At 70.4% G+C, this 54110-nt stretch carries 55 protein-coding genes and 3 riboswitches (2 of these 58 cut by a window edge); of the genes, 15 read left to right on the top strand and 40 right to left on the bottom strand.

Annotated elements, in window-relative coordinates; translation table 11 throughout:
- Nucleotides 1-252, bottom strand: partial view of an LssY C-terminal domain-containing protein gene (locus CGQ25_RS01290; RefSeq protein ID WP_208711453.1) — the 5' end (the start) only. The gene continues 1470 nt to the left of window position 1, outside the view; only the first 252 of its 1722 coding nucleotides appear in the window; the start codon lies at nucleotides 250-252; the stop codon falls past the left edge of the window.
- A 111-nt stretch (nucleotides 253-363) separates the two neighbouring features.
- Here CGQ25_RS01290 and CGQ25_RS01285 point away from each other — a divergent pair, with 111 nt between their 5' ends.
- The gene (locus tag CGQ25_RS01285; protein WP_208711452.1) at nucleotides 364-852 is read left to right on the top strand and encodes a hypothetical protein; all 489 of its coding nucleotides are present in this window, start codon (nucleotides 364-366) and stop codon (nucleotides 850-852) included.
- Between the two features lie 32 nt (nucleotides 853-884).
- Here the strand turns inward: CGQ25_RS01285 and CGQ25_RS01280 are convergent, their stop codons facing one another.
- The 4 genes from CGQ25_RS01280 to CGQ25_RS01265 all read right to left on the bottom strand — a co-directional run bounded on the left by CGQ25_RS01280 (nucleotide 885) and on the right by CGQ25_RS01265 (nucleotide 3862).
- The gene (locus tag CGQ25_RS01280) at nucleotides 885-1178 is read right to left on the bottom strand and encodes a DUF503 domain-containing protein (protein ID WP_208711451.1); all 294 of its coding nucleotides are present in this window, start codon (nucleotides 1176-1178) and stop codon (nucleotides 885-887) included.
- Nucleotides 1179-1261: 83 nt separating this feature from the next.
- Nucleotides 1262-2245, bottom strand: a complete 984-nt coding sequence (locus tag CGQ25_RS01275; protein ID WP_255405489.1) for a hypothetical protein — start codon at nucleotides 2243-2245, stop codon at nucleotides 1262-1264.
- A 98-nt stretch (nucleotides 2246-2343) separates the two neighbouring features.
- Nucleotides 2344-3288 (bottom strand): oxygenase MpaB family protein, encoded by a 945-nt coding sequence (locus tag CGQ25_RS01270; protein WP_208711450.1) that lies wholly within the window; start codon nucleotides 3286-3288, stop codon nucleotides 2344-2346.
- Between the two features lie 91 nt (nucleotides 3289-3379).
- Nucleotides 3380-3862 (bottom strand): flavin reductase family protein, encoded by a 483-nt coding sequence (locus CGQ25_RS01265; protein ID WP_208711449.1) that lies wholly within the window; start codon nucleotides 3860-3862, stop codon nucleotides 3380-3382.
- A 41-nt stretch (nucleotides 3863-3903) separates the two neighbouring features.
- Nucleotides 3904-4015, bottom strand: a riboswitch (SAM riboswitch).
- Between the two features lie 142 nt (nucleotides 4016-4157).
- Nucleotides 4158-4254: riboswitch (SAM riboswitch) on the top strand.
- A gap of 5 nt (nucleotides 4255-4259) precedes the next feature.
- Here CGQ25_RS01265 and CGQ25_RS01260 point away from each other — a divergent pair.
- The 4 genes from CGQ25_RS01260 to CGQ25_RS01245 all read left to right on the top strand — a co-directional run bounded on the left by CGQ25_RS01260 (nucleotide 4260) and on the right by CGQ25_RS01245 (nucleotide 9179).
- The gene (locus CGQ25_RS01260) at nucleotides 4260-5126 is read left to right on the top strand and encodes an ABC transporter ATP-binding protein (RefSeq protein WP_369802267.1); all 867 of its coding nucleotides are present in this window, start codon (nucleotides 4260-4262) and stop codon (nucleotides 5124-5126) included.
- Between the two features lie 50 nt (nucleotides 5127-5176).
- Nucleotides 5177-6232, top strand: a complete 1056-nt coding sequence (locus CGQ25_RS01255; protein ID WP_208711447.1) for an aliphatic sulfonate ABC transporter substrate-binding protein — start codon at nucleotides 5177-5179, stop codon at nucleotides 6230-6232.
- A gap of 80 nt (nucleotides 6233-6312) precedes the next feature.
- A complete protein-coding gene (locus tag CGQ25_RS01250; protein WP_255405706.1) occupies nucleotides 6313-7092 on the top strand; it encodes an ABC transporter permease in 780 nt (259 codons plus the stop codon).
- The gene (locus tag CGQ25_RS01245; protein WP_208711445.1) at nucleotides 7068-9179 is read left to right on the top strand and encodes an acetate--CoA ligase; all 2112 of its coding nucleotides are present in this window, start codon (nucleotides 7068-7070) and stop codon (nucleotides 9177-9179) included. The genes CGQ25_RS01250 and CGQ25_RS01245 overlap by 25 nt, the downstream gene beginning before the upstream one ends.
- 109 nt (nucleotides 9180-9288) lie before the next feature.
- Here the strand turns inward: CGQ25_RS01245 and CGQ25_RS01240 are convergent, their stop codons facing one another.
- The 4 genes from CGQ25_RS01240 to CGQ25_RS01225 form a co-directional block, all read right to left on the bottom strand.
- Entirely contained in the window at nucleotides 9289-10023 is a 735-nt protein-coding gene (locus tag CGQ25_RS01240; RefSeq protein WP_208711444.1) for an NADPH-dependent FMN reductase, read from the bottom strand.
- Between the two features lie 95 nt (nucleotides 10024-10118).
- Complete coding sequence (locus CGQ25_RS01235; RefSeq protein WP_208711443.1) at nucleotides 10119-11294, bottom strand: serine hydrolase; 1176 nt, start codon at nucleotides 11292-11294, stop codon at nucleotides 10119-10121.
- Between the two features lie 97 nt (nucleotides 11295-11391).
- The gene (locus CGQ25_RS01230) at nucleotides 11392-12231 is read right to left on the bottom strand and encodes an alpha/beta fold hydrolase (RefSeq protein ID WP_255405488.1); all 840 of its coding nucleotides are present in this window, start codon (nucleotides 12229-12231) and stop codon (nucleotides 11392-11394) included.
- A 40-nt stretch (nucleotides 12232-12271) separates the two neighbouring features.
- A complete protein-coding gene (locus CGQ25_RS01225) occupies nucleotides 12272-12706 on the bottom strand; it encodes a hypothetical protein (protein WP_208711442.1) in 435 nt (144 codons plus the stop codon).
- A 93-nt stretch (nucleotides 12707-12799) separates the two neighbouring features.
- On the opposite strand from CGQ25_RS01225, the gene CGQ25_RS01220 reads away from it, so the two are divergent.
- Complete coding sequence (locus CGQ25_RS01220) at nucleotides 12800-13789, top strand: helix-turn-helix domain-containing protein (protein WP_208711441.1); 990 nt, start codon at nucleotides 12800-12802, stop codon at nucleotides 13787-13789.
- A gap of 138 nt (nucleotides 13790-13927) precedes the next feature.
- Here CGQ25_RS01220 and CGQ25_RS01215 read toward each other — a convergent pair whose 3' ends face one another.
- Complete coding sequence (locus CGQ25_RS01215; protein ID WP_255405487.1) at nucleotides 13928-15157, bottom strand: acyl-CoA dehydrogenase family protein; 1230 nt, start codon at nucleotides 15155-15157, stop codon at nucleotides 13928-13930.
- A gap of 128 nt (nucleotides 15158-15285) precedes the next feature.
- Nucleotides 15286-15384, top strand: a riboswitch (SAM riboswitch).
- A 55-nt stretch (nucleotides 15385-15439) separates the two neighbouring features.
- Between CGQ25_RS01215 and sfnG the strand changes: the two genes are divergently transcribed.
- The 4 genes from sfnG (at nucleotide 15440) to CGQ25_RS01195 (ending at nucleotide 20013) form a co-directional block, all read left to right on the top strand.
- Complete coding sequence (gene sfnG, locus CGQ25_RS01210; protein ID WP_208711440.1) at nucleotides 15440-16624, top strand: dimethylsulfone monooxygenase SfnG; 1185 nt, start codon at nucleotides 15440-15442, stop codon at nucleotides 16622-16624.
- Nucleotides 16624-17991: an O-acetylhomoserine aminocarboxypropyltransferase/cysteine synthase family protein gene (locus CGQ25_RS01205; RefSeq protein WP_208711439.1), complete on the top strand. Its 1368-nt coding sequence runs from the start codon at nucleotides 16624-16626 to the stop codon at nucleotides 17989-17991. The genes sfnG and CGQ25_RS01205 overlap by 1 nt, the downstream gene beginning before the upstream one ends.
- On the top strand, nucleotides 17988-18494 hold the full coding sequence (locus CGQ25_RS01200; RefSeq protein ID WP_208711438.1) for a CoA-binding protein: 507 nt from the start codon (nucleotides 17988-17990) through the stop codon (nucleotides 18492-18494). The genes CGQ25_RS01205 and CGQ25_RS01200 overlap by 4 nt, the downstream gene beginning before the upstream one ends.
- Before the next feature lie 115 nt (nucleotides 18495-18609).
- Nucleotides 18610-20013 (top strand): NAD-dependent succinate-semialdehyde dehydrogenase, encoded by a 1404-nt coding sequence (locus tag CGQ25_RS01195; RefSeq protein WP_208711437.1) that lies wholly within the window; start codon nucleotides 18610-18612, stop codon nucleotides 20011-20013.
- Between the two features lie 98 nt (nucleotides 20014-20111).
- Here CGQ25_RS01195 and CGQ25_RS01190 read toward each other — a convergent pair whose 3' ends face one another.
- The 7 genes from CGQ25_RS01190 to CGQ25_RS01160 form a co-directional block, all read right to left on the bottom strand.
- Nucleotides 20112-20432: a putative quinol monooxygenase gene (locus tag CGQ25_RS01190; RefSeq protein WP_208711436.1), complete on the bottom strand. Its 321-nt coding sequence runs from the start codon at nucleotides 20430-20432 to the stop codon at nucleotides 20112-20114.
- Between the two features lie 27 nt (nucleotides 20433-20459).
- Nucleotides 20460-21086: a hypothetical protein gene (locus tag CGQ25_RS01185; protein ID WP_208711435.1), complete on the bottom strand. Its 627-nt coding sequence runs from the start codon at nucleotides 21084-21086 to the stop codon at nucleotides 20460-20462.
- Between the two features lie 53 nt (nucleotides 21087-21139).
- Entirely contained in the window at nucleotides 21140-21535 is a 396-nt protein-coding gene (locus CGQ25_RS01180; protein ID WP_208711434.1) for an MmcQ/YjbR family DNA-binding protein, read from the bottom strand.
- A complete protein-coding gene (locus CGQ25_RS01175; protein WP_208711433.1) occupies nucleotides 21535-21966 on the bottom strand; it encodes a CoA-binding protein in 432 nt (143 codons plus the stop codon). Before CGQ25_RS01175 ends, CGQ25_RS01180 begins: the two co-directional genes overlap by 1 nt.
- A 50-nt stretch (nucleotides 21967-22016) precedes the next feature.
- Nucleotides 22017-22751, bottom strand: a complete 735-nt coding sequence (locus CGQ25_RS01170; RefSeq protein WP_208711432.1) for a hypothetical protein — start codon at nucleotides 22749-22751, stop codon at nucleotides 22017-22019.
- An 8-nt stretch (nucleotides 22752-22759) separates the two neighbouring features.
- Nucleotides 22760-23311, bottom strand: coding sequence for an RNA polymerase sigma factor (locus tag CGQ25_RS01165; protein WP_255405485.1), 552 nt, complete (start codon nucleotides 23309-23311; stop codon nucleotides 22760-22762).
- 196 nt (nucleotides 23312-23507) lie between these two features.
- Nucleotides 23508-24794 (bottom strand): adenylosuccinate synthase, encoded by a 1287-nt coding sequence (locus CGQ25_RS01160; protein ID WP_208711431.1) that lies wholly within the window; start codon nucleotides 24792-24794, stop codon nucleotides 23508-23510.
- Between the two features lie 212 nt (nucleotides 24795-25006).
- On the opposite strand from CGQ25_RS01160, the gene CGQ25_RS01155 reads away from it, so the two are divergent.
- Entirely contained in the window at nucleotides 25007-25831 is an 825-nt protein-coding gene (locus CGQ25_RS01155; protein ID WP_208711430.1) for a DUF1206 domain-containing protein, read from the top strand.
- Here the strand turns inward: CGQ25_RS01155 and CGQ25_RS01150 are convergent, their stop codons facing one another.
- The 7 genes from CGQ25_RS01150 to CGQ25_RS01120 form a co-directional block, all read right to left on the bottom strand.
- On the bottom strand, nucleotides 25832-27043 hold the full coding sequence (locus CGQ25_RS01150) for an NAD(P)/FAD-dependent oxidoreductase (protein ID WP_208711429.1): 1212 nt from the start codon (nucleotides 27041-27043) through the stop codon (nucleotides 25832-25834).
- Between the two features lie 73 nt (nucleotides 27044-27116).
- Nucleotides 27117-28670, bottom strand: a complete 1554-nt coding sequence (gene menE / locus CGQ25_RS01145) for an o-succinylbenzoate--CoA ligase (protein WP_208711428.1) — start codon at nucleotides 28668-28670, stop codon at nucleotides 27117-27119.
- Nucleotides 28671-28680: 10 nt separating this feature from the next.
- Complete coding sequence (locus CGQ25_RS01140) at nucleotides 28681-30015, bottom strand: MFS transporter (RefSeq protein WP_208711427.1); 1335 nt, start codon at nucleotides 30013-30015, stop codon at nucleotides 28681-28683.
- A gap of 49 nt (nucleotides 30016-30064) precedes the next feature.
- Nucleotides 30065-30556: a MaoC family dehydratase gene (locus CGQ25_RS01135; protein ID WP_304442227.1), complete on the bottom strand. Its 492-nt coding sequence runs from the start codon at nucleotides 30554-30556 to the stop codon at nucleotides 30065-30067.
- A gap of 20 nt (nucleotides 30557-30576) precedes the next feature.
- Nucleotides 30577-31755 carry an acyl-CoA dehydrogenase family protein gene (locus CGQ25_RS01130; RefSeq protein ID WP_208711426.1) on the bottom strand — a complete coding sequence of 393 codons (1179 nt, stop codon included), beginning with the start codon at nucleotides 31753-31755 and terminating at the stop codon, nucleotides 30577-30579.
- 1 nt (nucleotide 31756) lies between these two features.
- Nucleotides 31757-32605, bottom strand: a complete 849-nt coding sequence (locus CGQ25_RS01125; protein ID WP_208712798.1) for an amidohydrolase family protein — start codon at nucleotides 32603-32605, stop codon at nucleotides 31757-31759.
- Nucleotides 32606-32657: 52 nt separating this feature from the next.
- Nucleotides 32658-33608, bottom strand: a complete 951-nt coding sequence (locus CGQ25_RS01120; RefSeq protein ID WP_208711425.1) for an SDR family NAD(P)-dependent oxidoreductase — start codon at nucleotides 33606-33608, stop codon at nucleotides 32658-32660.
- Between the two features lie 139 nt (nucleotides 33609-33747).
- On the opposite strand from CGQ25_RS01120, the gene CGQ25_RS01115 reads away from it, so the two are divergent.
- Entirely contained in the window at nucleotides 33748-34218 is a 471-nt protein-coding gene (locus CGQ25_RS01115; RefSeq protein ID WP_369802266.1) for a MarR family winged helix-turn-helix transcriptional regulator, read from the top strand.
- 22 nt (nucleotides 34219-34240) lie between these two features.
- Here CGQ25_RS01115 and CGQ25_RS01110 read toward each other — a convergent pair whose 3' ends face one another.
- The 3 genes from CGQ25_RS01110 to xylA are packed head-to-tail and all read right to left on the bottom strand — an operon-like array spanning nucleotide 34241 to nucleotide 38134.
- A complete protein-coding gene (locus tag CGQ25_RS01110; protein ID WP_208711423.1) occupies nucleotides 34241-35500 on the bottom strand; it encodes a D-arabinono-1,4-lactone oxidase in 1260 nt (419 codons plus the stop codon).
- The gene (locus CGQ25_RS01105) at nucleotides 35497-36942 is read right to left on the bottom strand and encodes a xylulokinase (protein WP_208711422.1); all 1446 of its coding nucleotides are present in this window, start codon (nucleotides 36940-36942) and stop codon (nucleotides 35497-35499) included. Before CGQ25_RS01105 ends, CGQ25_RS01110 begins: the two co-directional genes overlap by 4 nt.
- Before the next feature lie 4 nt (nucleotides 36943-36946).
- Nucleotides 36947-38134, bottom strand: a complete 1188-nt coding sequence (gene xylA, locus CGQ25_RS01100; protein WP_208711421.1) for a xylose isomerase — start codon at nucleotides 38132-38134, stop codon at nucleotides 36947-36949.
- A 98-nt stretch (nucleotides 38135-38232) separates the two neighbouring features.
- On the opposite strand from xylA, the gene CGQ25_RS01095 reads away from it, so the two are divergent.
- On the top strand, nucleotides 38233-39435 hold the full coding sequence (locus CGQ25_RS01095) for an ROK family protein (RefSeq protein ID WP_208711420.1): 1203 nt from the start codon (nucleotides 38233-38235) through the stop codon (nucleotides 39433-39435).
- A 19-nt stretch (nucleotides 39436-39454) separates the two neighbouring features.
- Here the strand turns inward: CGQ25_RS01095 and CGQ25_RS01090 are convergent, their stop codons facing one another.
- Genes CGQ25_RS01090 through CGQ25_RS01055 form a run of 8 tightly spaced genes read right to left on the bottom strand, consistent with a single transcriptional unit; the run spans nucleotide 39455 to nucleotide 47567 of the window.
- A complete protein-coding gene (locus CGQ25_RS01090; protein ID WP_208711419.1) occupies nucleotides 39455-40360 on the bottom strand; it encodes an aldose 1-epimerase family protein in 906 nt (301 codons plus the stop codon).
- Nucleotides 40357-41523 carry a Gfo/Idh/MocA family protein gene (locus CGQ25_RS01085; RefSeq protein ID WP_208711418.1) on the bottom strand — a complete coding sequence of 389 codons (1167 nt, stop codon included), beginning with the start codon at nucleotides 41521-41523 and terminating at the stop codon, nucleotides 40357-40359. Before CGQ25_RS01085 ends, CGQ25_RS01090 begins: the two co-directional genes overlap by 4 nt.
- Nucleotides 41508-42203 carry a ThuA domain-containing protein gene (locus CGQ25_RS01080; protein ID WP_208711417.1) on the bottom strand — a complete coding sequence of 232 codons (696 nt, stop codon included), beginning with the start codon at nucleotides 42201-42203 and terminating at the stop codon, nucleotides 41508-41510. The genes CGQ25_RS01085 and CGQ25_RS01080 overlap by 16 nt, the downstream gene beginning before the upstream one ends.
- The gene (locus CGQ25_RS01075) at nucleotides 42204-43217 is read right to left on the bottom strand and encodes a sugar phosphate isomerase/epimerase (RefSeq protein ID WP_208711416.1); all 1014 of its coding nucleotides are present in this window, start codon (nucleotides 43215-43217) and stop codon (nucleotides 42204-42206) included. It lies immediately after the preceding gene.
- A 2-nt stretch (nucleotides 43218-43219) separates the two neighbouring features.
- Nucleotides 43220-44404, bottom strand: coding sequence for a Gfo/Idh/MocA family protein (locus CGQ25_RS01070; RefSeq protein WP_208712797.1), 1185 nt, complete (start codon nucleotides 44402-44404; stop codon nucleotides 43220-43222).
- Between the two features lie 29 nt (nucleotides 44405-44433).
- Nucleotides 44434-45336: a carbohydrate ABC transporter permease gene (locus CGQ25_RS01065; RefSeq protein WP_208711415.1), complete on the bottom strand. Its 903-nt coding sequence runs from the start codon at nucleotides 45334-45336 to the stop codon at nucleotides 44434-44436.
- Nucleotides 45336-46238 carry a carbohydrate ABC transporter permease gene (locus CGQ25_RS01060; protein WP_208711414.1) on the bottom strand — a complete coding sequence of 301 codons (903 nt, stop codon included), beginning with the start codon at nucleotides 46236-46238 and terminating at the stop codon, nucleotides 45336-45338. Before CGQ25_RS01060 ends, CGQ25_RS01065 begins: the two co-directional genes overlap by 1 nt.
- Before the next feature lie 9 nt (nucleotides 46239-46247).
- The gene (locus tag CGQ25_RS01055) at nucleotides 46248-47567 is read right to left on the bottom strand and encodes an extracellular solute-binding protein (protein WP_208711413.1); all 1320 of its coding nucleotides are present in this window, start codon (nucleotides 47565-47567) and stop codon (nucleotides 46248-46250) included.
- Between the two features lie 219 nt (nucleotides 47568-47786).
- On the opposite strand from CGQ25_RS01055, the gene CGQ25_RS01050 reads away from it, so the two are divergent.
- Nucleotides 47787-48911 carry a LacI family DNA-binding transcriptional regulator gene (locus CGQ25_RS01050; protein WP_208711412.1) on the top strand — a complete coding sequence of 375 codons (1125 nt, stop codon included), beginning with the start codon at nucleotides 47787-47789 and terminating at the stop codon, nucleotides 48909-48911.
- Here the strand turns inward: CGQ25_RS01050 and CGQ25_RS01045 are convergent.
- The 4 genes from CGQ25_RS01045 to CGQ25_RS01030 form a co-directional block, all read right to left on the bottom strand.
- Nucleotides 48872-49861, bottom strand: coding sequence for an Lrp/AsnC family transcriptional regulator (locus CGQ25_RS01045; RefSeq protein ID WP_208711411.1), 990 nt, complete (start codon nucleotides 49859-49861; stop codon nucleotides 48872-48874). The genes CGQ25_RS01050 and CGQ25_RS01045 overlap by 40 nt on opposite strands.
- An 83-nt stretch (nucleotides 49862-49944) precedes the next feature.
- Nucleotides 49945-51189 (bottom strand): amidohydrolase, encoded by a 1245-nt coding sequence (locus tag CGQ25_RS01040; protein ID WP_208711410.1) that lies wholly within the window; start codon nucleotides 51187-51189, stop codon nucleotides 49945-49947.
- A 55-nt stretch (nucleotides 51190-51244) separates the two neighbouring features.
- The gene (locus tag CGQ25_RS01035) at nucleotides 51245-51979 is read right to left on the bottom strand and encodes a hypothetical protein (RefSeq protein WP_208711409.1); all 735 of its coding nucleotides are present in this window, start codon (nucleotides 51977-51979) and stop codon (nucleotides 51245-51247) included.
- Nucleotides 51980-51995: 16 nt separating this feature from the next.
- Nucleotides 51996-52730: a DUF5058 family protein gene (locus tag CGQ25_RS01030; protein ID WP_208711408.1), complete on the bottom strand. Its 735-nt coding sequence runs from the start codon at nucleotides 52728-52730 to the stop codon at nucleotides 51996-51998.
- 195 nt (nucleotides 52731-52925) lie between these two features.
- On the opposite strand from CGQ25_RS01030, the gene CGQ25_RS01025 reads away from it, so the two are divergent.
- Nucleotides 52926-53282, top strand: a complete 357-nt coding sequence (locus CGQ25_RS01025) for a non-heme iron oxygenase ferredoxin subunit (protein WP_208711407.1) — start codon at nucleotides 52926-52928, stop codon at nucleotides 53280-53282.
- 36 nt (nucleotides 53283-53318) lie between these two features.
- Here the strand turns inward: CGQ25_RS01025 and CGQ25_RS01020 are convergent, their stop codons facing one another.
- Nucleotides 53319-54110: the 3' portion of an IclR family transcriptional regulator gene (locus CGQ25_RS01020; protein WP_208711406.1), read on the bottom strand. 21 nt of this gene lie beyond the right edge of the window; only the last 792 of its 813 coding nucleotides appear in the window; its start codon lies beyond the right edge, outside the window; its stop codon occupies nucleotides 53319-53321.

Below are 54110 nucleotides of genomic sequence, written 5' to 3'. Positions count from 1 at the left end.
GGAGCGCAGCATCTCCGACGGCCGCGCGAGGGCACGCGCCACAGCCCAGAGGAAGACCGCGATGAAGACCGCCTCGAGGAACACGGCAGCGAGGAACAGCATGGGCGAGACGAACAGCGTCAGTGTGCGGACGGCGTAGAAGAAGACGACCATGAGCACGAGGGCCATCAGGGCCAGCGCCAGGTGCGGGGCCGCGCCGATCCTGTGCCTCGGCGCGCGCCGCACTGGTCCGCTTGCCACGTCAGACGCCATAGGCCGATTCTCCCCACTTTCCTGAAGGGTTCCTGCAGGCGGCCCGCGCGTCAGGGTGCGCTCAGGGTGAACCCCGAGGCGCACGGGCGGATCGGCGGGGATAATCGAACGGTGAGCACCCCCGGCAACGCCCCTCGGCGGAATCCGTACCGGGACCCGAGCGCCTACTGGCCCGACGGCGTCCCGCCCGGGAGCACGTCCGCCCGGGGATCGCGCGGGCTCGACGGCCTGGTCCCCGACGGCCAGGTCCCCGATGGCCAGCGCCACGGCGAGCTTGCGCGCAGGGGTGAGGCGTCGCCGTCGTCCGCGGAAGCCCGCCGCCGTGAGCCGCGGCAGCCCCGCCCGCCGAAGCCTGCCTCGCGGCTGGCGACGTTCCTCGGGGCCCTGTCCTTGGGCTTCGGCATCATGGCCTTCTCGCTCGGGTTCATCCCCTCGTGGTTCGGCGCGGTCCTTGCCGCCGGGCCGCTCACGGCATCGGTCTTCGCAGCCTGGGGCTCGTTCGCGCGGTCGAAGGCGCGGGCCGCGCGGATCTCCGCGATGGCGATTGCCGGCGTGGCGCTCAGCGCGCTGCACGTGGCACTGCTGATGTTCGTGCGCTGACTGCTGACTGCGGCGCTCAGTCCTTGCGGCGCTCAGTCCTCGCTGTGCAGGTCGCGGCGGCGCGCGCTGAGGAGATCGACCTCCGGCCGGCCCGCGACGAGGCGTTCGACGCCGTCGAGCACCTCGAGCGCGTGGGCCCGGTCCCCCGAAACGATCCCCGCGCCGATGCGGGCGCGCCGGTACAGGTCGTGTTCGCCCACCTCCGCGACGGACACGTCGAAGCGGCGCCGCACCTCGGCGACGATGGGCCGGACCACCGAGCGCTTCTCCTTGAGGGTGTGCACGTCGCCGAGGAGCAGGTCGAGCTCGATCCACGCGATCCACATGCGCCCATTCTCTCCCCTCCCCATTTCCCGTTCCCCTCCATCGACTGCTCCGTAAGTGTCGGTTTGAGCGCTCATCGCGACACTTACGGAGCAGTCGATGAAGGGGTGGAGGCACCGGCGGAGGCGTTGCCGGGGCGCCAGCCCCTGAGGAAGAGGGCCGTCCGGACCTTCGCGACGGCCGCCTTGGCGTCGTTGGCCATGTGGCGCTTGGAGATCCTCACCTCGGCCCAGCCGACATCGTCATAGCTCTCGGAACGGGCGATGTCCCGCACGATCTGCGGCTCCGTCCCGTGGTGCTCGCCCTCGTACTCGACTCCGACGCCGTACTCGGGGTAGCCGATGTCCGGCTTCGGGCCGCGCTGCCCACGGCTTCCCACAATCCGGGCGTTGAGCACCGGTTCCGGAAGGCCCGCGCGCAGCAGGGCGAGCCGCAGCGCCGTCTCCTGCGGCGAATCCGAGCCGACCCGGATCAGCCCGAGGGCCAGCCGCGCCTTGCGGACCCCGCGTTTGCCGCGGTGCCGCGCGACGATGTCCCGCAGGGCTTCCAGCGTGCAGTGCGGCTCCTCGCGGCCCTCCAGCTCGGGATACGGGATCCTGACGCACGCGTCGCCCACGGCGACCAGCTCGTCCAGCGTGATCCGTTCAGCCAGGTCGAGCCATGTCCGGGCGGGGGTCGTGACCGGAACACCTCCGACGCGCGTGATCTCGCCGGGCAGGAGCTTCGCCCGGTGCACGACGACGTGCGGCCGCTTCAGGTGCGCTGCCCCCTCGGGCCGGATCACGTGGAAGACCTCGTCCTCGCCCCGCACCCGCTTCCGGGTGGGAAGGCCGTGGAGCTCTGCGGCCGTCGAGTGGGACGCCGCACACTGCTCGTTGACCTCGACGAACGGGCGGACCCGCGCGCCCAAGGCGAGCGCCGCCGTCGTGCCCTGCCCCCTGATCCCGCGGCCCATGAGCCTGAGGCTCCGGTGTCGCAGCCTGCCCTTGCTGACTCCGGCATGGGCGGCCTCGGCCACTGTGAAGGGCCGGCCGGAGAGCTGCTGGGGGAGACGACGCGGGGTCTTCATGCCCTCATGAGAGCAGAATCCGGACGAGGCGGCAGAAATTATCCACACCCCCTCATCGACTGCTCCGCAAGTGTCGTTCTGAGGCCCCAGAACGACACTTACGGAGCAGTCGATGGACCGGGGAGGACGCCGAGGCGCGCCAGACGACGGCGCGCGGCCGCCTCACTCGGCGACATCGGGTCGAGGGCCCGACCCACGACGGCGAGGGTCGCCTTCGCGGCGCCCGTCACCGGGAGCGGCACCGGCCCGAGGCGGGGGCGCTCGAGCCCGAGCAGGTCCAGGTGCCGCTGGGGCATCTCCGACACCACCGCGTTGAACAGCACGGCGTAGCCCGGGCGCAGCAGCGGGTCGAGCGGCGGCCGGCGCAGGAACGAGACCACATCGGCGAGGCGCGGCCCGCCGGCAAGCTGCCCGGCGGCGTCGTACGCCTCCATCCGTTCGACGAGGGCGGACGCGGTGCGCGGCGGGTCGGCCACGCCCATGAGCTCCCCGGCCACGGCCCACTCCCCCACGTAGCGGTCCGCGCCTCCGGGAACCGGCCCGGCGAGCGATTCGTACGCGCGCAGGAACGCATCCGTGAAGGCGAGGTGGACCCATTCGGCCAGGGTGGGGTCATTGGCGGAGTAGTGCTCGTGCGTGCCGTGGCCCGTGACGAACTCCCCCTCCACGGGCACGTGCCGCTTCCGCACCCACGCGCACGCACGGCGGGCGGCCGCGGTGTCCCCGTAGGTGACGGTGAAGATCCAGCGGATCGTGCCGGCGAGCCGTGCAAGGGGGTCGGCGCGGTAGTTCGAGTGCTCCACGACGCCGGCGAGCACACCCGGGTGCAGGGCCTGCGTGAGCAGGGCGCGGATGCCGGCGGCGATGGGCGTCATGCCGCCGTGGACGGCCCAGACCGCGGAGTCAGGCGCGAAGTACCCCGCGTCGTCGCCCTCCTCGAGGGCTTCCTCCCAGGCCAGGTTCCCCTCGGACTGGCCGGAGAAGGTCGTCAGGAGGCGGCGCCGCAACGGGCCGATGAGCGTGTCGTTGAGACCGGTGGTCACCCACCCAGCGTACCGGCGGGTTGGCTGGCCGGGGCCCCCTCCGGTCAAGGGAGCCGGGGCCCCGGCTGCCTAGCGCTGATGCGCCGTCGGTCTACTTTGCCCAGTACACGTGGTTGGTCAGGGGGACGAACTCCTCCGGATCCGAGACGCTGACCACCTCGCCGATCAGGATGACGTGGTCCCCCGCGTCCACCCGCTGCCAGAGGCGACACTCGAGGTGCGGGACGTCGTCGGCCACAATCGGCGAGCCCAGCGTCCCGGGCTCCCAGGCCAGTCCCGCGAACTTGTCCGTCCCCTTCGCCGCGAACCGCGCCACGAGGTCCCGGTGGGACTCGGACAGGATGTGCACGGCGTAGTTGTCGGTGCGGTTCCAGATCTCGAATGAGCTCGACTTCTTGTCCACCGCCCACGAGACGAGCGGCGGGTCGAGGCTGATCGACGTGAACGAGTTGCTCACGAGGCCTGCGATCGCGCCGCCGTCCGAGGTGGTGATGACGGCGATGCCCGTGGCCCAGTGCCCCATGGCGCGGCGCAGGTCCGCGCCCGTCACGAGGTCGAGGGGTGTCGCTGTCATGGGCTCCTCCAGCTAGTCGGCCGGACGCCCACGGTTCGCAGGCGCCGTACTTGCCGCGGATGGCCACCGCGGCCGGATCTTCATCTGGGGCACCCCACTACGGGAGAGGGTTGCCGCCCGGCCAGCCAGAGCTTCGCGCCGGGACTCTTGATCCTGTCCTTCACAGTACGGAAGGAATCCACCGGTCGTCCAACGTATCCGCGAGCGGTGGAAACACGCGGACACATTGTCATTTGTTACGCGCACCCAGACGTCTGGTTTTGCACGGCGGGCGTTCTTTACGTGAAATGTGAAGTGACCATCCCGAGCGGCCGAGAGATCTGGCTCCGTGACGCCGCAGCAACCATGGCCCCCGCAGGGGCCACAGGTGCTACCGCCAGAACCGATGGAGATGCACATGCCTTCTGCCCTGGCCCAGCCGACTTCCGAGGCCACCCACCGCGGTTCCGCCCTCGCCGCGCCCCGCGCCGCCTCGCTGGAGTTCCGCGGCGTCGCCCAGTCCTTCGCCGCCCGCCGCGGCCGGGACACCGGGACGGGCGCGCACGACGGCGTGACTTACGTCCTGCGCGACGTCGACCTCGCGCTCGCCCCGGGTGAGATCGTGGCCCTGCTGGGCCCGAGCGGCTCGGGAAAGTCCACGCTGCTGCGCATCGCCGCCGGGCTCGACGCGCCCGCGGCCGGGGAACTGCTCGTGGGCGGCCAGCCGAGCAGCGGCATCTCGCCCCTGTGCGCGGTCGGCTTCCAGGAGCCCCGGCTCCTGCCCTGGCTGAGCGTGCACGACAATGTGGCCCTGGGCCTGCCCAAGGGGACCGAGAAGCGCGAGGGGCGCGCCGCCGTCGACCGCCTCCTGTCCCTCGTGGGCCTGACCCACTGCGCGGCGTACCGCCCGGGCGAGATCTCCGGCGGCATGGCCCAGCGGGCCTCGCTGGCCCGTGCCCTGGCCCGGCGCCCCGGCGTGCTGCTCCTGGACGAGCCGTTCGGCGCCCTCGATGCGCTCACCCGGCTGAAGATGCAGGACCTCCTCCTGCACGTCCACGAGGCCGAGCCCACCACGGTCCTGCTCGTGACCCACGACGTCGACGAGGCGCTCCAGCTCGCCGACCGCGTGGTGGTGCTCGGCTCCGAGGACGGCGTGCCCGGCGCGACGATCCAGCACGTCCTCGACGTCCCGGGCGAGCGCCCGCGCGACCGCGCCGACGCCGAACTCGCCCGCCTCCGCGGCACCCTCCTGTCCACGCTCGGCGTGGACACGCACCACCACTGACCCTCCCCCGCACGTCCACCCGCACCCGCACCCGCATGAAGAGGTTCCCCATGCCTGCCCTGAACCAGTCCCGCACCGCCGCCCGCACCGCTGCGTCCCGCACCGCCGCGTCCCGCCGCTCCTTCCTCGCCCTCGGCCTCGGCGCCGCCGCCCTGGGCCTGAGCGCGTGCGCCGGCGAAGGCTCCGGCGGCTCGGCGCCCGCGGCGAAGGCGGCCGGGACGCTGAACATCGACTGGGCCACCTACAACCCGCTGTCCATCGTCATCAAGGAGAAGGGCTGGCTCGAGGAGGCCCTCAAGCCCTCGGGCGTGGGCGTGAACTGGGTCCAGTCCGCCGGATCGAACAAGGCCAACGAGGCCCTGCGCGCCGGGGCGATCGACGTCGGATCCACCGCCGGCTCCGCGGCGCTCCTGGCCCGCGCGAACGGCTCGCCGATCAAGGCGATCAGCCTCTACTCCCAGCCCGAATGGGCCGCGCTCGTGGTCGGCAAGGACTCGAAGATCGCCTCCGTCGCGGACCTCAGGGGCAAGCAGGTCGCCGCGACCAAGGGCACGGACCCCTACTTCTTCCTCCTCCAGGCCCTCGAGGCCAACGGGCTCAAGCAGGCCGACGTCACGGTCCAGAACCTCCAGCACGCGGACGGCCGCACGGCCCTCGAGAACGGCTCCGTCGAGGCGTGGAGCGGCCTCGACCCGATCATGGCGGCCGCCGAGCAGAACGGCGCGAAGCTGCTCTACCGCAACATCGACTTCAACACCTACGGCTTCCTCAACGCCACCGAGTCCTTCCTCAAGGAGCGGCCGGAGCAGGCGCAGACGGTCGTGGACACCTACGAGAAGGCCCGCGGCTGGGCTGCGGCGAACCTCGAGGAGACCACCTCGATCCTCGCCAAGGCGGCCAACATCTCCGATGCGGTGGCCGGGAAGGTCATCAAGGAGCGCACCCGGCTGGCCATCAACCCGGTCCCGGGCGAGACGCAGCTGGCGGTGCTGAAGAAGGTCGGCCCGATCTTCGTCGCCTCCGGGGACGTCTCCGGCCAGGACAAGATCGATGCGGCTCTCGCCTCGCTCCTCGAGCCGAGCTTCGCGTCCAAGGCAGCCAAGTGAGCACCGCCTCCTCCCGGAGCCAGCCCGAGGCTGAGGCGACGCACGACGCCGCGGAGGCGCCCGCCGTCGTGCGCGGCACCCTGCGCCGTGGTTCCCGGGGCGACGCGGCCAGCGGGCTCAAGCGCGCGGCGATCGGCGCCGTCGTGCCCCTGGTCCTGCTCGCGCTGTGGCAGTGGTCCACCTCGGCGGGGCTGTTCAGCGCCGTCCAGCTGCCGGCGCCGGGTGCGGTGCTCGCTGCGGGGGCGGAGCTCGCGGGCCGCGGGGAGCTGTGGCAGCACGTGGGCATCTCGACGCAGCGCGTCCTGCTCGGGTTCGTGATCGGCGGGGCGCTGGGGCTCGCGTTCGGCTCGCTCGTGGGGCTGTCGCAGTGGGCGGACCGGCTCCTCTCGCCGACGATCGGGGCGCTGCGCGCGGTCCCGTCGCTCGCGTGGGTGCCGCTGCTGATCCTGTGGCTCAAGATCGGGGAGAACTCGAAGGTCACGCTGATCGTGATCGGCGCGTTCTTCCCGGTGTTCACCACGGTGTACCTCGCGCTGCGCCACGTGGACCGGAAGCTGGTCGAGGCCGGGCGGGCGTTCGGGCTCACCGGCCTGCAGCTGCTGACCACGATCCAGCTGCCGGCCGTCGTGCCCGCGATCTTCTCGGGCCTGCGGCTAGCGCTCGCGCAGGCGTGGCTGTTCCTCGTCGCGGCGGAGCTCATTGCGTCCTCGATGGGCCTGGGCTTCCTCCTGACGGACTCGCAGAACAACGGACGGACCGACCGGCTGCTCCTGGCCATCGTGCTGCTGGCAGTCATCGGCAAGATCACCGACGCCCTGCTGGGCGTCGCCGAGAGATGGGCGGTGCGCCGGTGGGCGTGAGCATTGACGAGGCCGGCGTCCGCGCCGGCGGCCAGACGGGTTCGCGCCAGACGGGTTCGGGCCAGACGAGCCCCGGGCGCCTCGCCTTCTGGGAGGACGCCGCGCGGCGCCTCGAGTGGGCGCAGCCGTGGGAGCGCGCCCACACGTGGATCCCGGCGGACCTCGAGGCGAACGAGCCCCCGGTAATCCGCTGGTTCGAGGGCGGCCGGCTGAACGCGGCCGTGAACTGCGCCGACCGGCACGTCGCGGCTGGCCGCGGGGACAAGGTCGCGCTGCACTTCGAGGGCGAGCCCGGCGACCGCGTCACCGTGACCTACGCGGACCTGCAGCGGCGCGTCTCCCAGGCCGCGAACGCGCTGCTCGCACTGGGCATCGGCAAGGGCGACCGGGTGGTCATCTACCTGCCCGTGCTCGTCGAGACCGTGGTCATCACGCTCGCCTGCGCCCGCATCGGGGCCGTGCATTCGCTCGTGTTCGGCGGCTTCTCCGCCGAGGCGCTCCGCTTCCGGGTCGAGGACACGGACGCCAAACTGCTCGTCACCACGGACGGCCAGTACCGCCGCGGGAAGGCCGTGCCGGTCAAGGACAACGCCGACGCTGCGGTCCGCGGCGGGGCGGCCGGTGGGGACAACGCCGTCGAGCATGTCCTGGTGATCCGCCGGACCGGCTCCGAGATCGCGTGGACGCCCGGCCGCGACGTGTGGTGGCACGAGCTCGTCGACGCGCAGCCGGAGGTCCACGAGGCCGAGGCGTTCGACGCCGAGACGCCGCTGTTCATCATGTACACCTCGGGGACCACCGGGAAGCCGAAGGGCCTCGTCCACACGACCGGCGGCTACCTCACGCAGGCGTCGTGGAGCCACGAGTTCCTCTTCGCGAACCCGGACCCGGCGCTGCGCGAGAAGGACGTGCACTGGTGCACGGCCGACCTCGCGTGGGTCACGGCGCACACCTACGAGGTGTACGGCCCGCTCTCCAACGGCGTCACCCAGGTGATCTTCGAGGGCACGCCCAACACCCCGCACCCGGGCCGGCACTTCGAGATCATCCAGCGCTACGGCGTCACGAGCTACTACACCGCGCCCACGCTCGTCCGCTCTCTCATGGGCTGGTTCCCGGACGGCGTGCCTGCCGAGTACGACTTCTCGTCCATCCGCGTCCTCGGGACCGTGGGCGAGGCAGTGAACCCGGAGGCGTGGCGGTGGCTGCGCGAGAACATCGGGCGGGACTCCGGCGGCGACGTGCCGGGCGGCGTGCCGATGGTGGACACGTGGTGGCAGTCGGAGACGGGGGCGACCGTGCTCTCGCCGCGCCAGACGGACGCCGCGTTCAAGCCGGGGTGCGCCACGCGAGCGCTGCCGGGCCTCGCCACTGCGATCGTGGACGACGACGGCGCTCCCGTTCCGGCGGGCGTGCAGGGCTTCATCGTGGTCACCGAGACGGGGCCGGCGATGGCGCGCACGGTCTGGGGCAACCCGCAGCGGTACCTCGACTCGTACTGGCGCAAGTACGCCGGGCAGGGCTGGTTCCTCGCCGGGGACGGGGCGAAGTCCGACGCCGACGGGGACACGTGGATCCTCGGCCGGGTCGACGACGTGCTCAACGTCTCGGGCCACCGCCTCTCCACGATCGAGATCGAGTCGGCGCTCGTGTCCCACCCCGCCGTCGTCGAGGCGGGCGTGTGCCCCGTGGCGGATCCGACGACGGGGCACGCGGTGGCGGCGTTCGTCGTCGTGAATCCGGACGCGGTCCAGACGCTGGTTGACGCGGCGGTCCAGACGCGGGCTGACGCGGCGGTCCAGACGCGGGTTGACGCGGCGGTCCAGACGCGGATTGAGCGGAGTCGAAACCCCGATCCGGAGCAGGTCCTTGCCGACGCGCTGCGCGCCCACGTCGCGAAGGAGATCGGGCCGATCGCGAAGCCGCGCGATGTCGTCGTGGTCCCCGACGTCCCGAAGACGCGCTCGGGCAAGATCATGCGCCGCCTGCTCACGCAGCTCTTCGAGGGCAGCACGCTCGGGGACACGACGAGCCTGCAGAACGAGCCGTGCATCGCGGAGATCGAGAAGGTCCTCGCGGCGCGGTAGCGGACCCACAACAAACGGGACGGGACCCCGCAGCGTTGTAGGGTCTCGTCCCTACCGTTGCGGGGTCCCGTCCCTACCGTTGCGGGGTCCCGTCCCTACCGTTGCGGGGTCAGACCGCGACGGCCTCGAACTCGCCCGCGCGGACCTTGGCGAATGCGACGGTCCAGGCCACGAGCTGGTCCAGCATCGGGTCCACCGAGGCGGCCTGCTGCTCGGTCGGGGTGAAGACGGAGAAGTCCTTGAAGTCCGTGAAGAGCGAGAACATGCCGGTCTTCTGCACGTGAGCCACCTGCAGCTCGGACAGGATGCCGCGCAGGTGCTCGACGGCGCGCGCGCCCATCGCCGAGCCGTAGCCGACGATGCCCGCGGCCTTGTTTGCGAACTCGGCGTTGAGGAAGCTCAGCGCGTTGGCGAGGGCCGGCGTCGTCGAGTGGTTGTACTCCGCGGTGACGAACACGTAGCCGTCGAACTCGGCGATCTTCGCGGCCCAGGCCTTGGTGCGCTCGCCCTGGTAGTTGCCGTACGCGGCCGGGAAGGCCTCGTCGAGCAGCGGGAGGTTGAACGAGTCGATGTCCACGAGCTCGTACACCGCGTCGCCGCGCTGGCCCGCGCGGGCCACGAGCCACTCGGCCACCTGGAGGTTGTTGCGGCCCGGGCGGGTGCTGCCCGTCACCACGGCGATTCGGGGCGCACCGGCGCGCACGACGGCGCCGGGGACCTCGGCGGGGACGGTCGCCGGGGTTTCCGCCACCTCGGCAGACGGGGCGGCCTCGACGACGGGCGCGTCAGCGCGGTGGGCAGCGGCGGAGTCGGACTTGCCGAAGAGCTTGGAGAACCAGGACATGATGCCTCGCAGGAGAGTAGTTGATGTTTCAACGATTACTCTACGCTGTCGTAGTTGACGCATCAAGTTCTTGTTGGCGAGGTCATAGCGCCGCCTCAGGACTGGCAGAGGCGATCCAGCGTCTCGTTCAGTGACGACTCGACCTGCTCCCCGTAGAGCTCCCTCTGGCGTGCGGTGTCGGGATCTTCGAGGTCGGTCGCGACGGGCTTGACCGAGACACTCATGGCCGCCTGGTACCTGCCGTCGTCGCTCGCCACCGCCACCGTCACGGTGTGCCAGAAGGCACCGCGGCTCTCGTAGCGATCATTCGTCGAGCAGCCGGAGTGCACCCACAGCCCGAGTGCGTACGGGAGCCCCGGCCTCGGGCTCTTCTCCATCTCCGCCAGAGACGGCGCGGAGACGAGCCTGCCCTGGAACAGCGCGCCGAAGAAGGTGTTCACGTCTGCCATGCTGGAGACCGCTCCGTTGTACGGCATTCCAGCGGAGAACGTGTTGTCGCTGAGATCGATCCGTTCGCCGCGCAACGTCACATAACCGTGGAGGAGATCGGCCGCGTGGACATCGGCCCGGCCCATGCTGGTCTTCGAGAGCCCGAACGGTGAGATCACCTCGTCCCGCAGGACATCAGCGAAGGGACGGTGCCGGAGCGTCTGGACGAGCAGCCCGAGTGCAGCGTAGTTGGTGTCCGAATAGCGGAACCCTCCGACGTCGGCGGCGGTCCACGGGAGGGTGCCCGCCAGTTCGAGCGCGCGCTCCATGGTCATCGGCCGGTCGAGCAGTGGCCTGAAGTCGGGGTCGCCGGGAAGCGCGTCGTTGAAGTCTGGGAGGCCGGAGGTGTGGCTCAGCAGCTGCCGCACGGTGATCGGGCCCGGAGGCTTCAGCGAGGTGGTGAAGCCCGGGATCACGTCGTTCACGGGGCTGTCGAGGCCGATCAGCCCGTCATCGACGAGCTTGAGCACGGTCACCGCGGTCATGGACGCCGTGACGGCGGCTACCTGCACGCGGTCATCCGGCTGGGCTGGCGTCTTCGTGTCGAGGTCGCGGACCCCGTAGGCCCGCGACCACTCTCCCCCGGGCCAGCGGACCTGCACGACGGCGGCCACGGCACCGTTGTCGATGAGCAGCCTGGCCTGGCTGTCCAGCGAGTCCATCGGGCCGGGCGCGGGAGCGGGCGGCGCCGGGTCCGGAGCAGCGTACGCGCAGCCCGAGAGCGAGAGGAAGAGTGCGAGCACAGCCGCTGCGCGCCGTCGTGCGCCATGCTGGGGTCCCATGCCGGTGCTCTCTCAGTCGTGGGGGACGTGGAGTCGACCGCCCGCGGCGCCGCACCCGGTCAAGCGCCTCCCGGCGTCGCTGCCCAGCACTCACATTTTAGACCCGCCCCACCGTGTGGGCGGGGCCGGGGTGTGCCCGGATCCACCGCCGGATCTTGGTGTTGAAGGCGTCGGGCTCCTCGAGGAAGGTCAGGTGCCCGGCGCCCGGGATGACGGCGAGCTGGGCCTGCGGGATGGCCTCCCGCATCGCCTCGCCGACCGCCACCGGCGAGCGGACGTCCTTCGATCCGTAGAGGAGGAGGGTGGGGACCGAAACCGTCGGAAGCACGGGGCGGTGGTCTGCGCGCCCGGCCAGCTCGAGCAGTGACCGCATCCCCGTAGGCCGGAAGTCCGCCATGACCCTGGAGACGAGGTCGACGGCCTCGGGCGGCGCATGCTCGCTGAAGAGCGTCGGAAGCCATGCAGGGATGACCTCGGCGGCGGGCTTCTCGAGCTCGGCGAGGACCTGGGAGTACCGGCGCTCTACCTCCTCGGCGGGCAGCGACCCGGCCCACCCGGCGTAGGCCGAGGCGAGGATCAGCGTCGCGGCCGCGGACGGCGCCACCCGCACGAGGTCCAGCGCGACCGTGGAGCCGAACGACAGGCCCAGCACATGGGGCTTGGTCGCGCCCGTGAGCCCGAGCCCCGTCAGGAAGTCTGCGAGGACCGCGCCGAGGCTCCCGGTGAAGCCACCGGGAAGGTCGTCCGAGCCGCCGCAGCCGGGGGTGTCCCAGGCGATGACGGTGAACTCGTCGGCGAGGCCCGCGAGCTGGTACTGCCAGATGCGGCTGTCCTCGTACGCCCCGTGCAGCAGGACGAGCGGCGGGCCGTTCCCCGCCCGGCGGTACGCCACGCGGAGGCCGTCCACGTCCACGCCCTGCAGCTCTGGAACGTCCATGCCGCAAGGGTGCGGCCCCAACGCGCTGCGGTCAACGGCCTCAGGCGAACGGGGTCGGGGCGACACCGGCGCGCAGCATAGCGGCCGAATCCTCGTCCCGGCGGGCGCGGAGGCGCGCATCGACCTCGGCCGCCGCGCCGAACTGCCCCGCGAGCCACGCCCACGCCCGGTGGAAGCGGCGGCGCAGCGCCGAGAAGTCGGGCAGTCCGAGGAGGTCGCCGGAGTGGTCCGGAAGCGTCGTCGGCGCGACGAGGGGCCGGTCAGCGCGGCGGGGAGCCCGCGGTGCGTCAGGCTCCGCGAGCGGCAGGCGGGGGGACGACGGCGGGTTCCCGACCGGCGTCGCGCGCTCACCCGCGAGCGGCCCTCCGGCGTCGCGATGCGGGTCGCGGACGGGCCGACGCGTAGTGGGGCGGAGCGGATGCAGGGTCCGGTCGAGCGGTTCGGTGGAGTGCTGGGTGCGGGTGTTCGTTGCCATGCCCACGAGTGTGCGCCGCACTCCCGGCGGCCGAAACGATTCGGCGTTCACCGAATCCTCGCCCTGAGGGGCGTGCGTTCCTACGCTGGATCCATGTTCATCACGCTCACGCACGAGGACCTCACGAGGGTCCGCTTCGAGGCGTCACCGCTGTGGGAGACGGTCACGAGCCTGCGGGCCCTGCAGGCGGGGACGCCCCTGCACCGGCCGTGGGTCACCGAGGCACGCCGCCGCATCACGGGCAGCGGCGACCCCCTCGCGCGCGAGCACCTGCGCCTGCTCACCACGCTCGTGCAGCCGCAGGGCTTCATCGCCGACTCGCTCACGCCCACGCCCGAGCGGGGGGACTCGTTCGCCGACGCGCTCGATGCCGTCGCCGCAGTCCCGGGCGAGCTGTGGCTGCGCGACCTCGGCTACCTCGAGCGCCGCAAGCCGACGGGGACCATCCTGGCCACGCTCGAGGAGCTCCGCGCAGACATCGACGCCGCCGTGCCCCGGATCGTCGCGGCGCTGCGCTGGTACTGGGCGACCGCCGTCGAGCCCTACTGGCCGAGGCTGCGCTCGGTCCTGCTCGCGGACATCGACTCCCGGCTCGAGGAGCTCTCGCACCACGGCATCCAGGAGGTCTTCAAGACGCTCCACCCGAGCGTGCGGCCCACCGAGACGGGCCTCGAGATCACGCGCGGCTGCGAGGCCACGGACCTGCCCGAGCCGGGCCGCGGCCTTATCCTCGTGCCCAACGCGTTCGTGTGGCCGAACACGCTCGTGCTCAACATCGCCCCGTTCGTGCCGACCATCACCTACGCTCCCCGCGGCGTCGGGCGGCTGTGGGAGGCGACGCGCGAGACGCGCGAGTCCCCCATCTCGCGGTTGCTCGGGCGCACCCGGGCGCAGATCCTGGCCCAGCTCGACGTCCCGATGACGACGACGCAGCTCGCCTGCGCGCTCGACCTCGCCGCCGGGACGGTCAACGCGCACCTCAAGGTGCTCGCGGAGTCGGGGCTGACCGAGCCGGTGCGCGCCGGGCGGGAGGTGTTCTACCAGCGTGGCCGTGTGGGCGAGGAGCTCTTGGCCCGCGCCTGATCCTGTTGCGGGGTCATGTCCCTGCCTTGAGGGGTCATATCTCTAGAGAGCGGATTCCTGTTCTTAGAGACATGACCCCTCAACCTCCGGACCGGGGGCCTGAGAGGCTAGGGATGTGACCCCGCAACGAGGGGCTAGCTAGCCGGCGGAGGCTGGGACCCCGGCCGTCGCCTCGCCGATGCTGTGCAGCGCGACCGGGGACACGCCGTTGACGAACCAGTCCCCCAGCCCGCGCGCCTTGAACGCGACGGGGTTGTGCGTCGCGACGGTGCGCGCGTTGCGCCAGTGGCGGTCCAGCGCCTTCCCCCGGGACACCGCGGAGGCGCCGGCCGTGTCGAAGAGCTGCTGCGCGGCGTCGATCACCAGCGGCGGCACGGCCACCTGGGCGAGGTCGACGGCGACCGCTCCCCGCGCGTAGCGGTCCTCGGCGCTCGCGTCGGGTCCCAGCGCGAGGGCGTCGTCGAGCTCGCGGGCGGCCGCCAGCACCGACGACTCCGCAGCGAAAGACTTCGCGGCGAGCTGCCCCACGAGGTTCAGGATGAGCGGGTCCTCGCGGAACAGCTGGCCCGAGCCCGTGGAGAACGTGCGGGTCCGCTTCGCGACGAGCGACGACGCGTCCCGCACCACGGCCTTGCCGATCCCGGCGAGCACGGACAGGAGCATGAGCTGCAGGAACGCCGGCTCGTGGGTGGTGGACTCGGTGCGCGGCACGGTGTCCTCGGCGGGGATCGGGACCTCGCGGAACAGGGCCGTCCCCGTCCCGGTCATCTGCTGGCCGAACCCGTCCCAGTCGTCGCGGATCTCGACGCCGGCGTGCCGGGTCGGGGCGATCGCGTACAGCCGCGAGCTCCCGCCCTCGGGGGACGCCATCACGGCCACGTAGTCGGCGAAGATCGTCCCGGTCGTGTAGTACTTCTCGCCTGTGAGGAGGTACCCGCGGTCGTCCGCGGGCACGAGTCTGGTCGCGACCGTGCCGAGGGCGTTGCCGGACCGCTCGGTCGCGGCGTTGCCGAAGATCACGCCGTCGACGACGCGGCCGAACCACCGCGCGCGGAACGCGTCGTCCTGGAGGGAGATCGTCTCGACGAACGCGAAGTGGGAGCGCAGCAGGTGCGCCACCGACGAGTCCGCGGCGGCGAGGTCGATGAGCAGGCGCACGAGGGTCTCGACGGAGGCCCCGAAGCCCCCATATGCGACCGGAACCCGGAGGCGGCCGAACCCGGCCTCCTTGAGCCACTCGACCTGCTCGAACGGCAGCGTGCGGCCCAGTTCGCGCTCCAAGGCACCCTCGGCAATGCGGTCGAAGACCGGTGCGAAGCGCTCGGCGAGCTCGGCGTACGAGGCACCGCCCGGCGTCGTGCGTCCCATGTGTGCATCCCCTCTCCGGCGGGCCATCGGCGGGCGCACGCCGTCGAACAGTATTCGGCGCCGGCGGGCCGAGCGCGAGTGTGACGAAATAATTTGCCTCGTTACGGCCCCTCTGGCGACAATCGGAAGGACCATCCCGAGCGGCCGAGAGATCTGGATCTGTGACGCCGCAGCAACCCTGGCGCCGCAGACGGAGCCAAAGGTGCTACTGCCAGAAGCGATGGTGAGCGATCAGGCCACATCCTGCGCTGCACGTCGCGCCCGAGTTCCAAGGAGCGCAGCATGACCGACCACCGCATCGACTTCGAGACCCCGCTGAAGTTCGCGTACTGGGTGCCCAACGTCTCGGGCGGCCTCGTCGTCTCGACCATCGAGCAGCGCACCAACTGGGAGTTCGAGTACAACAAGAAGCTCGCCCGCATCGCGGAGGACTCCGGGTTCGAGTACGCCCTGACCCAGACCCGCTACGCCGCGAGCTACGGCGCGGACAAGCAGCACGAGGCGACGTCGTTCAGCCTCGCCCTCCTGGGCGCGACCGAACGGCTCAAGGTCATCTCCGCCGTGCACCCCGGCATGTGGCACCCGGGCGTGCTCGCGAAGTTCATCATCACCGCGGACCACCTCTCCGGCGGCCGGGCCGCCGTGAACATCGTCTCCGGCTGGCTCAAGGACGAGTTCGTGAACTTCGGCCTGCCGTGGCTCGAGCACGACGAGCGCTACGTGCGCACCGAGGAGTTCATCAACGTCCTCCGCGGACTGTGGACGCAGCAGGGCTACTCGCAGTCCGGGAAGTACTACAACATCACCGACTTCACGCTGAACCCGGCCCCGCTGGACATCCCCGGCCGCGCGCACCCGGAGATCTTCTTCGGCGGCAACTCGACGGCCGCGCAGGCCGCCGCGGGGCGCACCGCGGACTGGTACTTCTCCAACGGCCGCGACCTCGAGCCGTTCAAGGACAACATCCGCGGCGTCCTGGCCGCCGCCCAGACTGGCCGCACGGCCCCCGCCGCCCCGCGTTTCGGCCTCAACGGCTTCGTGATCGCCCGCGACACGGAGAAGGAGGCCCAGGACACCCTGCGCGAGATCATCGCCAAGGCGCACAAGCCGGCCGTCGAGGGCTTCGCCGCCGCCGTCAAGGAGGCCGGCCAGTCCACGAAGGACGGCAAGGGCATGTGGGAGGACTCGACCTTCGAGGACCTCGTCCAGTACAACGACGGCTTCCGCACCAAGCTCATCGGCACCCCGGAGCAGATCGCCGCGCGCATCGTCGAGTACAAGAAGATCGGCGTGAACCTGTTCCTCACGGGCTACCTGCACTTCCAGGAGGAGGTCGAGGCGTTCGGCCGCGACGTCCTCCCGATCGTCCGCGAGCTCGAGGCGGACCTGGCCCGGAGGAACGGCACGGAGCTGCGCACCGACCTGCTGCCGGTGACCGGCTTCCAGGCTGCCGGGGCGAACGCCTGATGGCCGAGCGCCAGTTCGGGTTCCGCACCCGGGCCCTGCACGCCGGCGGCACGCCCGACGCCGAGCACGGCGCCCGGGCCGTTCCGATCTACCAGTCCACCTCGTTCGTGTTCAAGGACTCGGACGACGCCGCGAACCTCTTCGCGCTGCAGAAGTACGGCAACATCTACTCGCGCATCGGCAACCCCACGGTCGCGGCGTTCGAGGAGCGCATCGCGTCCCTGGAAGGCGGCCTCGGGGCGGTCGCGACGAGCTCGGGCATGGCCGCGGAGTTCATCACGTTCGCCGCGCTGACCCAGGCCGGGGACCACATCGTCGCCTCCTCCAAGCTCTACGGCGGCACGATCACGCAGCTCGACGTGACCCTGCGCCGCTTCGGGGTCGAGACCACGTTCGTGGACTCGACGGACCCGGCCGCGTTCAAGGCCGCCCTGCGCGAGAACACGAAGGCCGTCTACACCGAGGTGGTGGCCAACCCCTCGGGCGACATCGCCGACGTCGCCGGCCTGGCCGCCGTCGCCCACGAGCACGGCATCCCGCTCGTGGTGGACTCCACGCTGACGCCGCCGTACATCTTCCGGCCGATCGAGCACGGCGCGGACATCGTGATCCATTCGGCCACGAAATTCCTCGGCGGCCACGGCACGACCCTCGGCGGCGTCGTCGTGGAGTCCGGGACGTTCAACTGGGCCAACGGCAAGTTCCCCTCGATGACCGAGCCGGTGCCGAGCTACGGCAACGTCACGTGGTGGGGCAACTTCGGCGAGTACGGCTTCCTCATGAAGCTGCGCTCCGAGCAGCTGCGCGACATCGGCCCGTCCCTGTCGCCGCAGTCCGCGTTCCAGCTCCTGCAGGGCGTCGAGACGCTCCCGCAGCGCATGGACGCGCACCTCGCCAACGCGAAGGCGGTCGCCGAGTGGCTCGAGGCCGATCCGCGCGTGACCTACGTGAACTACGCAGGCCTGCCCTCGCACCCGCAGCACGAGTTCGCCCAGGGCCTCCTGCCGCTCGGCGTCGGGAGCGTGTTCAGCTTCGGCGTGAAGGGCGGCCGCGAGGCCGGAGCCCGCTTCATCGAGGCCCTCCAGCTCGCGTCGCACCTGGCCAACATCGGCGACGCCCGCACGCTCGTGCTGCACCCGGCCTCGACCACGCACCAGCAGCTCTCCGCCGAGCAGCTCGTCGCGGCGGGCGTGCCCGGGGACCTCATCCGCTTCTCCGTGGGGCTCGAGGACGTCGAGGACATCATCTGGGACCTCGACCAGGCGCTGGCTGCCAGCCAGGAAGTGGACGAGCTTGAGGAGGAGTTCGCTGCACCGACGTACGACGGCGAGGCGTGCTCCCTGCCGCTGAAAGGGGGCGCCAAGTGAGCGCGACCGTTGAGACCGCGGACCGGACCTGGGTCGGCCCGACCGCCCCGGAGCGCCTGCAGATCCTGCGCGAGACCAAGTCCATCGCGATCGTCGGAGCGTCCGACAAGCCGAGCCGGGCGAGCTACTTCGTCGCGACGTACCTGCTCTCCTCCACGAAGTTCACCGTCTACTTCGTCAACCCGGCGCTGAAGACCATCCTCGGCCAGCCGGTCTACCCATCCCTCGCGGACCTGCCCGAGGCGCCGGACCTCGTCGAGGTGTTCCGCCGCCACGACGACATCCCCGGCGTCCTCGAGGAGGCCAAAGCTGTAGGCGCCAAGACGCTCTGGCTCCAGCTCGGCTCGTGGCACGAGCAGGTCGCGGCCGATGCCGAGGCGGCAGGCATGAACGTCGTGATGGACCGCTGCGTCAAGATCGAGCACGCCCGCTTCCACGGCGGCCTGCACCTCGCGGGCTTCAACACCGGGGTCATCTCGAGCAAGCGCCAGGTCCTGTCCTAGCGCCGTACTCACCGCACGCACGACGCCGGCCGGTCACCTTCCGCACAGAAGGCGACCGGCCGGCGTCGTGCTTAAGCACAGTGATGTGCGCCACGGAACAGGGCAAGATGGTGCCATGACTAGCACTGCGAGCACCCGCGACGAGCCCGGCTACCGTGTCCTGAACCCGGCCACCGGCGAGGTCGTCGAGACGTTCCCGACCGCCACCGACGAGCAGGTCCAGGAGGCCCTGGCCGCGGCCCAGGCCGCGTTCGAGTCATGGCGTGAAACCCCGATCGAGGCGCGCGCCAAGGTGGTCGCGCGGATCGGCGAGCTGTTCACCGAGCGGGCGGACAAGCTCGCTGCCATTATCACCGAGGAGATGGGCAAGCCGCTCTCGGAGGCCAAGGGCGAGGCCGAGTTCTGCACGGACATCTTCCGGTACTTCGCCGAGGAGGGGCCGGGCCTCGCCGCGGACACCGAGATCAAGACGTTCGCCGGCGGCCGCGCGGTCGTGCAGAAGCTGCCCGTCGGCCCGCTCCTGGGGATCATGCCGTGGAACTACCCGTACTACCAGGTGGCCCGCTTCGCCGCGCCGAACCTCATGCTCGGCAACACGGTCATCCTCAAGCACGCCGAGTCGTGCCCCCGCTCGGCGCTGGCGATCCAGGAGATCATGGACGACGCCGGCCTGCCGAAGGGCGCGTACGTGAACGTCTTCGCCTCGCACGCGCAGATTGCTGACATCATCGCGGACCCGCGGATCCAGGGCGTCTCCCTGACCGGCTCCGAGCGCGCCGGGGCGATCATCGGCGAGCTCGCGGGCAAGAACCTCAAGAAGGCTGTGCTCGAACTCGGCGGCTCGGACCCGTTCGTGGTCCTGGACTCCCCCGACGTCCGCGCCCTCGCGGACACGGCGTGGGAGACGCGCATGGAGAACACCGGCCAGGCCTGCAACTCCAACAAGCGCATGATCGTCATGGAGGACATCTTCGACGACTTCGTCGCACGGCTGACCGAGCGGGCGAAGGGCCTCACCCCGGGCAACCCCGCGGAGGGTGCCGAGGGAACGTTCGCCCCGCTCTCCTCCCGTGCCGCCGCCGAGGGCCTCGCCGCCCAGGTGCGCGACGCCGTCGAGAAGGGCGCCACCCTGCACGCCGGCGGCGAGCTCTCCGACGGCGACGCGGCGTACTTCTCCCCCGCCGTCCTCACCGGCGTCACGCCCGAGATGCGCGCCTACAAGGAGGAGCTGTTCGGCCCGGTCGCGGTGGTGTACAAGGTGGGCAGCGACGAGGACGCGCTCCGTCTGGCCAACGACACCCCGTACGGGCTGGGCGGCTCGGTCTTCTCGGCGGACACCGCCCGCGCGGAGCGCGTCGCCCAGCGCCTCGAGGTCGGCATGGCGAACGTCAACCTCCCCTCCGCGGAGGGCGCCGAGATCCCGTTCGGCGGCGTCAAGCGCTCGGGCTTCGGCCGCGAGCTCGGCCCGCTCGGCATGGACGAGTTCGTGAACAAGCGCATGTACTTCGTCGCCGACTGATGGACGGTAGGTGACCTCCTGGAGGTGACCCACAGAAGGTGACCCCCAGAAGGTGACCCCCAGAAGGTGACCCCCAGACGGGGGCGGGGTGGGCGGGCTCAGTCGATCTGCAGCTCGCCCATCGCGTCCCAGCCGTTGCCGTCGACCTGACGGGAGACGATGCTCGGGGTCTTGGTCAGGCACGGGCGCATGGCCTCGAGGCCCTTCGCGAAGTGCTCGCTCTGGACGTGCGGGCCGGCGCCCTCGTCGGTGAACGCCTCGACGAGGACGTACTCGGCCGGGTTCTCGAGGGACCTGGACCACTCGAAGAACAGGTTGCCCGGCTCCTCGCGGGTCTTCTCGGTGAACTCGCGCACGATCTCAGGGAACTGCTCCGTCGACTCGGGCCTGGTCTCGAACTTCACGACGATGAAGTACATGGGGTCCTTCCGTGGTTTCGGATTCGCTCATCCACCGTATTCGACCGCGCGGCATGCCGCGATTCCCTCCCGCGCCCATTCCTCCTGCGCGGGAGTGCCGACCCGGGCGGCCCACTGTTCGGCGAGCTGGAACTCGACGAGCGCCCGGTGGGCTTCCCCGGCGTCGAGCAGGAGCCAGCCCAGGTGGCCATGCAGCGAGGCGCACCACCGCTGCGCCCGGGGGCTGTGCGCCTCGCGGGCGTACTCGATGCCGGCACGCGCCCAGGACTCGGCGTGGGCGGCGTCCGCGATGGCGAGCATGTGGAACGCGTCGGCGGCCAGGTATTCCTCCCCGAGGTGCTCGCCCAGTTCCGCGGCCTGCTCGAAGAGCGGCACGGCCATCGCGGCGCGTCCGGCGGAGTTCAGCAGCCGGCCGCGCTCGAGGAGGACGCGCACCCCGATCGTCGGGTCTGCCTCGCAGTCGATCCCGTCCAGCAGGGCATCGGCCTCCTCGAACCGGCCCTGGAGCCCGATGGCGCGCCCGAGCTGGGTGGCCAGCTCGCGCCGCTCGACGGCGTCGTAGGCAGGGTCCTCGATGGCCTCGCGGAAGAGGCGTTCGGAGGCGGCGGGATCATCGAAGTCCCACAGGGAATCGAGGGTGGTCTGGTCGAGCATCGGGCCTCCTGACGAGGTCGGGCGGGGGCTCGGTCCCCACCCTAGCAGCGCTCTCAGCGCGCAAGGCCGCTCCAGCCCAGCGCCTCCCGCTGGGCCCTCGGCAGGCCCGCCACCACCAGGTCGTAGGAGTCCTCGACGAGGTCGCGGACGTCCTCGTCCGTCAGGTCCCCGTCCAGGCGCACGTCGCTCCAGTGCTTCTTGCTCATGTGCCAGGCCCCCGTGATCTCGGGGTGCACGGCCCGGAGCTGGACGGCCAGGACCGGGTCGCACTTGAGCGCAACGCTGAGCGGCGCCGAGTCGAGCACGGACAGCGCGAACATGCGGCCGCGCCGTTCGTCGCCGCCGGACGGTGCCCTGACCTTGAAGACCGAGGCCTCCGGCCCGAAGGGGAAGTCCTCGTAGGCTCCCGGGAAGCCGAGGCACAGGCTCCGCAGGGCCCGCGCGTCCATCAGGCAGGCCTCCGGCGATGCCAGATCTCACGCTGGGGGCACGCGTCCATGACGACGTCGAGGCCGGCCGCCTTGGCGCGGTCCGCCGCGTCGTCGTCGACCACGCCGAGCTGCAGCCAGACCGCCTTGGCCCCCACCGCGATGGCCTGGTCCACGACGGCGCCGACTTTCCGCGAGTTCACGAAGCAGTCCACGACGTCGATCGGGTGGCGGTCCGACGGGATGTCGGCAAGGGCGGCGTAGCCCTTCTCGCCATGGACCTCCTCGGCCCGCAGGTTCACGGGGATGACGCGGTGCCCGAGGGTGTCGCGGACAAAGAGGGACACGGAGTACGCCGCTCGCCACTCGTTCTGGGAGAGGCCCACGATCGCCCACGTGCCGGGCGTGTCCATGAGGCGTTCGATGACCGCAGGGTCGTTCACGTGCCGCATGAGCCCATGCTATCCCCGCCGTCCGCGGCGCACTGGGCGCCGAAACCTGCCTAGCGGTTGCTGCCTTGGCTGTTGCCCTGATGCCCGGTCTGGCCGCTGCCGCCCTGCCCGGTGCCGCCCTGGCTGTTGCCGCCTTGGCTGTTGCCGCCCTGACTGCCCTGGGTCCCCGAACTGCCGGCGCCGCCCTTGGGTCGGGTCTGGTCCCCGCCCTGCGCGTTGGCGTCCTGGGGGCCGGCGCCCGGGGAGCTCTGGGCAGCGCCCGGGTCCGCGGCCGACTTCGCAGCCGGAGACTCTGGCTGCGCTGGCTGCACCGCGGCGGCGTCGGAGTGCGCGGGCGCCTCCGGCGTCTCCGGGTTCGTGTCCTGCGTGGCGGACTCGGACGGCAGGACGTGGGCGAAGCCAGACGGCCAGGCCTCCCAGCCCTGGGAGCTGAGGGCCGCGACGCCGCTGACGCCCAGGCCCATGCCCGCGACGACGACGGCACCGATCACGGCGCCGCGCCGGCGCCACCGGGGCCGGGCAGCAGATGCCGCCGCTGCCTCGGCACGCCGCGCCTCGGCACGGCTGAGCTGGATCACCGCGGCACTGGGCACGACGGCGAGCTGCGCCGTCACCGGAACGTCAGCCCGCGGCGCGCCGGCGGCGCGCGAGAACACCGCTGCGAGCTCCGGCGAGAGTCCGGGCGCCACTGCCGGGCGCAGCGAAGGGAGCTGTGCGAGCGCACGCCGCAACTCGGCGTCGTGCTCCAGCCCTTCCTCCGCGAGCACCGCCTCCACCTGCGTCATTGATGCACTCATCGGACCCACTCTTCCTCGGACACGTGCTCCCGCAGCGCCTTGAGGGCCCTGCGCTGGAGCTGTTTGACGGCGCCGGGCGTCTTTCCCAGCGTGGACGCCACTTCCTCGATGCTCATCTCTCCCACGATGCGCAGGAGAAGCACCTCTCTCTGGTCCCCCTTGAGCTTGCCGATCAGCAGTTCGGCGTCCGAATTGCCGGTGGCCACGAGCGCCTCGTGCTCCGCCGAGCTGGAGAGGCGCCCGTCCAGGAGGGGGTCGTAGTCCACGCTCCTGGGACGCCGCTCGTGGCGCCGGTAGTGGTCCACGACCCGCGCATGCGCCACCGAGAACACGAACGACCGCAGTCCGGACGCCCCGCCGCTGATGCTGCCGAGCCGAGGCAGGACCGTCACGAAGACGTCCTGCGTCAGCGCCTCCGGATCGTCGACGCCGCGCCCCGCGAGGTAGCCCATGACGGCAGGGGCCAGCACACGGTACACAAGCGTGAAGAGCTCATGCTCCGTCCAGGCGCCCGGCGCCAGATCGGCGTCGGTGATGGGTTCTAGCACGGGGTTCCCTCTGCAGACTCCTGCGGCGGACAGGACCCGCTCAGTCTAGCCGTCAGCCAGCTGCGCCGACGGCCGGACCGAGACAGAGAAGAAGCCGGGCTGGAACATGATGGGGGACAGATTCCAGCCCGGCTTGCACTTGGGTAATCGCTCGAGGGCGCGATGGGGTTACGCGCTCCCGGAAGTTTTTTTCAGATCAGTCGATCAGGTCCCTCACGACGATGGTCTGATCGCGTTCCGGGCCCACCCCGATGGCAGAGAAGCGGGTCCCCGAGAGCTTCTCGAGCGCGAGGACGTAGTCGCGGGCGTTGGCCGGGAGGTCCTCGAGGGTCTTGGCCCCGGAGATGTCCTCGGTCCAACCGTCGAAGTACTCGAAGATGGGCTTCGCGTGATGGAACTCGGTCTGCGTCATGGGCATCTCGTCGTGCCGTTCGCCGTCGACGTCGTACGCCACGCACACCGGGATCCTCTCGATGCCGGTGAGCACGTCGAGCTTGGTGAGGAAGTAGTCCGTGAAGCCGTTGACGCGCGAGGCGTGGCGCGCCAGCACGGCGTCGTACCAGCCGCAGCGGCGCGGACGGCCGGTGTTGACCCCGTACTCGCCGCCCGTCTTCTGCAGGTACTCGCCCATCTCGTCGAACAGCTCAGTGGGGAACGGGCCGGCGCCGACGCGCGTGGTGTAGGCCTTGATGATCCCGATCGCGCGGGAGATGCGGGTCGGGCCGATGCCGGAGCCCACCGAGGCCCCGCCCGCGGTCGGGTTCGAGGACGTCACGAAGGGGTAGGTGCCGTGGTCCACGTCGAGGAAGGTGGCCTGGCCGCCTTCCATGAGGACCACCTTGCCGTCGTCGAGCGCCTGGTTGAGGACATAGGTCGAGTCGATGACGAGGGGGCGGAGCCGCTCGGCGTAGGAGAGGAAGTACTGGACGATCTCCTCCTCGATCACGGCGCGGCGGTTGTAGACCTTCACGAGGAGCTCGTTCTTCTGGCGGAGCGAGCCCTCCACCTTCTGCCGCAGGATCGATTCGTCGAACACGTCCTGCACTCGGATGCCGAGGCGCGCGACCTTGTCCATGTACGCGGGACCGATGCCCCGCCCGGTGGTCCCGATCGCGCGCTTGCCGAGGAAGCGCTCCGTGACCTTGTCGAGCGTCTGGTGGTAGGGGGCGACGAGGTGGGCGTTGGCGGAGACACGCAGCCGGGAGGTGTCGCCGCCACGGGCCTGGAGGCCCTCGATCTCCTCGAAGAGCGCCTCGAGGTTCACCACGCAGCCGTTGCCGATGATCGGGACCGCGTTGGGGCTGAGGATGCCGGCCGGGAGGAGCTTGAGCTCGTACTTCTGCCCGCCGACGACCACGGTGTGCCCGGCGTTGTTGCCGCCGTTGGGCTTGACGACGTAGTCCACTCGGCCACCCAGCAGATCCGTGGCCTTGCCCTTGCCCTCGTCACCCCACTGGGCTCCGACGATCACGATTGCTGGCATGGATTCCTCCCCGGGACACCGCCCACGGCCCGGCTGGCCGTCGGCCTACATGCGAAGGCCCCGGTTCCACTGCGCACCTCGAGGGGTAAGAGCAAGAAGGCCGGGGCTCTTGCCACCCAAGTCTACCGAAGCGGCGCCCGGGGCCGCGAAAATAGGCGCACGACGACGATGAGGAGGCTTCCATGCCAGGGGGCACCGAGGCGGGGGGATCAATGGGCGGGGCAGCGAAGGGTGCCGCGCGCGATGCGGCGAGCGGCACCGTCCGGGCGGCCCGGTCCAAGGGCGGCCGGGCGCTCGCGCAGGGCGGGTTCGTCTTCGTCGGCCTCCTCCACCTGATCATCGCCTACCTCGCACTGAGGATCGCGCTGGGCGGCCAGGGCGAGCACGCCGACCAGAGCGGCGCCATCCAGCAGATCGCCGGGGCACCCGGAGGCCTGGTCGTCCTGTGGGTGGCCGCCCTGTGCTGCGCCGCGCTCGCCCTGTGGTGGATCAGCGAGGCGATCCTGTCCGCCCGGAGCAGGTCCGAGGGGACGTGGGACGTGCTCTCTGCCGCCGGCAAGGCCGCTGTGTTCCTCGCCATCGGCGGGCTGTTCCTCTCCTATGCGCTGGGTGCGGGCAAGGACTCGCGCCAGAAGTCGCAGGAGATCACCGCCACGATTCTCGCGGCCCCCGGAGGGCAGGTTGTCCTGGTCATCCTCGGGCTCGTGGTGGTCGGGACGGGGGTGTACTACGTCTGGCGCGGCGTGAGCCGGAAGTTCTTGGACACAGAGGTTTCCCCGCACGGCACCGCACGGAAGCCGGTGGAGACGGTGGGCGTCGTGGGATATGCCGCGAAGGGGGTTGCCCTCGGCATCGTCGGCATCCTCGTGACGGTGGCCGCGCTGCGCTTCGACGCCTCCGAGCAGACCGGGCTCGACGGCGCCCTCAAGGGCCTCGCCGCGCAGCCGTACGGGGCGTGGATCCTCGGCATCGTCGCCGTGGGACTGGCCTGCTTCGGGCTGTACTCGGCCGCGCGGGCCAAGTACGGGCAGATGTAGCTAGCGGGCGAGCGTCCTGAGGCTGACGGCGGGGTTCGCCAGATCCGCGGGATCGGCCTTGATGCGCCGGTCGATCATGCGCCGTGCGGCGCGCACGGCCGTCCCGCCGTCGACCGCCGCGCAGCCCACGAGGTAGCCGTCGGGGTCGATCCGGAAGGCCACGGTCGGGACGCCGTCCACCTCCCGCAGCACCGTCGTGCCCTCGGCCGTCATCGACCCGACTCCCTCGACGTGGACCCCGTGGCGGTCGGACCAGAACCAGCTCGCCCCATGTTCGGGACGCTCGTGGCCGAGGAGCGCTGCGGCCGCCGTCGTGCCCGTGTTCATGGCATGCTCCCAGTGCTCCGCACGCGGCATGAGGGTCCCGTCCGGCAGCCGGGTCCGAGCCACATCGCCCACCGCGTAGACCCGCGGGTGCGCTGTCCGCTGGGACTCGTCGACGAGCACGCCGTCGTCCACCGCCAGGCCGGCCGCTTCCGCGAGCGCCATGCGGGGCACGATGCCGATGCCTGCAAGGACGACGTCGGCGGCCACCGTCTCGCCGGACGCGAGCCGCACGCGGTGCTCGCCGCCGTCGCGCGTGATGCCCGTGGGCAGGCCGGTGACTACCCTGATTCCCTCGGCCGCATGCATGTCGTGGAGGCGGCGGGCGAGCTCCGGGCCGACGGCAGGGGCCAAAGGCGGGTCGACGGGGTCGATGAGCGTCACCTCGGCTCCGAGCCGCAGCGCCGAGGAGGCCACCTCGGCGCCGATGAGGCCCGCGCCGATGACGGCCAAGCGGGTGCCGGGTTGCAGCTGTGCGCGCAGGCGGTCGGCGTCCTCCCTGCTGCGCAGCTCGAGGACCGAGTCGAGGTCCCCGCCCGGGATGGGGAGCCGGCGGGCCGCTCCCCCGGTGGCCAGGACGATCGCCGCGGCCGCGATGGTGCGGCCGTCCTCGAGGACCACCTCGCCCTGGTCGGGGCGGAGCTCGACCACGGTGCCGCTCACGACGTCGACCCTGTTCTCCGCGAACCACTCCGCCTTGGAGAGCTGGATGGCCTCGGCGCCGCGGGCGCCGAGGAGGTAGCCCTTGCTCAAGGGCGGGCGGTCGTAGGGCAGGCCCTCAGGGTCGACGATCGTGATGGCCCCGGTGAAAGCGCGCGAGCGCAGCTCCTTCGCGGTCGTGAAGCCGGCCAGGCCGCCCCCGACGATGGTGACGGACAACAGGGACATGGCGTGCTTCCTCCAGTTCGGGACTGCCAGCCTACCGGGCCCGCCGGCCTGTCGTTGCCTGCTACCGCGCCGCCTACCCCGCGTACTGCTTGCGCAGCTCCGTCTTGCGGATCTTCCCGCTGGCGGTGCGCGGCATCTCCTCGACGAACACGACCGACTTGGGGATCTTGTACCGCGCGAGCCGGCCGTCGAGGTGTGCCCGGACCTCCTCCTCGGTCAGAGTCATGCCGTCGCGGACGGTCACAATGGCCTTGGGCACCTCGCCCCACTTGTCGTCGGGCACGCCGATCACGGCGACCGATGCGACCTGCTCGAGTTCGACGATGATCGCCTCGACCTCTGCCGGGTAGATGTTCTCTCCCCCGGAGATGATCATGTCCTTGAGCCGGTCCGAGACGAAGAGGAAGCCCTCCTCGTCGAGGTAGCCCATGTCCCCGGACTTGAACCAGATGCCGTCGGCGAACGAGTCCCGCGTCGCCTCTGAGCGGTTCCAGTACTGCTTGATGACGTTGGGGCCGGAGATCTGGATCTCTCCCACCTCCCCCGGCGCGAGGACCTCCCCGATCGGGTCGACGATGCGCACGTCCGTGAAGAACTGCGCGAGCCCGGAGGAGCCTGCCTTCTCCTTGGACCGCCACACGGGAAGCGTGGTTGCCCCGGGGGCCGTCTCGGTCATGCCGTAGCCGTTGGAGAACCCGAGGCCGCGCTCCTCGTAGGCCTCGAGGACCCGCATCGGGACCGCCGAGCCGCCGCACGTGAGCTTGTCGAGCGAGCTGATGTCCGTCGTCGCCCAGGCGGGGTGCTCGGCCAGCAGCTGGTAGGTGGTAGGCACGCCGCTGAGGGCCGTGATGCGGTGCTTCTCGATGAGCTCGAGCGTCCGGCCTGGATCGAACTTCTGCTCGAGCACCACCGTGGCGCCCTTGAGCAGCATCGGCAGGAGCCCCATGTCGAGGGAGGCCACGTGGAACAGCGGCGAGATCATGAGCGCGATGTCGTTCCGGTTCACGTCCATGTCCGTGATCACGTTGATGCAGTTCCATGTGATGTTGCCGTGCGTGAGCAGGGCACCCTTCGGACGGCCGGTGGTGCCGGAGGTGTAGAGGATCATGGCGCCGTCGTCGTGCGTCACGGCCTCGTCGATCACCTCGGCCGGTGCCGCGGCGAGCGCGTCCTCGTAGCGTTCGACGCCGGCGGCGCCGGTCCCAGCGGTGGCGGTGCCGGCGTCGTGCGCGGCGCCGACGACGAGCCGCCGCTGCACCCCGGTCCCCTCGACCGCGGCAGCGGCGAGGGCGTCGAGGGCGGCACCGTGGACGAGGAGCCTCGTGCCGGAGTCCTCGAGCTGGTACTGGAGCTCGGGCGCGGCCAGGCGCGTGTTGAGCGGGATGAAGATGGCGCCCAGGATGCCGGCAGCGAAGAAGGTCTCGACGAAGGCCGGGTCGTTCTCTCCGAGGTAGGCGATCCTGTCGCCGCGGGCGACCCCGCGGCGACGCAGGGCATTCGCGAGTCGGTCCGCCCGCTCGGACAGCTCGTTGTAGGTGAGCTCGAGCTCCCCCGCCACGAGGGCGACCTTGGGACCGGACTTGGGTCGGCGGCGGTGGAGCCAGGAGCCAACTCCGTTGTTGTACATGGCGTCAGTCCTATCGAACGGTGGTGAGGTCGTTGTCCTTGGACTCCCGCGTGAGCAGGATGAACACGGCGGAGACGATGGACATCACGGCGAGGAACGCGACGACCGCTCCGATGCTCTCGCCCGAGTCCTTGTAGAGCGAGGCGACGATGCCGGGGGTGAAGCCTGCGCCGATGAGGGTCGCGAGCTGGTAGCCGAGCGCCGCCCCCGTGTAGCGGGACGTGGTGCCGAACTGCTCCGAGACGAACGCGGCCAGCGGCCCGTAGAGCGTCGAGTGCAGGATGAGGGCCACCGTGAAGGCGAGCAGCACGAGCCACACGTTGCCCGATCCGAGCAGGCCGAACATCGGGAACAGGTACGCGACGAAGAGGACGAGTCCCACGACCATGACGGGCCGCCGTCCCAGCCGGTCCGAGATCCGGCCGCCCAGGAGCACGAAGGCAATGGAGATGGCCGAGGCCGCGGCGAAGGCGTAGAGCACGCCCTGCTGCGGCGCGCCCTTGGACACGGCATAGGTCACCGAGAACGTGGGCAGCACCACCTGGAGGCCGAACCCCGCGGCGCCGGCGAGCATGATGAAGACCAGCGCCTTCGGACGCCTCAGAACGGCCAGCAGCGGCGCCTTCGGAGCGCGCTGCCCGGCGCCCTTGGACGCTTCGGCGGCGACGGCGGCGGCGAAGATCGGGCTCTCGGAGATCCTCACCCGGACGAACATGCCCACCAGGAGGAGCGCGAAGGAGAGCAGGAACGGCACGCGCCAGCCCCAGGCCAGGAAGGCGTCCTGGGGCAGAGCCGAGAAGATGCCCATGACCACCGTCCCGAGGACCGCCCCGGAGGGGGCGCCCGCGTTGACGAACGACGCAGCGAAGCCCCGCCGCTTGGGATCGGAGTGCTCGAGCGCCATGAGCGCGGCCCCACCCCATTCGCCCCCGACGGCGATGCCCTGGAGCACGCGCAGCAGCACCAGGATCACGGCGCCCCAGGGCCCGATGACGTTCGCGCCCGGGATGAATCCGATGAGGGTCGAGGCGATGCCCATGACCGCCATGGACACGATGAGCATCCCCTTGCGGCCCAGCCTGTCGCCGAAGTGGCCGAAGATGATCCCGCCGAGCGGGCGGGCCACATAGCCGGCGGCGAAGGTCGCGTACGCGGCGACGACGCCGACCCAGGGATCTGTGCCGGCGAAGAAGACCTTGGGGAACGCCACGGCGGCGGCCGTCGCGTACAGGAGGAAGTCGTAGAACTCGATGGTGCTGCCCAGGTAGCTGGACAGGATGACGCGGCGGGCTTCCTTGCGCTGCGCGCTCGTGCTCATGTGCGTGAGCTGAAGGGTTCCAGACATTGGAGGTTCCTAGGGGCGGGGCGGACGGGGATGGACTGGACCGAGGGGCCTACTTGTAGAAGCGGGCGAGGAACTCGGCGACGACGGCAGGGCGCTCCTGGCCTTCGATCTCGATGGTCGCGTTGACCTTGATCTGCGCGCCGCCCTTGACCTCGGAGACCTCGGCGATGGTGCCGACCATGCGGACCTTGGAGCCGACCTTGACGGGGGAGGTGAAGCGGACCTTGTCGAGGCCGTAGTTGACCTTCGTCGTGACGCCCTCGACGTCGAACAGCTCGCCCCAGAAGGGGATGACGAGCGAGAGGGTCAGGAATCCGTGCGCGATCGGAGCGCCGAACGGGCCGTCCTTGGCCCGCTCGGGATCGGTGTGGATCCACTGGTGGTCGTCGGTGGCGTCGGCGAAGAGGTTGACGCGGTCCTGGGTGATCTCCATCCAGTCGGTCGCGCCGAGGTCGGCGCCGGCCATGGTGAGGAGCTTGTCGAAGTCGACGACGAGCCTGGGCTCGGTGGAACGGGACTCGGCGGTGCGGGGCGTGGTCATGGTGGTCTCCTGTGGGTTCTCTATTTGGTGAAGGCGCTCTGCCCGGTGAGGGCGCGCCCGACGATGAGGGCGTTGATCTCGTGCGTGCCCTCGTAGGAGTAGACGGCTTCGGCGTCGGCGTGGAACCGGGCGACATCGGTGTCCAGGGTGATGCCGTTGCCGCCTACAACCTCGCGGGCGAGGGCCACGGTCTCGCGCATGAGCAGGGAGGTCTGCATCTTGGCCAGTGCGGAGTCCTGGTCCCGGTAGATGCCCTTCTCCTGCTGCTCGGTGAGCCGGACGACGAGGGACAGGCTCGAGGTGAGATTGCCCAGCATGCGGGCGAGCTTCTCCTGGACGAGCTGGAACGAGCCGATCTGGCGGCCGAACTGCTCGCGCTCCCGCACGTACTTGAGAGCGGCTTCGAACGCTCCGGCCTGGATGCCGGTGGCGATCCAGGCGACATCCGAGCGCATGGCGCGCAGCATCGCGGCCACGTCCTTGAACGAGTTCACGTTGTGGAGGCGGTCCGCCTCGGTGACGCGCACGCCGTCGAGCGTGATGTGCGCGTTCTGCATCATCCGCAGCGCCGTCTTGCGGTGGATCTTCTCGAGGGTGACGCCCGGCGCTTCCCGCGGGACGAGGAAGGCCTTCACCTGCCCGTCGGCCACGTCGCGGGCGAAGACCGCCAGGACGTCTGCGGTGAACGCCCCGCCGATCCAGCGCTTCGCGCCGTCGAGGACCCACGAGTCGCCCTCACGCCGGGCCGTGGTCGCGAGGCCGCCGGCAATGTCCGAGCCCGACTCGGGCTCGGTGAGGGAGAAGACGCCCTTGAGCGAGAAGTCCACGACCTTGGGCATCCACTCCTTCTTCTGCTCCTCGGAGGCGCCCACGCGGATGGCGGTGCGGAACAGCCCGGCCTGGGCCGTGTAGAACGTCGCGATGGACGCATCGGTGCGGGCGAGCTCGAAGATCCGGAAGCCATGGTAGATCCCGCGGGCCTTCTCGCCGTCGCGGGTGAGCTCGGCAGGCTCCATGATGTCGAGGTCGATGAGGGGCTGGGCGATCTCGTAGGGGAACTCGCCGCGCTCCCAGTAGTCGCCCACCAGCGGCTTGGCCTTCTCCTCGAGGAACTCGCGCAGGCGCCCGAGGACCAGCCGCTCGTCGTCGGTCAGGAGGGCGGCGGCGTCGTACCAGTCGCAGGCTGAGTAGAGGTCCATCTCAGTCTTCTCCCCCGGCACCCAGGCCGAGCAGCTTCACCGCGTTGTCCTTGAGGATCTTCGGCCGGACGCTGTCCTTCAGCGGCAGCTCGGCGAACGCGCCGAGCCACTTGGCCGGGGTGATGAGCGGGAAGTCGGTCGCGAAGAGGACCTTGTCCTGCAGCATCGAGTTGGACGCCTTCACCAGCGACTCCGGGAAGTACTTCGGGGACCAGCCGGACAGGTCGATGAACGCGTTCGCCTTGTGCGTGGCGATCGAGATCGCCTCGTCCTGCCAGGGCACGGACGGGTGGGCCATGATTACGGTCAGGCCTGGGAAGTCCGCGGCGACGTCGTCGAGCAGGAGCGGGTTCGAGTACCGCAGCTTGATCCCGCGGCCGCCCGGCATGCCCGCGCCCATCCCGTTCTGGCCCGTGTGGAAGACCGCCGGCAGGCCCAGCTCCTCGAGCGCCGCCCACAGCGGGTAGAACTCCTCGCTGGACGGGTCGAATCCCTGCAGGGAGGGGTGGAACTTGAATCCGCGGGCCCCGAGCTCGAGCGCCTGATGCTTGGCGCGGGCGATCGCGTCCTCGCCCGTGCGCGGGTCCACCGAGCCGAACGGGATGAGGACGTCGTTGTGCTCGGCCGCGCCGGCGATGAGGTCCTCGATCGAGTTGGGCTCGTGGTGGAGCTGGGTGCGGGCGTCGACCGTGAAGACCACCGCCGCCATGTTCAGCCCGCGGTAGGTGTCCGCGATCTTCTCGAGGGTGGGGTGCCGGTCCTCGGCCTTGAAGTACTTCGAGGAGGCCTCGTTGAGGTCGTCCGGGAGGGAGCAGTGGCCGTGGCCGTCGATCTCGACGTGCACGTGCATGTCGATCGCGTCGATGGCCTCGACGTCGATGCCGAGTTCGTAGCGGGCCACCTCAGGCACCGGCCTTCGCCCCGGCCTTGTCGGCCTCCGGCTGCAGCTCGGCGGGCAGCGGGAGGAACTCCTCGCCCACGCTCTGCAGGTGGCCGCCGATGAGCTCGGCGCCCTGCTCCTGGAGTGCCTCGTACGTCCAGCCGCCCTCGCGGTAGTCGGTCGTGGCCGGCTCGGGGTGGGTCCACACCTGCAGGCGGTCGCCGCCGGCGCCGATCGCCTGGCCCGTGATGCCGGCGGCGGCGTCGGAGGCCAGGTACGCGACGAGGCCGGCGACGTCGTCGGCCGTGCCGAAGCCGAGGTCGTGGCGGAAGAAGGCCGGCATGGCCTCGCCGCGCTCGTCCGCCTCGACGGCCTTGGCGAAGTACGGGACTGTCTTGGTCATCGCGGTCGCGGCCACGGGGATGACGGCGTTGACGGTCACGCCGGCCTTCTTCATCTCCAGCGCCCACGTGCGCACCATGCCCACGATCCCGGCCTTCGCCGCAGCGTAGTTGGTCTGGCCGAAGTTGCCGCGCTGCCCGGTCGGGGAGCCGATGGTGACGATGCGGCCGGCCACCCCGTTCTCCTTGAAGTACGCGTAGGCCTCGCGGACGCACGTGAACGTGCCCTTGAGGTGGACGTTGATGACGAGGTCGAAGTCCTCGTCCGTCATCTTCAGCAGGCTCTTGTCCCGCAGGATCCCGGCGTTCGTGACGAGGATGTCCAGACGGCCGAACGCCTCCACGGCACCGTCGACGAGGGCCTTGGCGGCCTCGGACGTGCCCACGGGAACGACGACGGCCGTCGCCTTCCCGCCGTCGGCCTCGATCTGCGCCACGGCCGCGGCGGCGGTCTCCTCGTTGACGTCGTTGACGACGACCGCAGCGCCCTGACGGGCCAGCTCACGGGCGTAGGCGAGGCCCAGGCCCTGTCCGCTGCCGGTCACGATCGCTACCTTGCCTGCCAGGCTCATGCCATGCTCCTTCGCACTTCGCTCCATGCGGTGCCCGCGGCCTGCTGACCGTGAGACCCTTGTCACAGTCCATGAAATTACGGATCATTGAGAATGTCAACGATTGATTTTTTCGTCCAGATTTTTCGCACGGTAGGAGATGCCCATGAGCGTGGACTTCCAGATTGAAGGCGACGGCGCTCCGCGGCTCGCTTCCTCGGCCATCGGCGGCGACGTCGGCCTGCTGCTGGCCAAGCTGCACGCGACCGGGTCCGTGCTCAACAACCACGCCCTGGCGGAGTTCGGGCTTCGCGAGCGCTCCTACTCGGTGCTGCGCCTCGCCTGCAGCGGCCTCGAGCCGACCCAGCGCGAGCTCGCGGACTTCCTGAGCCTTGACCCGAGCCAGATCGTCAGCCTCGTGGACGAGCTCGAGAAGCGCGGCCTCGTGACGCGCGAGCAGGGACGCACGGACAGGCGCCAGAAGATCGTGCTCGCGACCCCGGAGGGCGAAGTGGTGCATGCGAAGGCGCAGGCGGAGATCAGAGCCTGCGAGCGCCAGCAGCTCTCGGCGCTGACGGACGACGAGGCCGGCACGCTCACGGCGCTGCTCCGCAAGGCGCTCTGGGCGTAGGATCGGGCCCCGGAGAGTCGGGTCAGGCGCCCAGGGTACGGTCCAGATAGGCGTTGCGGAACAGCCCCGCAGGATCGCGCGCGGCGACCAGGTCCCGGAAGTCGTCGAACCGCGGGTAGAGTCCCCTGAGCTGTGGTGCGGTCAGGGAGAACACCTTCCCCCAATGCGGCCGCGCCCCGAACGGCGCCAGCGAGTCCTCGAGTTCGGGAAGGAACGCCTCGACCTCGACGGGCAGAGGCCGCCAGGTGAAGTGCAGGGCGATGCTGTCCTGACGGTACGAGGGGCTGAGCCAGAACTCGTCCGAAGCGACAGTCCTGACCTCTGAGACGAACAGGAGCGGAGCGAGCCTCTCCGCGAGGCCGCGCACCGACTGGAGTGCCTCGGCGGCGTGCACCCGAGGCAGCAGGTACTCCGTCTGGAGTTCGTCGCCAGCGCTCGGCGTGAATTCGTGCCGGAAGTGCGGCAGGCGGTCAAGCCAGGGCCCGGGCACATCGAGCTGCTCAGTGCAGTTCACGGCATCCATCTCCGGAAGGGGGTGCCGCTGCCGAGTGGCGGGCACCGCACCGTGGAAGGACGACGGCGCGGGGCCGGGCTCAGCGTCAAGGCGCACCTTCCGCCACACCTGCTGCACGCAGTCGCCGGCGTAGTCCGTGAAGAGCGAGACGCTGTAGCCGTCCCCGGCCACCGCGTCGTAGTCTGCGAGCACCGCTTCCCATGGCAAGTCCTCGAACACCTGCTGGCGCACCTGATAGCTGGGCTCGATCGCGAGCTCGAGCGCGGTCACGATCCCCAGCGCACCGAGTGCCACCACGGAACCGAGGAACTCGTCGCCATCGCCCTCCTCGAGCCGCTCGATGTCCCCGGACGCCCGCATCAACTCGACGGCCTTCACCGCTGAGGCCAGCCCCGGGTTCCTCGTCCCCGAACCATGAGTGCCTGTCTGGACCGCTCCCGCGACCGAGATGTGCGGGAGGGACGCCATGTTCTTCAGCGCCCATCCCGCGCGCTCGAGTGCGAGCGCCAACTCTCCATAGGCGCGCCCTCCCGGCACGCGCACGGTCGCGCGGGACGAATCGAGCTCGACCCCGCCCGGCATCCTGTCCAGCACCACCTGCAGGCCGGAGGTGTCGGCGACATCGTTGAAGCAGTGCCGCGAGCCCAGGGCCTTGACCCGGTCCCCGCGGCGCGCGGCGGCTGCGACAAGCTCGGCGAGCTCTGCCGTGGACTCGGGCCGAGCCACGGAAGCAGCCGAATAGTCGAGGTTCCCGGCCCAGTTCTTCATGCCCGGCCCCCGGGGCAGGAGGTCGAGACGGCGGCGCGGTACCGCTCGAGGATCCGTGGAGCGGGAGGCGACGTCACCGTCGTCGTGCGCCCGGTTTCCCAGTCCGGAAGCCGACCGCTGAGGACTCCCGCGGCTTGGCGTGCGGCGCCGTCGGCCACGTATTCTCCGGGTTCGGGGACGAGGACGGTGAGCCCGAGGATCTGGGCTGCTGCTTCCTGGACGGCACGCGATCGTGCGCCTCCGCCGACGAGGATGGCTCGTTCGGCCCGGACGCCCTGGGCCGTCAGCGCCGCGAACCCGTCCGCGAGGGAGCACATGATGCCTTCGACTGCGGCCCGTGCGAGGTTCGCGGGCGTGTAGCTCTTCAGCGTGATGCCGTGCAGGGAGCCCATAGCATCGGGCAGGTTCGGCGTGCGCTCGCCTTCAAAGTACGGCACGAGCGTCAGTCCGTCCGCCCCGGACGGGGCGGAGAGTGCCAGCTCGGTCAGCCCGGGCAGCGTGACGCCGAGCAGCGCCGCCGTCGCGTCCAGCACGCGCGAGGCGTTGAGCGTGCAGACGAGCGGCAGGTAGTGCCCGGTGGCGTCGGCGAAGCCAGCGACAAGCCCGGACGCGTCGGACGTCGCGTGCCCGGCCACGGCGAAGACGGTGCCCGAGGTGCCGATCGAGACCACTACGTCGCCGACCCCCGCTCCGACCCCGAGAGCGGCCCCAGCATTGTCCCCTGCCCCCGGTCCCAGAAGGGCTCCCGGAGCGAGCACGCGTGCGGTCCCGGCCGATTCGAGGGGGCCGAGCACCCGCGGCAGCGCCGGAACCCGGCCGAGAGCCTGTTCGAGCACCGCCGGAAGATAGTCGCCTGCGGCGGGCGACCAGTACCCCGTACCCGACGCGTCCGAGCGGTCGGTGGCCAGGGCAGCCAGCCCCGCCGGGCCGGACCCGGCCCCGTGCCCTGCGAGGCGCCAGGTGAGCCAGTCGTGCGGGAGGCAGACGGCCGCCGTGCGCGCCGCATTCTCAGGCTCGTTCTCTGCCAGCCAGCGCAGCTTGGCCGCGGTGATCGAGGCGACCGGCACGGTGCCGGTGGCCTCCGCCCAGAACCGCGCGCCCGAGGAGGGATCGCCGTCGCCCGCCTCTTTGACCAGATCCTCCGCCGCGGCCGCGGAGCGGATGTCGTTCCAGAGCAGGGCGGGCCTGACGACCTCGCCGGAGGCGTCGAGGCACACCATGCCGTGCTGCTGGCCGGCGACCGAGACGGCGGCGACGTCGTCGAGGCCGCCCGCGGCGGCCACAGCGGCCTGGAGGGAGTCCCACCACGCGCCGGGGTGGACCTCAGTGCCCTCCGGGTGGCGGGCCGAGCCGGAGCGCACAAGCCCGCCGGTCTCGGCGTCGCGGACAACGACCTTGCAGGACTGGGTGGAGCTGTCGACTCCGGCGACGAGCGTTGCCATGGAGTCAGCGTGCCCCGAGGAGGTGCTCGAGGGCGAGCTGGTTGAGGCGGATGAAGGCGTACGACCGCTCCGCGGCCTTCTCTGCGTCGAACTCCTCGAACGCGGAGGCGTCGGCGAGCAGGTCCGCCGTCGTCTCCCCCGCCGCGAGAGTGGGTTCGGCGAGCTCGAAGACTCCCGAGGCAGCGAGGGCCTCCTGGACCTCGGCATCGGCGCGGAACGCGGCCGCACGCTCCGCCAGGAGCAGGTACATGCGCATGTTCGCCTTCGCAGACTCCCACACGCCGTCATACCCGTCGGTGCGGGAGGGCTTGTAGTCGAAGTGGCGCGGGCCGTCGTAGCGGGGGCCGCCGTTCGGGAAGCCGTTCTCGAGCAGGTCGACCGTGAAGAACGCGCTGGTGAGGTCGCCGTGGCCGAAGACGAGGTCCTGGTCGTACTTGATGCCACGCTGGCCGTTGAGGTCGATGTGGAACAGCTTGCCGGCCCACAGCGCCTGGGCGATGCCGTGGGTGAAGTTCAGCCCGGCCATCTGCTCATGGCCGGTCTCGGGGTTCAGGCCCACGATGTCCCCGTGCTCGAGCTGGGCGATGAACGCGAGGCCGTGGCCCACGGTCGGGAGGAGGATGTCCCCGCGCGGCTCGTTCGGCTTGGGCTCGAGGGCGATGCGCAGTCCGTAGCCCTTCTCCTTGATGTAGGCCGCCGCCGTGTCCACGCCCTCGCGGTACCGGTCCAGCGCCGCGGCGAGGTCCTTGGACCCGTCGTACTCGGAGCCCTCGCGGCCGCCCCACATCACGAACGTCTCGGCACCGAGCTCTGCGGCGAGGTCGATGTTGCGCAGCACCTTGGCAAGGCCGAAGCGGCGCACGGAACGGTCGTTCGAGGTGAACCCACCGTCCTTGAACACCGGGTGGCTGAACAGGTTGGTCGTGACCATGGGGACCTTCAGGCCCGTCTCCTCCAGGGCGCCGCGGAAGCGCTTGAGGATCAGCTCCCGCTCGTCCGCGGTGGCGCCGAACGGGACGAGGTCGTTGTCGTGGAAGGTGATGCCGTACGCGCCGAGCCCGGCCAGCCGGTGCACCGCCGCGACGGGGTCCAGCTCCTTGCGGGTCGGGACGCCGAACGGGTCATTGCCCGTCCAGCCCACGGTCCAGAGGCCGAAGGTGAACTTGTTCTCAGGGGTCGGCGCCAGTGCCATGGGGAGCTCCTCGGGAAGGGGGTGGGTGAATTAGTATTCGTTCTGAACTATATGGACCGTGGTGTGATGTGGTCAACACTTTTCTTCGGGAGGACCCCATGACGTCAGAGGCCACCCCCGCACCCGGACGGGTGGGGGACGTCCGGCGGCGGAACCTGGCCCTCGTCCTGGGCTGCCTCGGCCCGGACGCTGTCGCGAGCAGAGCCGAGATCGCAGCGGTCTCCGGCCTGACCAAGGCATCGGTCTCCAGCCTCGTGGCGGACCTCCTCGAGACGGGCCTCCTCGAGGAGGTCGGCGTCACGCGCGGCGGCGAGCGCGGTCGGCCTGGCGTGGGCCTCGCGCTGAACCCCCGCCGCGGCGCGCTCGGCGCCGAGGTCAACGTGGACTACCTGGCCGTGGGCGTCCTCGACCTGAGGGGCCAGCTCCGCGTCCATGAGACGGTCGAGGCGTCCAACCAGGGCCGAGCCCCCGGGGACGTCCTCGCGGACCTCCACGGCCTGGCCGCCCGGGTCCGTGACGCCGCCAGTGCGGACGGGGTCGAGCTCCTCGGCGGAGGCCTGGCCGTCCCCGGCATCGTGGACGCGACCTCGGGCAGGGTCGCCACCGCGCCCAACCTCGGGTGGGACGATGTGCCGCTTGCCGACGCCCTCGAGGACCTCGTACCGGGAACGCCGTTCGCGGCCGAGCTGTCCAACGAGGCGGACAGCGCGGCCCTCGCCGAGCTCTGGTACGGGCGGGGACGCGCGCTCGGCTCCTACCTGTACCTCTCGGGCGAAGTGGGCGTAGGAGGCGGCCTCGTCATCGGCTCACAGCTGTTCACGGGTGCCGGCGGGCATGCCGGCGAGGTGGGCCACGTCGTCGTCGATCCCGGCGGACGCCGCTGCTCCTGCGGCGGCCGCGGGTGCGTCGAGACTGTGGCCGGGCAGGAGGCGATCCTCGGCGCCGCGGGCATCACCGGCGGTGGGAGCACGACGACGGGTCGGCTGGCTGCGCTGACGAGGTCCCTGGACGCCGGGGACGACAGGGCGATCCGCGCGGTCAAGCGCGCGGGCGAGGCGCTCGCCGTAGCGGTCGTCGCCGCCGCACGGCTCGTGGACCTCTCCGCGGTAGTCCTCGGAGGCCATTTCGGGCTGCTCCGCGACGTCCTCGGACCCGCTCTCGACGAGACGCTCGACGACCTCGCGCCGGGCCGCATCGCCGCCGTCACCTTCTCCGACCTCGGCGCCTCCGCCGCCGTCACGGGCGCGGCCGGCGCTGCGGTGCGGCGTGCCCTCGCTGCGCCGCACGCGCTCCTGGGCTGACGGTCCCGTCAGGAGACCGTCACCCCTCGAGTGCGCGGATCCGCCACCCCGTCTTGTGCTCCTCGCCGGGCGCGAGCCACACGAGGTCGGTCCCGCTCGCGAAGGCGTTGGGCGGGCAGGTCATCGGTTCGACGGCGACTCCGAGACGGCTCGGCGCGGGCGCAGGCCTGTCCGCCGTGTGGACCTGCACCCATGGGCACCCGGCATCCCACTCCATGACGACTCCGCTCCCCGAGGGATCCCGCACGACCGCCCTGGCCACCCCCTGATCGAAGCGGAGGCGGGTGAAGGCATGGTCGATCTCCGTCTGCCCGATCGTGCGGGACTCGCGGAAGTCAAACTCGTGCCCCTCCACGGTGCGCGTGCCGAGGGGCAGGAGCCTGTCGGGGGTGACCTCGAGGAACGCCTCCCCGGGGACCTGGAGCTCCCACGAGTCCAGCGGTGAGGGTCCCGCCACGAGATACGGGTGGGGGCACACGCCGTACGGTGCGCGCCCCTCCCCCACATTCGCCGCCCGCACGGACCAGTCCAGGCCGCCGGCGCTGAGCGCGTACCGCACCTCGAGCCGCAGCCTGAAGGGGTAGCCCTCGCTCGGGCCGAGGTCGAGCGCGAAGGCGACCGTGACGCCGTCGTGCGCGACGAGGTCCCACTCCCGCGCCAGCGCGAGGCCGTGCAGGGCGCAGCCGCGCTCGGGTTCTGTGACAGGGACAGCGAGGTCGCGGCCGGCAGCCCTGTACCGCCCGTCGGCGAGGCGGTTGGGCCAGGGGGCGGCGACGATGCCACGGAAGGCCGGGATCGGCGCGCCGGGCGCGAAGGGCACCACAAGGTCCCTCCCCCGGTAGGTCAGCGAGGCGAGGGCACCGGCCGTGCCGGTGACGGTGGCGGCATAGTCACCGGCACGGAGTGCGGCGCTCACCCCGCTCATGCGGAGAGCGAGCCTTCACGCGCCCGGTCGGCCAAGTCCTGGAGCACGACGGCGCGCGGCCGCTCCGCGCGGCTCGTCACCTCCACTGCGCGCCCCGTGCGGGCGGACTCGAGCAGCGATTCCATGACATCGAGCGTGTGGTAGGCAAGCGTTCCCCCAGCCCGGGGCTCCTCGACAGGCCCGCCTGCGAGGGTCCGGGCGAGGTCTGCGATGCCAAAGCCACGGCCTGAATCGAGGTAGCCCGCAGTGGTAACGAGGGTCTCCCAGTCGTCCCCGCCGAGCCTGAAGAGTTGCGTATCGCCGTCGAAGTGGTTCGGGTCCGGCACGGCGAGCGTCCCCAGAGATCCGTGGACCTCGATGTTCGGCGACTTGGTCTTGACGGCGTCGAAGCTCATGACGAGCGTCGACAGGGCCCCGGACTCGTGCACCAGGACGCCCGTGACGTGCGTGTCGGTGGTGACGGGGATCTTCTCTCCAACGCGCCGGCCGGAGCCGATCACGCGCTCCGCGCGGGTGTGGCTCGCCGCGCCGATCACCGAGGCAACCGGTCCCAGCAGGGTGACCAGGGCGCTCACATAGTACGGACCCATGTCCAGCAGGGGGCCGCCGCCGGGCACGTAGTAGAAATCGGGGTTCGGATGCCAGCGCTCGTGGCCCGGGGTGACCATGGTGGCGGTGGCGGCGACCGGTTCGCCGATGAGGCCGTCGTCGATCGCCTTCCTGGCGGTCTGGATTCCCGTGCCGAGCACGGTGTCCGGCGCGCAGCCTACGACAACGCCCGCCTCCCGCGCGGCCTCCAGGACCTCCCGGGCTTCCCGGGTCGTCGCCGCCAGCGGCTTCTCGCCGTACACATGCTTGCCCGCAGCAATCGCGGCCAGCGCGACCTCGGCGTGGGCCGCCGGGACCGTGAGGTTGAGGACGAGGTCCACGTCGCCGGCTGCGAGGAGCTCGTCCACGCCGAGGGCGCGCACACCGTCTCCGTACTCCCGCGCCACGTCCTGGGCGCGCGAGGCGTCGATGTCGGCCACCGCGACGAGCCGGACGTCCGGCAGCCGCCGGAAGCTGTCCAGGTACTGGCCCACGATCTTCCCGCAGCCGACGATGCCGATGTTCAGCGGCGTCCCGACCGCGCCCGGTCCTTCTGTTCCTACCGGCTTGCCCACAGCAGGCCCCTTTCGATGATGGTGCGGACATTGGGGTCCTGGAGGACCTCGACCCGGTGGCCGGGCGTGCAGACGAAGATGCGTCCAGCCCCCCACTCGCGCGTCCAGATGGCGGGTGACGTGACCTCGCGGTGCCACGGGTCCCACGCGCGGACCTTCTGGGTGGTCGTGGCGAGGACGTCGATGTAGTCGTCGGCGAGGACCCAGTACTGCTCGGTCACGAGGTCGAAGTCCGAGATGCCTCGGGTGATCGGGTGGTCGCTGGCTGCTGGGAGCATGTTGACGGTGTAGGGAACGTAGTTGTCTGCCTGCTCGCCGGTGCGCTCGTCGGGGTGCTTGCCCGGGTGGCAGGCGAACTGGCCGCCGATGAGGTGCAGGTAGTCGGAGGTGTTGCGGTACGAGTCCGCGATTCCCCCGTGCCAGCCAGCCAGACCGGTCCCGTTCTCGACGGCGGCCCGGAGGCCCTCGAACTCGTCCTTCTCGATCGTGGACATCGTCATGCACTGCATCACGAGGTCGACGGTGGCCATGTACTCGGCATCGGCGTAGATCTTGGGCGATTCCTCGATCCGCACCTCGTAGCCGTTCGACTTCAGGTGCGGGATGAAGAGGTCCGTGGCTTCGACGGGCTGGTGCCCGTCCCAGCCCCCGCGCACCACGAGCGCGTTCTTGGTGGTCATCTAGTGGTTTCCTTTGCTGCTGAAGGCGGCGTCGAATGCCGCCGCGGGCGGGGCGATCTCGGCCAGGCCGCGCACCAGGGCCAGTGCCTGCGGCGCCCCGACGAGGCGGTCCATGCCGGCGTCCTCCCATTCGATGCTTGTCGGCCCCTCGTACCCGATGGCGTTGAGGGTGCGGAAGATCGGCTCCCACTGCACATGCCCGTGCCCGGCGGTGACGAAGTCCCAGCCGCGGCGGGGGTCCGCCCACGCCAGATGGGAGCCGAGCCGGCCGTTGCGCCCGTTGAGCTGCCGGACGGACTCCTTGACGTGGACGTGGAAGATCTTCTCGGCGAAGTCCTGCAGGAACATGACGGGGTCGAGGTCCTGCCAGATGAAGTGCGAGGGATCGAAGTTGAGCCCGAAGGACTCCCGGTGGCCGATGGCCTCGAGCGTGCGCCTGGCAGTCCAGTAGTCGTACGCGATCTCGGACGGGTGCACCTCGAGGGCGAATCTGACGCCCACCTCATCGAAGACGTCCATGATGGGGTTCCAGCGGTCGGCGAAGTCCCGGTACCCAGCCTCGATCATTCCGTCGGGAACGGGCGGGAACATTGCCACGGCCTTCCAGATCGAGGATCCCGTGAACCCGGTGACGGTCTCGACCCCTAGCCGGGCAGCGGCGCGCGCCGTGGCCTTCATGGCTTCCGCCGCGCGCTGGCGCACGCCTTCCGGGTCTCCGTCGACCCACACAATGTCGGGAAGGATTCCGCGATGCCGCTCGTCGATGGGGTCGTCGCACACGGCTTGGCCGGTGAGGTGGTTCGCAATGGCGAAGACCCGGAGCTCGTGCTTCTCGAGGATGTCGAGCCGGCCCTGCAGGTATGCGTCGTCCTCAGCGGCGCGCACGGGGTCGAGATGGTCGCCCCAGCAGGCGATCTCGAGCCCGTCGAAACCCCACTCCCCCGCAAGCCGCGCGACTTCCTCGAACGGCAGATCGGCCCATTGGCCGGTGAACAGCGTGATCGGTCGTGCCATGGTCAGGCTCCTTCCACCTTGGTCCAGCGGCTCTCGTCCGCGGCGCTCGCTTCGACGGCTTCCAGGACGCGCTGGACCTGGAGCGCGTCCGCGAACGACGGCGCGGGCTGCTTCCCTGCCGCGATCGCCTCAATCAGGTCCACCGCCTGGTGGGTGAACGCGTGCTCGTAGCCGAGGCCGTGGCCCACAGGCCACCAGTGCCCGGTGTACGGGTGCTCAGGCTCGGTGACCTGGATCTTCCGGAACCCGGCATTCGGCTCGTCGGCTGCGTCGTAGAACCACAGGGAGTTCATGTCCTCGAAGTCGAACGCGAGCGAGGCCTTCGAGCCGTTGAGCTCGAGCCGCATCGCGTTCTTCCGGCCGAGGGCGAACCTCGTCGCCTCGAAGACGCCGATCGGGCCCGACAGACCGGCAACCCCTGCTGTACGGGCACCCCCGCCGAACCGGGCGCTGAAGACTGCGGCATCGTCGACCGTCACAGCACCCTTCGGGCCCTCGGTGCCGCCGTGTCCGCCCAGCCCGACGAAGTCGCCGCCCACCGGCCGCTCCTTGACGAACGTCTCCAGCAGGGCCGAGACCCCGGTGATGTTCTGTCCGGAAATCCACTGCGCGGCGTCGATGATGTGGGCGCCGATGTCTCCGAGCGAGCCCGAGCCGGACTTCGACCTGTCGAGCCGCCACGTCAGCGGCGCGTTCTCGTCGGTGAGCCAGTCCTGCAGGTACTGGGCGCGCACGTGGCGGAGAGCGCCCAGCGCGCCCTCGTCCACGAGTCTCTTGGCGAGAGAGAGTGCAGGGGTGCGGCGGTAGGAGAATCCGCACATTGCGAACACCCCGCGGGATGCGGCGGCGTCCGCAGCCGCCGTCATCCGTTCCGCCTCCGCCACCGAGTTCGCAAGCGGCTTCTCGCACAGGACGTGCTTGCCGGCCTCGAGCGCGGCGATCGCGATCTCCTCATGGGTGTCGCCGGGGCTGCAGATGTCGACGAGGTCGATGTCGTCGCGCTCGATCAGTCGGCGCCAGTCGGTCTCGGCGGACTGCCAGCCGAGCTTCTCCGCGGCTTCCGCGACCCGGCCCGGGTCACGCCCAGCCACTGCGGCCATCACGGGGGCCAGCGGGAGGTCGAAGAACCGTGGCGCAGTCCGCCATGCCTGCGAGTGGGCCGCACCCATGAAGGCATAGCCCACCATCCCCACGCGCAGGGGCCGCGACACCGCGCTCACTTGCTGAATCCAGCCGTGAGGCCACTGAGCAGCTGGCGGCGGGCAACGACGTAGAGGACCAGGAGCGGGAGCGTCGCGAGGACCACCGAGGCCAGCACGGCCGGGATGTTGGCCGTGAACTCGCCCTGGAAGGTCCACAGGGACAGGGGCAGGACCCGCGTGGAGGGGCTCTGGGTGAGGATGAGCGGGAAGAGGAAGCCGTTCCACACGTGGAGCGCGTCGTAGATGCCCACCGTCACCACTGCGGGCTTCACCAGTGGGAACGCGAGCCGCCACATCATCGTCCAGTCGCTGCAGCCGTCGAGCCGCATCGATTCGAACAGCTCGTTCGGAACGTCCCGCATGAAGTTCGCGAGGATCAGGACCGAGATCGGGATTGCGAAGGCGATCGAGGGCAGCATGAGCGCCAGCAGGGTGTCGTACATGTGGGCTCTCGTGATCATCCAGTAGATCGGGATGATCGTCGCGTGCAGCGGAATGGCGAGGCCCAGCAGGAACAGCTTGTTCGTGACGTTCAGGAAAAGGCCCCTGCCCCGCACGATCGCGTAGGCCGCCATGAACGAGACGAACAGGGTCGGGACGACGCTGCCGATCGTCACGATGAGGCTGTTGGCGAAGTACTGGACGAAGTTGTTCTCGAGCACCAGCTGGTAGTTCGCCAGGGTCGGCTCGGCGGGCGGGGCCATCGGGTTGGTGGTGAAGAAGCCGGCTTGGTCCTTCAGGCTCGTGATCACCACGTAGTAGATGGGCAGGATGATGATCGCGAGCCAGATCCATCCGCCGAGGCCGCCCAGAAGGTTGGGCCGGGACCTGCCCGGGCCCTTGACAGGAGTGGCCGCGCGCTCACGACGGCGCGTGGGCGCCACCGGGGGGACAGGGAGTTGGGTGGTAGAGGCCATCAGGCACCTTCCAATTGGCTCGCATTGGCGTTCTTGCCCCCGAGCCGCTGCAGCAGCAGCGCCAGGGCCAGGCCGATGACGACGAGGATGACGCCCAGCGCGCTGGCCGCGCCCATGTCGTTGGCCTTGAAGCCGGTCAGGTACATGTGCAGGGGCAGGAGGCGGGTCGAGTAGCCGGGGCCGCCCGCGGTGAGGACGAACACGAGGTCGAAGTACGCGAGGGAGCCGAGCACCATCAGCGTCGAGGAGGTGATGATGGTGTACTTCAGCTGCGGCAGGGTGATGTGGAGGAACTGCTTGACCCGCCCAGCGCCGTCGATCTGCGCAGCCTCGTAGAACGAGACGGGGATCTGCCGGACACCGCCCTGGTAGATCAGCGTGTGGAACGGCACGAACTGCCACGCGATGACGAAGACGACGACGAAGAGGACCAGGTCCGAGTTGCCCAGCCAGTCCTGGGCGAGGGCGGGGACGCCGAACCCGGGCCCGACGCCGAAGTTCGGGTCGAGCAGCGCCTTGTAGGCGATGGCGACCGCCGCCGAGGAGAGCAGGAGCGGCACGAAGTAGAGCACTGCGAGGGCAGCCCGGTACTTCTGGGCGCCCGCTGTGAAGACACCGAGCAGGAGGCTGATGGGTGCTTGGACGATGAACGAGAAGAGCATGATCTTCGCCGTCACCCAGAGGGCATTCAGCGTGAGCTCGTCGGTGAGGACGCGAGTCCAGCTGGACACGCCGTCGAACGTGATCTCGCTCAGCCCGTCCCAGCGCGTGAAGCTCAGGGCGAGGACGCCGATGAGCGGGAGGATGGCGAAGACCAGGAAGAACGCGAGGGCCGGAACGGCCAGCCACCCCGACGGGCCCTTCTCGCGGGCCCGCCGGGAGGCGGTGGTTGTCAGAGCCACGTGGAGCTCCTACTTGCCGATCGTCGCGTTCATCGATGAGACGAACTGCTCGGGGGTGATCTTCTTGAGGAAGATCTGGTCGAGGTTGGAGAGCATCGCGTCGCCCTGGGCCGGGCTCAGCGCCTGGTCCCAGGAGAGCGTGAAGCTGGGCGCATCCTTCGCCATGCCGTAGACGAAGGTCAGGAAGTCCTTGTCGGGCGAGGCCTCGAGCTTGCTCTCGATCCCCTTGATCACCGGGACCGCTCCCGAGTTGATGAGGTCCTGGGTGTTCTCATCGTTGAACATGCCGTCCTTGATGTAGTCCTGCGCAGTCTTCTTCTGCGCGTCCGTGGCCTTGGATGACACGGACCAGAAGTTGGAGGGGTTGCCGACGATGTCCTTGGGGTCCCCGGCGCCGCCCGAAACCGTCGGGAAGGCCGTGAAGCCGAGCTTGCCGCTCTTGACGAAGTCGGCGGCGTCCTTCTTCATGCCCTGGTAGATCCAGCCGCCCTGGAGGATCATCGCCGCCTTGCCGGTGTACAGCAGGGCCTGGTCGGCGCTGCTGTCCGCCGCGATGGAGGAGAAGCCGTTGACGAAGCCGCCTGCGTCCACAAGCTGCTGGATCTTGGTGAGGGCCTCGGTGACCGCGGGATGCGACCAGGCGTTGGGCTTGTTGGCTGCGATGTCGGCGAAGACCTGGGGGCCGCCGATGCGCTCGACGAGGTACTCGAGCCACATGAGGTCAGGCCACTTCGACTGGCCGCCGAGGGAGAAGGGGGCGATCCCGGCGTCCTTGAACTTCGGCACGAGGGCCATCAGCTCGTCCCAGGTCCTGGGCGGCTCCGCGCCCACCTTCGCGAACACGTCCTTGTTGAAGTAGAGGACGACCGGCTGCGTGTTGTTGTTCGGCACGGCGTAGGTCTTGCCGTTGACTTGGCCGTTCTTGAGCACGGACGGCAGGTAGCGGTCCTTCACCTGCGGGTTCTGGTCGAGGAAGCCGGTGAGGTCCTCGACCTGGCCCGCATCTACGTAGGACTTGAGCACGCCGCCGCCCCAGCCGTAGATGAAGGTGGGACCCTGGCCGGCGCCGACGGCCGTGCGCACCTTGGTCTTGTACGCGTCGTTGGCGAAGAAGTCGAGCTTGATGGTCTCGTCGCTGTGCGCCTTGTTCCACGAGTCCACAGACTTCTGCAGGGAGGCCTGGTTGCCGCCCGTGAGGCCCCACATCGTCGCGGCGTCGGCGCCGGCCGATCCGCCACCCGGGCCAGCCGAGCCGCAAGCGGCGAGGGACAGGGCAAGTGCCCCGGCGGAGATGGCCGTTGCGGCCGTGCGAAGTTTCCGAATGTTCATGGTTTTCCGTTTCATCCTCGGGGGTCCTCACTGACCGCAAGGCTTCGAAAAGTTTCGAATTACTTTCGGCGGTGCACTGCCACGCTACGGGGTGACGTGTGTCACGGTCAACGGAAATCCGGAAAAAGTTCAGGAGCTATACGAAAGGTCGGTTGACCCGGGGCCCTTCTCCTCCCAGACTGGACCCAACGAAAACTTTCGAAAGATTGGGGCAGGCCGATGGCACCCGCGACGAGGACGGCGACCAAGGCCAAGTCCACTCTGGCGGAAGTCGCCCGTCTCGCCGGCGTCTCAGCGCCCACCGTCTCCAAGGTGGTCAACGGCCGCGACGACGTCGCTCCGGAGACGAGGGAGAAGGTCCTGGCTGCGCTCGCCAAGGTGGGCTACTCCTCACCGGCCCAGCGCCGGGTTGCAGCGCCCGGACCGGATGTGGTCGAGGTGGCCCTCGATGCGCTCACGTCGGCCTACACCACGGATGTCCTCACCGGGATCCTCGACTACGCCGCCGTCGCAGGTGTCGAAGTGATGGTCAGCGTCACCGGCGGAACACCCAGCGCGGGTCTCGGCCCAGAACGCCGCGCCCAGAGGATGCTCGACCAGGGGCGTGCTGGCCTGATCGTCGTGACCTCGGCCTTCAGCGAGGCGCAGCTGTCGGCCTTCCGCCGGCACGGGATCCCGGTCGTCGTCATCGACCCGCAGAACCCGCCGCCGTCCGACGTGGTGAGCGTCGGTGCCACGAACTGGGCCGGCGGCAAGGCCGCGGCCGAGCACCTGGTGGCGCTGGGGCACGAGAGGATCGGGTACCTCGGCGGCCCTGAAGGCGCGGAGTGCAACCAGGCCCGCCTGCACGGCTACATGTCGGTTCTCATGTCCCACGGAATCGCTGTGAGGCCGGAGTGCATCGTGCATGGGAAATTCCGCAGCGAGCACGGCATCGAGGGTCTCAAGCGGCTGCTGTCCCTTCCCGAACGGCCTACAGCGATCTTCGCTGCAAGCGACAGCATCGCCGTCGGCGTGCTGCGGGAGGCGCGCCGTCAGGGCATCCGAGTGCCCGAGGACCTGAGTCTGGTGGGCTTCGACGGCACCGCCCAGGCAGAGGACGCCGTGCCGGCGCTCACCTCGGTCTCCCAACCGCTCCAGAAGATGGGGCGGTCGGCGCTCCGCTCGGTCCTGCGCCAGGCCCACGGCGAGCCGCTCGACTCCCATCGCGTTGAGCTCGCGACCGAGCTCGTGGTGCGCGAGTCCACGGCGCCCCCGGCCGCATCGGATCCCGCACGGGGAAGCCGTCAATCAGCGCGGGCCGGTCAGTCAGCGGCCACCGCCGGCAGCCTCCCGTCCACGTAGGCGACCGTGCTGCGCTTGAAGATCTCCGCGTAGAGGGAGAGCTGAACCCCGAGAACGCCGGGCCGCCCCTCGATCCCCTCGACCACCGAGCGGAGCTCGACGACGGACCGGGCGGCGGTCTGGACGAGCAGTTGGCCCGAGACGTTGGCCGCCCAGCGGGTCGTGGGGAGTTCTGCGACGTAGGCACCCACCGCGTCGACGTCCCCGGGAGAGGTGCGGACCGTGAGGAATGCCTCGAAGGGGTAGCCGATCGAGGACGGGTCCAGGATCGCGCGGACGTACACGCCCCCCGAGGCGATGAGTGCCTCAAGCCGCCGGCTCGCGGTCGCCTTGGAGACGGAGAGGCCGGCGGCGAGTTCCTCGATGGTGGCCCGGCCGTTGGTCCTCAGGATGTCCACGAGGGCCTGGTTCGGCTCGTCGAGGCGGGGCATGCCGAGGTCCTCGTAGCGCGTGACGTACTGGGGAAGCTCGGAGGGGCTGAGCGCGTCGTACTGCTCGCGCGTGAGCAGATCGGGACGCCAGCCGGAGACGGTGCGGTAGTACTCGAAGATCGGCTCCAGGGAGACGTCCCGCACGCCGTCGACCTGCGCAAGGTCGTGGTACAGCAGCGGCCCGATCTCCTCCTGCCCCGCGAAGAGCTCTACGATGCATTCGCTGGCGCGCGAGAGGGCGCTGACCCAGTGGGTCTCGGGACGGTCGGCGAGCCACGCACCGATGCCCCGCAGCGCTCCGGGCGCCGCCGCCACCCGGAGCATGTAGAGGTCCACAGGCGCCAGCGCGGCCGGGTTCGGGAACGACTGGACCCGCACGACCCCAGACGCCAGCAGGCGGTTCCCGCGGCGGGCAACGGTCCGCTCCTGCTGGCCGAGGACCTCGGCGACGAGCCGCCACGGCGCCCTGCCGTTGCGGATGAGTGCCGCCACTATCTGTCGGTCGAGGTCGTCGAGCATGGCCCCATCCTGTCAGGAAGCGGGAGTGGGGGCGCACGACGGCGGGTGGGCGGCCGCCGTCGTGCGCCCCGGGTGGGGTGGGGCTACCGTCCGAGGTAGGCGAGCAGGCCGGTGAGTGCGGCGCCGGTGCCGTTGACGACCGCGAGCTCGGCGTCCGGCGCGAACTGCGGCGAGTGGTTTCCGGCCGGGGTGCGGCCGTCGGTGAACTCATCCGCGGGGAAGGCCCCGAAGGACCAGAAGACGCCAGGGACGCCGATGGCGTCGCTGAGCCATCCGGCGTCCTCCGAACCCATGCCGAGGGGGCTTTCGGCAACGGCGTCCTCGCCGAAGCCTGCACGCAGCGCGGCGGCGACGCGCGCGGCGTGCTCCTCGTCGTTGAAGAGGCGCGGGAAGCGGTTGATCTCCACGATCGCCGGGTCCTCGATGCCCGAGGCCAGAGCCTCGGCGGAGATGATGCGCCGAATCGCGGACAGGACCCGCTCGCGGGTGTCCTCGTCCGGAGTGCGCACGTTGAGGCTGAATTCGGCGGTCTCCGGGATGATGTTCTCCTTCAGCCCGGCATGGAAGGTGCCGACCGTGACGACAGCGGGCGTGGTCGGCGGGAGCTCCCGCGAGACGATGGTCTGAAGGCGCAGCACCATCGCGGAGGCGGCGACGATCGGGTCGAGCGACTTCTCCGGCTGGGAGCCGTGCGCCTGGCGTCCGCGCACCGTGACCCGCCACGAGTCGGCGAGGCTGGCCATGTTGCCTCCCCTGAGCCAGAACGTCCCTGCCTCCTGCGGCATGACGTGCTGGGCGAGCACGATCTCGGGTCGCGGCGCGCGGTCCCACAGCCCGTCGTCGACCATCTCCTTGGCGCCCCAAGCGGTCTCCTCGCCCGGCTGGAAGATCAGCACGAGGGTTCCTGCCCACTCCTCGGGGCGTTCCGTGAGGTACTGGGCGGCGGCGAGCGCCGCGGTGATGTGGGTGTCATGGCCGCAGCCGTGCATGACCGGTGCTTCGCTCCCGTCCGGCAGGGTGCCGGTGGCGGTGCTCGCGTAGTCGAGGCCGGTCTCCTCGGCGATCGGCAGGCCGTCCGTGTCGGCGCGGAATCCGACCACGGGGCCGTCGCCGTTGCGCAGGATCCCGACGACGCCGGTGCTCCCGCAGCGGAAGTGCTCGATGCCGAGCGCGGTGAGCCGGGCCTCGATCGACTCGGCGGTCCGGTGCTCGGCCGAGGAGAGCTCGGGCGCGCGGTGGAACGCCTTGTACAGCGCGATGTGTTCCTCGATGAATGCTTCCGGGACCTCGATCGTGGAGGTCAGGGCAACGGTGGTCGCCTCGGTCATGGTGTTTCCTCTCTGCTTGAAGTCGGTGCGCGGCACGGGCGCGGTGGGGCTGTCGTCAGTGCCCGACGGACGAGGCGGCGGCGGAGGGCTGCCCGTCCGCGGCGCGGGAGCGGGCGAACCACGCGAGGATGATCGTCGCGGCCACGGCCAGGAGGGTCCCGTAGAAGCTCAGGGCCGGAACCAGCGGGATGAGCACGTAGGTGATGAGCGCGGCGACGACGGCTGCGACGATCGTGATGCGCATGTTCTTCATCGTCACCACGGCCTGCACAGTGACCGCGCCGAAGACCGCCGGGAGGATGTAGAGACGGGCGACCGCAACCAGGCCCGGCGGGAGGACGCCCACGAGCCACGTGCCGAGGACCCCGACCAGGATCACGAGGGTGACGATGTGGATGAAGGCTGCCCCGATGATGGCCGCTCCGGCGATGAGCTCGGCCCGTCGCGTGCCGGGCTTCTCGTCGAGGTCCGCCTGTGCCACGAGGGCGGAGGGCAGGAGCTTGTTGGCGATGTTGCCGATCATGAAGGCCTGGTACATGGCCGACCGGCCGAGGACCGGGTAGTACGAGATGGGCTCGATGACGGCGATCACGCCGAACGTCGCGACGACAAGGCCGACAGCCGTCCACAGTTCGCCGCCCGTGATGCCGAGGCCGGTGCCGAACGCGGCGAAGAGCGCAGCGCCGAGGGAGATGAGGAAGCCGAGGCCGAGGGTGATCGGGCCCCAGATGGACGTGGTGCGGTCGAACTGGGCGAGCCCGCTGAGCCGGGTGCTGGTCTGGGTGGACATGGTTCTCTCCTGGCTCTTACTTGGCGGTCACGAGGTAGGCGATGACGAGGGCGACGAGGATTGCGATCCCGAGACCCCATTCGCGCAGCCACGGCTTCTTGAAGTACTTGGCCCCGAGGAGGCAGAGCCCCATGACCCCCGCTGAGGACAGGAGCGTGACGATGTGGATCGGGGACTTGACCGTCTCGGCGAGCGCCAGCGAGAAGAAGGCGCCGAGGAGCGCGGCGGCGGGCACGATCGTCATGACGGCGGGGTTGACCTTGCGCAGCGTCTTGTCGCCCTTCGACAGGATCGGCGTGAGGACGAGGGCGGTGAGCATCCAGACCAGGCCGCCGAGGGTCATGGCCGCGAAGCCGATCGCGAAGACCTTCTGGGTGTAGGTCGGGCCGCCGAGCTGGGCGTGCTGGCTGCCGGCGGCGATGCCTGCCGCGGCGACGTCGAACGCGGCCGAGCCCACGAGGCCGATGCGGGTGAGGACCGCGGGCGTCGAGAAGAGCGGCAGGAGGGAGATCGCCACGAGGGCAACCGCGAGGGACGGTCCGATCGCCGCGATGGCGCCACGGCGGACGGACCCGGTCACCTGGGCGTTCGTCAGGTTGGCCTCGGGTGCCGCCTTGCGGATGGCCCGCAGGTAGATCACGGACTGGAGGATGATCACGGCGAAGACGCCCGCTGCGGCGATCCACAGGAGCGGGTGGAAGGACACGGGGGTGATGTCGGTGGACCCCGGGTCGACGGCGAGCGGGTGCATGGGACTCCTTGACGGTGATGACCGGAAACCTGCGGTGAGGATCTGTGATGTCCAGAACACTTCACTGTGATCTGGGGCATTTCGGATTTACTCAATGAAACGGTTTCAAATGTCCGAAGTCAACAGTCTTGCCAAAATTCCGCCGGCCCGTCCCCCTCGTCGCCCGGCGAGCCCCTGGTCGATAGAGTTGGGCGCATGAGCGAAGGAATCGTGGTCGGCGGCACCGATGAGATCGAAGAGGGCACCGCCAAGGTCGTGGAACCCGAGGAGTCCGGCTTCAGCGAGGCGATCGCCGTCTTCCATGCGGAGACGGGCTGCTTCTTCGCGCTCAACGACACCTGCACCCACGAGGAGGCCTCCCTGGCGGAGGGCTGGATCGAGGGCGAGGAAGTCGAGTGCCCGCTCCACTCGTCGAGCTTCAACCTCCGCACGGGCAAGGTGACCTGCCTCCCGGCCACCGAGGACACGCGCACGCACCGGGTCGAGGTCCGCGACGGCCAGGTCGTCCTCTTCCCCGGCACCGACGCCGATCCGGAGGCCTGCGCCAAGTAGCTCCGCGGCAGCGCGCCGGGTTCCGGCCAGCAGAACCTAGCGCGGCTCGGTGATGCCGGCGTCGTTCAGGGCAGCCGCGACGGCGGCGCAGCACGCACGGAGAGCGTCGCGCGTCGCGGGCTCCTCGAGCACCGAGGCGCGGGAGCGGGGCGTGCTGATCGAGAGCCCGAGCCAGGCGCGGCGAGGTGACCCTCCGGCGTCGTACTGGAGGACGGCTGCGCCCATCGCTGCGATGTCCGCCTCAGTGCGGCCGATGTTGACGGCAACACCGGTCTCGCGCACGGTCGCGAGCTCCGCCTCGAGCGCGCGGAACGCGTCTTCCCCGAGCTGTTCGCCGGACATCCGCGCGCCCCGGCCCATGTACAGCTGGCGAAGGGTCCCGAGGTCGAGCGTCGCGAGCATCGCCTTGCCGCCGGAGGAGAGGCTGGCCGGCAGCACCGTGCCTGTCCGGTCCCCCACGCGCAGCAGTTGGCGCGACTCCGCGCTCATCAGGAACCGCACGCTCGTGCCGAACCTGACCATGATGTTGACGGTCTCCCCCACCGTCGCGGCAAGCTCCTCGAGGTGAGGCGCGGCGAGGGCGACCACCTCCTGGAGCCGCCCATGCCGCGACGCCCCCGAGAGCACGGGGCCGGCGGTGTAGCGCCGCGCTTCGTCCTGCGCGGCGAAGCCGCGGTAGACGAGCGTCGCGAGGAGCCTGTGCGCGGTCGACGGCGCCACGCCCAGCCGCTCGGCCGCCTCGTTGACTCGGATGGCCCCGCTTTCCTGCAGCAGGAGGATGAGCTGGAGGGCGTTGTCGACGGACTCGATCGCGTAGGCGGGCTTCTT

This window comes from Sinomonas sp. R1AF57, from assembly GCF_002224485.1.
Classification (GTDB): domain Bacteria; phylum Actinomycetota; class Actinomycetes; order Actinomycetales; family Micrococcaceae; genus Sinomonas; species Sinomonas flava.
This window is presented reverse-complemented; position numbering and strand designations above follow the sequence as displayed.

Excerpts from the sequence above, each read along its gene's own strand:
- CGQ25_RS01185 (WP_208711435.1), bottom strand. The coding sequence starts at position 21,086 with ATGCTCGACCAGACCACCCTCGATTCCCTGTGGGACTTCGATGATCCC.
- CGQ25_RS01025 (WP_208711407.1), top strand. The coding sequence starts at position 52,926 with ATGAGCGAAGGAATCGTGGTCGGCGGCACCGATGAGATCGAAGAGGGC.
- CGQ25_RS01275 (WP_255405489.1), bottom strand. The coding sequence starts at position 2,245 with ATGAAGACCCCGCGTCGTCTCCCCCAGCAGCTCTCCGGCCGGCCCTTC.
- CGQ25_RS01245 (WP_208711445.1), top strand. The coding sequence starts at position 7,068 with ATGGGCGGTGCGCCGGTGGGCGTGAGCATTGACGAGGCCGGCGTCCGC.
- CGQ25_RS01180 (WP_208711434.1), bottom strand. The coding sequence starts at position 21,535 with ATGGACGCGCGGGCCCTGCGGAGCCTGTGCCTCGGCTTCCCGGGAGCC.
- CGQ25_RS01055 (WP_208711413.1), bottom strand. The coding sequence starts at position 47,567 with ATGAACATTCGGAAACTTCGCACGGCCGCAACGGCCATCTCCGCCGGG.
- CGQ25_RS01265 (WP_208711449.1), bottom strand. The coding sequence starts at position 3,862 with ATGACAGCGACACCCCTCGACCTCGTGACGGGCGCGGACCTGCGCCGC.
- CGQ25_RS01070 (WP_208712797.1), bottom strand. The coding sequence starts at position 44,404 with ATGGTGGGCTATGCCTTCATGGGTGCGGCCCACTCGCAGGCATGGCGG.
- CGQ25_RS01030 (WP_208711408.1), bottom strand. The coding sequence starts at position 52,730 with ATGCACCCGCTCGCCGTCGACCCGGGGTCCACCGACATCACCCCCGTG.
- CGQ25_RS01080 (WP_208711417.1), bottom strand. The coding sequence starts at position 42,203 with ATGACCACCAAGAACGCGCTCGTGGTGCGCGGGGGCTGGGACGGGCAC.
- CGQ25_RS01050 (WP_208711412.1), top strand. The coding sequence starts at position 47,787 with ATGGCACCCGCGACGAGGACGGCGACCAAGGCCAAGTCCACTCTGGCG.
- CGQ25_RS01160 (WP_208711431.1), bottom strand. The coding sequence starts at position 24,794 with ATGCCAGCAATCGTGATCGTCGGAGCCCAGTGGGGTGACGAGGGCAAG.
- CGQ25_RS01125 (WP_208712798.1), bottom strand. The coding sequence starts at position 32,605 with ATGCACGTGCACGTCGAGATCGACGGCCACGGCCACTGCTCCCTCCCG.
- CGQ25_RS01110 (WP_208711423.1), bottom strand. The coding sequence starts at position 35,500 with ATGAAGAACTGGGCCGGGAACCTCGACTATTCGGCTGCTTCCGTGGCT.
- CGQ25_RS01120 (WP_208711425.1), bottom strand. The coding sequence starts at position 33,608 with ATGAGCCTGGCAGGCAAGGTAGCGATCGTGACCGGCAGCGGACAGGGC.
- CGQ25_RS01260 (WP_369802267.1), top strand. The coding sequence starts at position 4,260 with ATGCCTTCTGCCCTGGCCCAGCCGACTTCCGAGGCCACCCACCGCGGT.
- CGQ25_RS01065 (WP_208711415.1), bottom strand. The coding sequence starts at position 45,336 with ATGGCCTCTACCACCCAACTCCCTGTCCCCCCGGTGGCGCCCACGCGC.
- CGQ25_RS01240 (WP_208711444.1), bottom strand. The coding sequence starts at position 10,023 with ATGTCCTGGTTCTCCAAGCTCTTCGGCAAGTCCGACTCCGCCGCTGCC.
- CGQ25_RS01095 (WP_208711420.1), top strand. The coding sequence starts at position 38,233 with ATGACGTCAGAGGCCACCCCCGCACCCGGACGGGTGGGGGACGTCCGG.
- CGQ25_RS01215 (WP_255405487.1), bottom strand. The coding sequence starts at position 15,157 with ATGGGACGCACGACGCCGGGCGGTGCCTCGTACGCCGAGCTCGCCGAG.
- CGQ25_RS01280 (WP_208711451.1), bottom strand. The coding sequence starts at position 1,178 with ATGTGGATCGCGTGGATCGAGCTCGACCTGCTCCTCGGCGACGTGCAC.
- CGQ25_RS01220 (WP_208711441.1), top strand. The coding sequence starts at position 12,800 with ATGTTCATCACGCTCACGCACGAGGACCTCACGAGGGTCCGCTTCGAG.
- CGQ25_RS01225 (WP_208711442.1), bottom strand. The coding sequence starts at position 12,706 with ATGGCAACGAACACCCGCACCCAGCACTCCACCGAACCGCTCGACCGG.
- CGQ25_RS01235 (WP_208711443.1), bottom strand. The coding sequence starts at position 11,294 with ATGGGACCCCAGCATGGCGCACGACGGCGCGCAGCGGCTGTGCTCGCA.
- CGQ25_RS01045 (WP_208711411.1), bottom strand. The coding sequence starts at position 49,861 with ATGCTCGACGACCTCGACCGACAGATAGTGGCGGCACTCATCCGCAAC.
- CGQ25_RS01190 (WP_208711436.1), bottom strand. The coding sequence starts at position 20,432 with ATGTACTTCATCGTCGTGAAGTTCGAGACCAGGCCCGAGTCGACGGAG.
- CGQ25_RS01255 (WP_208711447.1), top strand. The coding sequence starts at position 5,177 with ATGCCTGCCCTGAACCAGTCCCGCACCGCCGCCCGCACCGCTGCGTCC.
- menE (WP_208711428.1), bottom strand. The coding sequence starts at position 28,670 with ATGTACAACAACGGAGTTGGCTCCTGGCTCCACCGCCGCCGACCCAAG.
- CGQ25_RS01150 (WP_208711429.1), bottom strand. The coding sequence starts at position 27,043 with ATGTCCCTGTTGTCCGTCACCATCGTCGGGGGCGGCCTGGCCGGCTTC.
- CGQ25_RS01140 (WP_208711427.1), bottom strand. The coding sequence starts at position 30,015 with ATGTCTGGAACCCTTCAGCTCACGCACATGAGCACGAGCGCGCAGCGC.
- CGQ25_RS01170 (WP_208711432.1), bottom strand. The coding sequence starts at position 22,751 with ATGACGCAGGTGGAGGCGGTGCTCGCGGAGGAAGGGCTGGAGCACGAC.
- CGQ25_RS01035 (WP_208711409.1), bottom strand. The coding sequence starts at position 51,979 with ATGTCCACCCAGACCAGCACCCGGCTCAGCGGGCTCGCCCAGTTCGAC.
- CGQ25_RS01090 (WP_208711419.1), bottom strand. The coding sequence starts at position 40,360 with ATGAGCGGGGTGAGCGCCGCACTCCGTGCCGGTGACTATGCCGCCACC.
- CGQ25_RS01130 (WP_208711426.1), bottom strand. The coding sequence starts at position 31,755 with ATGGACCTCTACTCAGCCTGCGACTGGTACGACGCCGCCGCCCTCCTG.
- CGQ25_RS01205 (WP_208711439.1), top strand. The coding sequence starts at position 16,624 with ATGGCCGAGCGCCAGTTCGGGTTCCGCACCCGGGCCCTGCACGCCGGC.
- CGQ25_RS01175 (WP_208711433.1), bottom strand. The coding sequence starts at position 21,966 with ATGCGGCACGTGAACGACCCTGCGGTCATCGAACGCCTCATGGACACG.
- xylA (WP_208711421.1), bottom strand. The coding sequence starts at position 38,134 with ATGGCACTGGCGCCGACCCCTGAGAACAAGTTCACCTTCGGCCTCTGG.
- CGQ25_RS01230 (WP_255405488.1), bottom strand. The coding sequence starts at position 12,231 with ATGGACGTTCCAGAGCTGCAGGGCGTGGACGTGGACGGCCTCCGCGTG.
- sfnG (WP_208711440.1), top strand. The coding sequence starts at position 15,440 with ATGACCGACCACCGCATCGACTTCGAGACCCCGCTGAAGTTCGCGTAC.
- CGQ25_RS01155 (WP_208711430.1), top strand. The coding sequence starts at position 25,007 with ATGGGCGGGGCAGCGAAGGGTGCCGCGCGCGATGCGGCGAGCGGCACC.
- CGQ25_RS01075 (WP_208711416.1), bottom strand. The coding sequence starts at position 43,217 with ATGGCACGACCGATCACGCTGTTCACCGGCCAATGGGCCGATCTGCCG.
- CGQ25_RS01040 (WP_208711410.1), bottom strand. The coding sequence starts at position 51,189 with ATGACCGAGGCGACCACCGTTGCCCTGACCTCCACGATCGAGGTCCCG.
- CGQ25_RS01105 (WP_208711422.1), bottom strand. The coding sequence starts at position 36,942 with ATGGCAACGCTCGTCGCCGGAGTCGACAGCTCCACCCAGTCCTGCAAG.
- CGQ25_RS01115 (WP_369802266.1), top strand. The coding sequence starts at position 33,748 with ATGCCCATGAGCGTGGACTTCCAGATTGAAGGCGACGGCGCTCCGCGG.
- CGQ25_RS01195 (WP_208711437.1), top strand. The coding sequence starts at position 18,610 with ATGACTAGCACTGCGAGCACCCGCGACGAGCCCGGCTACCGTGTCCTG.
- CGQ25_RS01135 (WP_304442227.1), bottom strand. The coding sequence starts at position 30,556 with ATGACCACGCCCCGCACCGCCGAGTCCCGTTCCACCGAGCCCAGGCTC.